The sequence below is a fragment of the Curtanaerobium respiraculi genome (assembly GCF_024609215.1).
Taxonomy (GTDB): Bacteria; Actinomycetota; Coriobacteriia; order Coriobacteriales; family Eggerthellaceae; genus Curtanaerobium; species Curtanaerobium respiraculi.
In genome coordinates this window covers 1-49,886 of record NZ_JANIPD030000005.1, presented here as the reverse complement: position 1 = coordinate 49,886, position 49,886 = coordinate 1, and the positions used below count along the sequence as shown (strand labels likewise).

The window sequence follows — 49,886 nt, the reverse complement described above, 5'->3', positions numbered from 1 at the left end:
TTAATTCCGCCTTGGCCGGGGGCGGCGGGCTGAGCGCCAAAGCGGCGGAAGCCGAGCGGGCGCAGGCGTGCGCGGACGGGGATCGGGCCGCTCCGGCGCCAGCATGCCGCCCCCGGGCTGGCGGAATTCATCGGCGGTTCCCTAGGCGCCGCGTTTCGGTCGAGCGCGCCTTCCGTTGCCCCGCACGCTCCCGCGCCCGTCGCACCTCATCGTCGCGGGCGATCTTCTCGACCGCCTCCTCCACGCCGCTTTTGATGCCGAACAACGTCCGGCGGCTCACTACGGGATTGGGGGGCCTGCCTTGGATGTCCGCGGCAATCGCCTCCTGAATCATGCGCCATGTTCTCTCGTCGTCCATATCTGCAGGATATCATGGCCCGCGGAGGCGCGCCGTTCCTATTGATGGAATGAAGAACGTTCCGTGCCCGGCGGCGAAGCGGGATAATGCAGGCGGCGGCAGGGGCTTGCGCACTCCGCGGGAATGCGGGCCCTACGACGAGTCGACGGAAGGCATTCACCATGAGCCCTGATCAAGAGTACGTGCTCAAGACGATCAAACTACGCGACGTCCATTTCGTGCGCTTCTGGTTCCCCGATGTCATGGGGGCCATGAAGTCCTTCGCGGTCAATCCCAACGAACTTGAGAACGCCTTCGAGGAGGGGATGGGCTTCGATGCGAGCTGCATCAGCGGATTCTCCCCTGCGGAGCAAAGCGACATGCTGGCCTTCCCGGATGCCTCCACGTTCCAGATCTTGCCCTGGAGGCCGGACAGCAACTCCGTCGCGCGCATGTTCTGCACTATCAAGACCTCCGACGGGCATCCCTTCGAGGGGGATTCGCGCCGGATACTGCAACGCGCCGTGGAGAAGGCGTCCGATGCGGGATTCATCGCGAACATAGGCCCCGAGGTCGAATACTTCTACCTCGACAACCCCCATGACCGCAACTTGCTCGACAAGGGCGGGTACTTCGATTTGACGTCCCTCGATTCGGGGAGCGACCTGCGGCGCGACACCGTCCTCACGCTTGAGCGGATGGGCATCCCCGTGGAATACAGCCATCATGAGAGCGGCCCGAGCCAGCACGAGGTCGACCTGCGGTACTCCGATGCCTGCAGCATGGCGGACGCGGTGATGACCTACCGCGTGGTGGTGAAGGAGATCGCCGCGAAGCACGGCGTCTACGCGACGTTCATGCCCAAGCCGTTCACGGAGCATCCGGGAAGCGGCATGCACGTGCATATGAGCCTGTTCGACCGCGAGGACCGGAACGTGTTCTTCGACCCGCGCGATCCCGATGGGTACAATCTGTCCTCGACCGCCAAGCAGTTCATCGCGGGCCTCCTGAAATACGCCCCCGAATACTGCCTTGTCACCAATCAATACGTGAACTCGTACAAACGCCTCATGGGCGGGGGGGAGACGCCGCGCTTCATCAGCTGGGGCCGCAGCAATCGCCGCGCGCTGGTACGCGTGCCGGGGTACCGCCCTCGCAAGGAGATGGCATGTCGCGTCGAGCTGCGGATGCCGGATCCCGCCTGCAACCCCTACCTCGCTTTCGCGGTCGCGCTGACGGCGGGTCTTCGGGGCATCGAGGAGTGTTTGCCGCTGCCGGAGCCGGCAGAGGGCGGGGCGGATGCGTGCTTCTCGCGCGACCGGGCTGGCGATCTGGGAAGCCTGCCCACCACGCTGGGCGCGGCGATCGACGCCTTCGAGGGGAGCTCCCTCGCGCGCGAGGTCCTGGGGGACCACGTGCACGAGTACCTGGTGGATGCGAAGCGCCGCGAATGGATGGAATACCTGAGCACGGTAACCGCGTGGGAGCGCGACCGCTGGATGGATGTGCTCTAGCGATGGATCGGAAACGAGTTCTTTTCGTCAGCAACAGCCTGGGAAACTCCTATCGCTTCCAGCAGGCCGTTTCCTCCCTCGATGCCGAGGTGTCCTCCATGAGCACCGTCCAGTTCGACGCATCCCTCGACCGCGGTCTGTCCTGCGATATGGTGGTGTACGAGTACGCGGATGACGCCGATGCGGGCATCGCGCGCATGGAGACTGCGCTTGCGGGATCGTCGAACGTGGCCGTCCTCCTCGTCGTCCCCGATGGCAAGATCTCAGAATTCCATCTTCCCGCCCAGCTGAAAAGCGACTTCATCGTCTCATCCGCGAGCAAGGAGGAATGCGCGGTGCGCGCCCGGCATCTGCTCTGGCCCGGTGACGAGGCGAACGCGTCGGATTTCATCGTCGTAGAGAGCATGACGATCAACTTGGCGACGTACCAGGTGACCATCGGATCGACCCCCCTCGATCTCACCTACCTCGAATATGCGCTGCTGGCTTTCCTCGCCGCCCATCCCAACCGCACGTTCTCGCGCGACGCGCTGCTGCGCCGCGTGTGGGGGTTCGACTACTACGGGGGCAGCCGCACGGTCGATGTCCACGTACGCCGTATCCGCGCGAAGCTCGGACCCGAATTGGCCCAGCATTTGGAAACGGTGCGCGGTATCGGGTACCTCTGGTCCGCGTGATGCCGGCCCCGGGCGCGCTTCCCGCCCATGCAGTATACTTGCCAGTCGAACGCGTCCGAAGGAGCCCGTATGTCCAGGAAAATAGCAGTTATCGATGGAAACTCGCTGATGCATCGCGCCTACCATGCGATTCCGCCCACCATGACCGCCCCCGATGGCACGCCGACCAACGCCGTCTTCGGATTTCTGAGCATGCTTCTGAAGTTCGTCGAGCTGGAGCGTCCCGATGCCATCGTGTGCGCTTTCGACGTGGGCAAACCGAAATTCCGCATCGAGGCGATGGCCCAGTACAAAGCGCAGCGGCCTCCCATGGACGAGGATCTGCGCGTGCAGTTCCCCGCGATGGACGTCATTCTGGAGGCGATGAACATCCCCGTCGTGAAGGTGCCGGGATGGGAGGGCGACGACATCTTGGGCACCATCGCCGCCCGTGACGATGCGGCGGGTTACGAGACGCTGCTGGTGACCGGGGACAAGGACGCCTGCCAGCTTGCGAGCGCCCGAACGCGCATCGTGAATACCAAGAAGGGCATCTCCGACGTGGTGATCTACGACCCGGCAGGCGTGGAGGAAAAATACGGCGTCACGCCCGCGCAGATCCCGGATTTCCTGGGGCTGATGGGGGATTCAGCCGACAATATCCCCGGCGTGCCCGGTATCGGCCCGAAATCGGCTGCGAAGCTCCTGCAGCAGTTCGGCACCATGGAGGGGCTGTACGAGAACCTCGATAAGCTCAAGGGCAAGCAGCTCGAGCACCTGCGCGATAACAAGGAGGCGGCGTTCCTCTCGCGCGATATCGCCACGATCGTCCGCAACCTCGATTTCCCCCTGGATATCGATGGGATCGGCTTTCCCGATTTCGATCCCGAGACCGTGAAGGAGGCGTTCGGCGAGCTCGGTCTGCGCTCCCATCTGAAGCGGCTCCTCGCGCTCACCGGGGGGAACGGCGCGGAGGGCGCGTCGGTCGATTTGGCTTGGGAGGGGTACGCGGTCGGGGCGGAAGCCGCCGCCTTCGCGGACTCTGCCCTCGACGCCGCCGACCGGGAGCACATCGTGGGGGTGGCGTATCGGCTCCCGTCCCAGGAATCCCTCTTCGGAAGCACGCTGAGCGTGGCGATCTCCTCGTCGAAGGGGGCGGCGCTGCTGCGGGGCCAGGATGCGGAGGACGCCTTGCGCCGCGCGCTGACGGCCGAGATGCCGGGTGCGATCGCGGTCTTCGATGCGAAGGATGCGCTGCAGCAGCTCTATCCCGCCGATTCGTCGATTGCGCCGGGCATCACGGAAGACGAGCTGTACGCCGCGCGGCCCATCGACGTCACCCTCGCCGCCTACGTGCTGAACTCGACCACGTTCAAGCACGATGCGCGCGCTCTGGCGGAACTCTACCTCGACGCGGAGCTGCCCGCCGCGAAGAGCGACGACGATGCGGTGGTCGTGGAGGCTGCCGCGCTCCGCGCGATCGCGCGGCCCCTGATGGATGCGCTTGAGGCGGACGGGTCGTTGCCGGTCTACGAGGGGATCGACCTTCCGCTGGTGCCTGTGCTCGCTCAGATGGAGCGCGTGGGCGCCTCGATCGACGCCGACGCTCTCGCGGCGCTCTCCGACGAGTCGGAAGCCCAGATCAAGGAACTCGCATCCCGGATCTTCGAGGAGGCGGGGGAGGAGTTCAACATCGACTCCCCCAAGCAGGTGGGCCATATCCTCTTCGAGGTGATCGGTCTGAAGCCGCGGAAGAAGACCTCCCGCGGATACTCGACCGATGCGAAGGTGCTGACGCAGCTTGCCGAGGAGCATCCGCTTCCCGCGCTCATCCTGCGATACCGCGAGCAGGCGAAGATGAAGGGCACCTACCTGGATGCCCTGCCGCGCCTGCGCAGGCTCGACGACCGCCTGCATACCTCTTTCAACGAGACCGTCACTGCGACGGGCCGCCTGAGCTCGAGCAACCCCAACCTTCAGAACATCCCCGTGCGGACCGATTTCGGCCGCAACGTGCGCAGGTGCTTCGTGCCCAACCGGGACGGGGACGTGTTCATGTCGGCCGACTACTCGCAGATCGAGCTGCGGCTGCTTGCCCATCTGTCCGGCGATGAGCATCTGATCCGCGCGTTCAACGAGGGCGAGGACTTCCATGCCGAGACGGCGGCGCGCGTGTTCGGCGTGCCGGTGGGGGAGGTGGCGCCCGAGATGCGCAGCCGTGCGAAAGCGGTGAACTTCGGCATCGTGTACGGGCAGCAGGCGTACGGGCTCTCCCAGAGCCTGCGGATCCCCTTCGCGGAGGCGCAGGCGATGATCGACCGCTACTTCGAGGCATATCCCGGCGTGCGCACCTACCTGGACAAGCTGGTGGCCGCCGCCCACGAGCGGGGCTATGCGGAGACGATGTTCGGCCGCAAGCGCCACATCCCCGAGCTTGCGGCGCACAACGCCCAACAGCGCAACTTCGGGGAGCGCACGGCTATGAACCACCCCATGCAGGGGTCGGCGGCGGACATCATCAAGATGGCAATGGCGAGGGCCTCGGCCCATCTGCGTGCGCGGTTCCCCGAGGTCGACCTGATGCTGCAGGTCCATGACGAACTCGATCTGTCGGTACCCCGGGCGCAGGCTGCGGACGTGGCCGCCCTCCTGAAATCCGACATGGAGAACGTGGTGGAGCTCGCCGTCCCGCTTGTCGTGGATGTTTCGTATGGAAGCAACTGGAGCGAAGCGCATTAAGGTACCATTGCAAAGCTCGGGTGCAGAAACGCTACAAAGTGGTACTTGTTTCCCACCACCAGGTGCGCCAAGGGCCCGGGTGAACGTGAAAGTTCGTACACATCAAGGAGAAACACGCATGTACGCAATCGTGAAAACCGGTGGCAAGCAGTATAAGGTTGCCGTTGGCGATGTGCTCGAGGTCGAAAAACTCGACGCAGCTGCCGGCGACAAGGTTGAACTGCCCGTCATCTGCACGGTGGCGGACGGCCAGGTCGAGGCGGATCCCGAAAAAGCCGCCCAGGTCAAGGTCGTCGCCACGGTCGTGGAGCAGTTCCGCGGCAAGAAGCAGCTCGTCTTCAAGTTCAAGAAGCGCAAGAACTACAAGAAGCTGCGCGGCCATCGGCAGAGCCTGACCCGCGTCAAGATCGAATCCATCGCTTAAGTCTAGGAGGCGTTAAGTCTTATGGCACACAAGAAAGGCCTCGGCAGCAGCCGAAACGGGCGCGACTCCCACGCACAGCGCCTGGGTTGCAAGAAGTTCGCCGGCGAAACGGTCAAGGCGGGAAACATCCTGGTCCGTCAGCGCGGCACCCACTTCCACCCCGGTGATAACGTCGGCCGCGGCAAGGACGACACCCTGTTCGCCCTCATCGACGGCACGGTCGATTACACCCGCGGCGTGAAACGCAAGGTGCACGTGCGCCCGCTCGCCTAATGGCAAGCGCTCATATACTTGAAATGCAGGGGCTTCCTTCGGATGGGGAGCCCCTTCGATTAGAATAGTGCAGGCTTGGATTCGCTGCAGCGGGCCGTCGCGATGCAAGCGTCGGCCCTCGGGCCCGAGGTTCCGAATCGCGGCGCCCAAAGCAGTGAGCTAGAATAGACGCATCCGGTGCTGTGCGGCGTCGAGCGGTCCGCCGTTCGGCAGAATGGCGGAAGAGCATGTTTATCGACAAGGTTCATATCCACGCGAAGGGCGGCGACGGCGGGGCAGGGTGCATGAGCTTCCGCCGCGAGGCCCATGTGCCCAAAGGCGGCCCCGACGGCGGCGACGGCGGACGGGGCGGCAACGTTGTCGTGCGGGCGGCGGGGGGTGTCTCCTCGCTGATCGATTACCGCTTCAAGCACCATTTCAAGGCGCAGCGGGGCATCCATGGCAAGGGCAGCAAGATGCACGGCGCCTCGGGGGAGGACCTGATCCTTTCCGTCCCCGTGGGAACGGTGGTGCGCGAGTACTTCGACGACGCGCGCGAGGCGGGCGAGCTCATCGCCGATCTCACGCACGAGGGGGACAGCGTCATCGTCGCGCAGGGCGGCGTCGGGGGACGGGGGAACATCCATTTCGTCACGTCCACCAGGCGGGCCCCCGCCTTCGCGGAGCTGGGCGAGCCGGCGCAGGAATGCTGGATCGAGCTCGAGGTGAAGCTCATGGCGGATGCCGCCCTCGTCGGCATGCCCAGCGCCGGGAAAAGCTCGCTCATATCGCGCATGAGCGCGGCCCGGCCCAAGATCGCCGACTACCCCTTCACGACGCTCGAGCCCAACCTGGGCGTGGTGCGCAGTGACGATTACGATTTCGTCATCGCCGACGTCCCCGGACTGATCGAGGGCGCGCACGAGGGAAAGGGCCTGGGCCACGAGTTCCTGCGCCACGTCGAGCGCGCCTCGATGATCGTGCACGTGGTCGATATCACCGGCGGGTTCGAGGGCCGCGACCCGGTGGAGGATTACCGCATCATCAAGCGCGAGCTCGAGCTGCATTCCCCCGAGTTGGCGCGGCGCCCATCCCTCGTTGTCGCGAACAAGGTCGACGTGCCCGGCTTCGAGGATAACATTGCCCGCCTGGAGGACGAGGTGCGCCGCGAATCCCTTGCCGCAGTGGGCGGCAACGAGTTCCTCGACAGCCCCATCGATCCCCGGGTGCGCCGGACGAGCGCGGCGACGGGCGAGGGAATCGAGCAGCTCAAGCGTATCGTGGGCGGCAAGGTCAGCGACCTGCGCTCCGAGCGCGAAGCGGCCTCTGCCGCCACGCCCCATTACGACCATGTGTGGGAGAGCCGACGCCAGGAGCGCGACCGCTGTTTCGAGGTCGTCAAGCTGGAGGCGGGGGTGTACCGGGTTCGGGGGCGCCAGGTGGAGCGCATGGTGGTGCAGACCGACTGGGACAACGAGGAAGCCATCGCCTTCTTGCAACATCGCCTCAAGCGGCTCGGCGTGGATGACGCCCTCAGCGCGGCGGGGGCGCGCGATGGCGACGAGATCCGCATCGTCGGGCGAGCGTTCGAATTCGAATCCGCCCTCACGCATGAGGACATCTACGCGGGGTTGGATGTCTGATGGAATCTGCAGGCCACAGGATCGTCGTCGTGAAGATCGGCTCTTCCACGGTGGTGGACGGATCCGGCGCGGTGAAGCGCGGGTACCTGTCCGCGCTCGCCCGGCAGCTCTCGTCCGTGCGGGATCTGGGCTGGAGCCCCATCGTGGTCTCATCTGGGGCCATCGCCTGCGGTTATCCGCTCATGGGCCTGCATGAGAAGCCCCATGACATCCCCGGGCTGCAGGCGGCGGCATCGGTGGGTCAGGGGACGCTCGCGCGCGCGTACAGCGAGGTGTTCGGCGAGGCGGGGATGCTGTCCTCCCTCGTGCTGCTCACGCGGCATGACACGTCGCGGCGCAGCGCCTATCTGCATGCGCGCGATGCCCTGCTCCGCCTGGTCGATTACGGCGTGGTCCCCATTGTCAACGAGAACGATACGACGAGCGTCGAGGAGATCAGGTTCGGCGACAACGACACGCTGTCCGCCGTGGTCGCCTGCTTGGTCAAGGCCGATCTATGCGTCAACTTCTCCGATGTGGACGGTCTGTTCACCGCCGATCCCTCGACCCACGACGATGCGGTGCGGCTGCCGGTGGTGCATCGCGTGACCGAAGAGGTCATGCACGCTGCGCAGGGGTCGTCGTCCAAGATGGGCACGGGCGGCATGGCGACCAAGATCAAGGCCGCCCGCGTACTCATGGTCGCCGGCATCCCCATGGTCGTGTGCAACGGCTCCGATCCGGGTGTCCTGGTGCGCATCGTGGCCGGCGGGCAGGCGGGCACGCGGTTCGAGGCGGCGGCGAAGCCGCATGAGATCACGAACTACAAGCTGTGGATTGCGCTGGGCGATACGCCCCGCGGCTCCCTAATCGTCGATGACGGTGCGAGGGACGCGCTCGTATCCGGCGGCAAATCGCTGTTGTGCGTCGGCGTGGTGAAGGCGGCAGGTCCCTTCGAGGCGGGCGATATCGTCAATATCAAGAACCAGCAGGGGCACATCTTCGCGCGCGGCAAGGTGAACGCCTCGCATGACGAGGTCGAGCTCGCGCGCGGGTACTCGACGAAGGAGATGGCTGCCAATCGGCTGCTCGCCCCCATGGCGGTGCATCCGTTGGTGCATCGGGATGAATTGGTGGTGTTCGAATGAGCGAACGTACGGTTTGGCAATCGGCCCGCGCGGCCCGCGCGGCAAGCGCGGCGTGCGGTATGGCGGGCCTGGAGGTCCGCAACGCGGCATTGGGGGCGATAGCGGCCGCCCTGCGCGACCGCGCCGCCGACATCGTCGCCGCGAACGCGGTCGATATGGATGCCGCGCGCGCGAAGGGGACACCCGAGCCCCTGCTCGACCGCCTCGCCTTGGACGAGGGCAGAATCGAGGGCATGGCGCGGGGACTCGAATCGCTGGCCGCCCTGCCCGATCCGCTGGGCGAGGTGCAGCGGGAGCGCACGCTCGACTCGGGAGTCCGCCTGCAGCGCGTGAGCGTGCCTCTGGGCGTGGTCGCCATGGTGTACGAGGCGCGCCCGAACGTGACAGCCGACGCCGCGGGCATCTGCGTGAAATCCGGCAATGCGGTCGTTCTACGCGGCGGCAGCATGGCGCTCCGCTCGAACATATGCCTCGCGGCCGTACTGCACGACGCCGCGGTGTCCGCGGGGATGCCGCGGGATTGCATCGTCGCGATCGAGACCGCCGACCGTGCCGCGACCGATGAGCTGCTGCATATGCGGGGGATCATCGACGTGCTCATCCCCCGCGGGGGAGCGGGGCTGATCAGGCATTGCATCGAGCATGCTACGGTACCCGTGATCGAAACGGGGGTGGGCAACTGCCACCTGTACGTGCACGCGTCCGCGAACGTTTCCATGGCCCGCGAAATCGCCGTCAACGCCAAGTGCCAGCGCCCCGGCGTGTGCAACGCCATCGAGACGCTGCTGGTGGACGATGCGATCGCCGAGGAGGCCCTGCGCGAGATCCTCCCCGCGCTCGCATCGCAGGGGGTCGTCCTGCATGCGGATGCCCGCGCTGCCCAAATCGCCCGGGACATGGGCCTTGCGTGCGTTCCCGCCATCGACGCGGATTGGGACACCGAATATCTGGCGTTGGAGATCGCCATCAAGTGCGTCGGGGGCTTGGATGACGCCATCCGCCATATCGGCGCGCACGGCACACGCCATTCGGAGGCGATCATCGCCGAGAACGCCGCCGCGGCGGAGGAGTTCCTTGCCCGGGTGGATGCCTCCTCCGTGTATTGGAACGCAAGCACGCGATTCACCGATGGCGGCGAGTTCGGCTTGGGGGCCGAGATCGGCATCTCGACCCAGAAGCTGCACGCACGGGGTCCGTTCGCCCTCGAGGCGCTTACCACGTGGAAGTACTTGCTCCGCGGAACCGGCCAAGTCAGGCCGTAGCGCCCGAGATTTCGCCGGGTCTGCAGAGGGAAGGATCCGCCATGGCGGTGATAAGCGAAAGATTCGATCGGCTCGGGCGCCTGTCCGGGGGCGCATCCGAGGGGAAGCGGTATCGCCTGGGCATCATGGGCGGGACCTTCGATCCGATCCATATCGGGCATCTCGCCTGCGCCGAGCAGGCCCGCGTCGCCTTCGGGCTCGATGTCGTGGTGTTCGTGCCCACGGGAAACCCCGCATTCAAGCAGGGCCAGGAGGTCACCCCGGCGATCGACCGCCTGCGCATGTGCCGTTTGGCATGCCTGGGGAACGCTGCGTTCGACGTGAGCTCCCTCGAGACGGATCGCGAGGGCGTCACCTACACCATCGACACGCTCCGCGCCTTCCGAGAGCACTATCCCGGCAATGTGGAGTTGTATTTCATCACGGGCGCCGACGCGATGTTCTCCATTCTCAAATGGCGCGATCCCGAAGAGATCGCCCGCCTCGCCCATCTCATCGCGGTCACCCGCCCCGGCTACGAGTTTTCGAACGAGATCAAGGAGTTCTTCGCCATCTCGACCGGGTTCGACATCACCTACCTCGAGATGACGGCGCTGTCGATCTCGTCCAGCATGCTGCGCGAGTGGGTGGCGGAGGGGAAATCGATACGCTATCTGACCCCGTCGAGCGTGTGGGCGTACATAAAGGAGAAGCGGCTGTACCGGGGCGCTTCGAGCGACGCCCCGGCATAGGCCGCGCGGAAGGAAGGCCCTATGGGCGAAAGAGAGCCGAGCGTGTTCGGCAAGGCGAACTACGACCGCATGAAGAAGCTGCTGGAAGACCGCGTCGGATCGAAGCGGTATGCCCATTCGAAGGGCGTCGCGAAGACCGCCAAACGGCTCGCCGCCGTATACGGATACGACCCGAATGTCGCGCGCATGGCGGGCATACTCCACGACTGGGACAAGGGGCTTTCCGCTGACGAGGTACGGGAGCGGGCGCGCGCGCTCGGGGTTGAGGCGCGGCCCAAGGTGATCGAGGACATGCCCTGGCTCTTGCACGGGCCGACCGCGGCGAAGGCGCTCGAGGCGGAATATCCGGAATTCGGCTCCGAGGTGTTCCAGGCCATCGCACGCCATACGAGCGGCGCCGCCGATATGGCCCCGCTCGATTGCATCATATACATCGCGGACATCATCGAACCCAACCGGACGTTCGGCGACGAACGGGGGATTCGGCGCCTGAGGGAACTGGTGGGGAAGGTGCCGCTCGATCGACTGTATTTCGAGGCGTTCAAGTACACGCTCCAATTCCTGGTCGCCAACGACCGCCAGCTCGCTCCCGATACGCTCGAGATTTGGAATGCGCTCATGCCGAAGTACGGGTTCGTGAGGCACTTCAGGTAGGGGGATGCCGGAAAGGGGGAAGGCGAGGCATCGGGTTGACGTAAAAGAAAGCCTGCCCTCGACAGGATCCCGCGCTTCCGCCGACGCGGAAGCGCCCCGCTTGCGCTCCGCTCCGGCATGAACAAGCCAGAGGGCTTGTTCATCCTTCTCAGGTTCGAATCCTGTCGAGGTATCAGATTAACGTTGAAGAAAGATGGTGCCCTCGACAGGATTCGAACCTGCGACTTTCTGCTCCGGAGGCAGACGCTCTATCCCCTGAGCTACGAGGGCGGATGAAGCGGTGCTGATTATACGCTATTTCATCCTGGGCGACAGGCCGCTCGGTAAAATCGCACAACAGTAAAAAGCAGCTCGAGACGAGCGACGAGACGAGGAAGTGAATGAAAGCAACCATCGCCATAGATGCGCTGACGTACGGACCGGCCGGCATCGGGCGCACCCCCGAGGGCAAAGCGGTGTTCGTGAAGGGCGCCGCACCGGGCGATGTCGTCCGCGTCCGGCTGGAGGACGAGAAGAAGTCGTTCTCCACCGGGCATATCGTCGAGCTGATGCAGGAAGGCCCCTCGCGCGTGCGCGCGACCTGCCCGTACGCCGGCTCCTGCGGAGGGTGCCCGTGGCAGCACGTCGCCTACGATGCCCAGCTGGAGGCGAAGCGCGGCAACGTCGTTTCCGCGCTCTCCCGCATCGGGCATTTCGACGTGGGATTCGCCGAGGCCATCGTCGAGCCGTGCCGTCCCAGCAAGCGTCAGATGGGCTATCGCAACAAACTCGAGCTTTCCACCATGCGCGACGTACGGGGCGGTCTGGACGTGGGCATGATGCGCGAAGGCTCCCACGACATCCTCCCCATCGGCGCCTGCCCCTTGGCGCACACGGCAATCCAAAAGGCCCCGAAGGCCCTGCGGGGAGCGCTCCGCTACCTCGAGGGCGACCGCGATCTGGGCATCTACCGCATCGGCGTGCGGCATAGCGTTCGCACGAAATCGACGGAGATCGCGCTCTGGACGCCTGCGGGCGGGTTCCCGCGCGCCGCGGCGGCGAAGACGCTTTCGAGCGCATTGAAGGCGACCAGCATCGTTCGCGTCATGGCCGATCCCGGCAAGCAGCGGAAGATCAAGGGCGTCGAGGTCCTCTCCGGCGCGGGCCACTGGTGCGAGCGGCTTGGCGGATTCGATTTCAAAGTGAGTGCGCCGAGCTTCTTTCAGATCAATACCGCCCAAGCCGAGACGCTGGTCGATGTCGCGCTTGCGGGGCTGGATATGGGCGAGGAGAGCGTCGTCGCCGACCTGTATTGCGGCGTCGGCACGTTCACGCTTCCGCTTGCGGATGCAGCCGGCGAGGTTATCGCCGTGGAAAGCGCCGCGAGCAGCGTGCGCGACCTGCGCCGCAACGCCGATGACGCCCACGCGTGGATCGACATCCTGGGAGGTGACAGCGCGCGCGAGCTTGCCGGCATGGGGCACCTCGATGCGCTCGTCGTCGATCCTCCGCGCGCGGGGCTGGCGGAATCGGTGCCGGCCGACATCGCCAAAGCGGCGCCCGACCGCATCGCATACATCAGCTGCAACCCCTCCACGTGGGCGCGCGATGCAGCCCGCCTGGACGGATGCGGCTACCGCCTGGCGCGCGTCGTTCCTGTCGACCTGTTCCCCCAAACGTACCACTGCGAGCTGGTGAGCATCTTTTGCAGGGGGTAGCCGTCGAGAATTTTGATGAACCCCGCGGTTACGCCGCCTCTTTGCGGTACCGTTTGGCGCAATGAGACCACGGTTATCCGTACCGCTTTCCATCCAGGAGGTTGCATGACCGCAACGAATAAAAACATCACCGCCACGGCGCGCGAGGCCGCGCTGATCGCCGCCCGAGCGGCGGACGAGAAGAAGGCGGCCGACCTCATCGTCCAGGAGGTGGGCGAGATCACCTCCGTGTCGGAGTATTTCGTGATCGCGACCGCGGCGAACAACCGGCAGGTCGAAGCCATCATCGACGAGGTCGAGGAGCAGTGCCGCGCGCGTGCGGGATGCAAGCCCCTCCATCGCGAGGGCATCGACTCCGGCACCTGGGCGCTTCTCGACTACGGCGACTTCGTCGTGCACGTCTTCCAGCCGGAGGCGCGCGACTACTACCGCCTGGAAGCCCTCTGGAACGATGCCCCCATCGTGGACCTGAAAGAGGCGGAAATCACGGACGTGGAGTACTCGGATCGCATCGCCCAGCTGATGCAGGGGTAGGCACCGTCCGGAAATCGCCCGCACCCCGCCCTCCCGTTTTCACTGATTGAGTGGGGATGGGGAGGACTAGGCGATTTCGTGTACAATGCGTTGTTAGGAAAATCGAGGCACAGGACGAGTGCATTCGGAATAGAGGAGTTCACCATGGCGCTTTACACGCCCGCATATCAGCCGAACGGCAACGAGATCGCCGTCATCGAAACGTCGAAGGGCACCATCCGCGTGCAACTCGCCGGGAAGGATGCCCCCATCCATGTGGGCAACTTCGTCGAGCTGTCGCAGAAGGGCTTCTACGACGATCTGAAGTTCCATCGCTACGTCGAGAACTTCGTCATACAGGGCGGCGACCCGAAGACCCGCGACCTGACCTCCGAGCAGGTGGCCGCCGCCTCGGCTAATCCCTTCAGCGGTTTGGGCACGGGCGGTCCTGGCTATAGCATCAAGGCCGAGTACTCCACCAATCCGAACAACAGCCATGAGGATGGCGCGTTGGCCATGGCCCGCTCCCAGATGCCCGATAGCGGCGGCTCCCAATTCTACCTGTGCCTGGGCGCCCAGCACTTCCTGGACCCGAACTATACGGTGTTCGGCCAGACCATCGAGGGCTTCGATGTCATCAGGCAGCTGCGTGCGGGCGACGTGATCGAGCACATCGAGATCGAGGGCGCTAACGCGTAGCGCGCAGGCGTTCTTGCCGGACGGCGCAATGGCAGGCCAGGAGAGGATTCAGATGAACAACGCTTTATTCCAGCAGGCGAGGGAAGCTTACGGCGCGAAGGATTACGTAACCGCGCTGGAGGGCTTCACCCAATGCCTGCAGGGCGCCGGCGAGGGAGATTCGCTGGCGGCTGGCGAGCTGGGGTTGCTGTACCACCAAATCGGCAACTGCCTGATGAAACTTCACGACTACGATGAGGCGATCCACGCGTACACCCAGGCCACGGCCGATACCTCCTACGACGGCATCGGAGCGGTGAACTGCAATCTGGGCAACTCCTACGCCGCCCTGCACGATTACGAGAACGCGGTGCAGCATTTCGAGATCGCCGCATCGGACGCCAAGTATGCGAGCGTCTACAAGGCGTATTCGGGAATGGGCAAGGCGTACCTCAAGCTGGGGAAGAGCGCCGAGGCCGGTGCTGCGTTCCGCTCCGCCGCCCTCGACGACGCGAACCCCAACCCCGCGCAGGCACTGCTCAATCTGGGCATCTGCTTCATGGCGCTCAATCGGCCCGCCGATGCCGTCGCCAGCTACGAGAGCGCCCTGCAGTTCGGCATGACCCCCGAGGTGCGCAACAAGCTCTATGCCAATCTGGGACAAGCCTACACGAGTACCGGGCAGATGCAGAAAGCGGTCCAGGCGTTCGAGAATGCGCTGGCGGACAAGACGTATTTTCTGAACGACGCAGCCAGCGTCGATTACCAGCGCGCGGTGGGCTCGGTCGCGCAGGGGACGGCGGTCATGCAGCCGGTATCCCCGGAAACCGCCCCGCAGGCTGACATGTCGGGACTCGATGTCCCCGGCGACGGGGCGCCCGTCTACACCCAGACCGACATGGAGGCGGCGGCGCAGAACCCGTACTACTACACCGATTCCTACAACGTGCAGGACGGGTACTCCTCGGGCGACGACCGCTTCTTCAACGCCACCGAAGAGGAGATCGAGCGCTATAGCAAGGGCGTGGCGAAGCAGGATCGCAAGCGCCGCAACGTGGGCTTGAAGATCGTCGTCACCCTGATCGTCGTGCTGCTTCTTGCCGCCGCCGCGGCGGTGTTCGCCTACACGCAGGGATACGGATACCCCACGCAGGGTGCGGTCGTCCAACAGCTGTTCAGCGACAAGGATGCCGCGGCGGGTTCGCTGTTCAGCGGCGACTTGGATCAGAGCACCGTCGCAACGATGCTCGACCCGGTGGTCTCCGACGGCAACGTGCAGGTCAACGGCGTGGAGCGTTCGATGAACCAGAGCATCGCCTACGTCACCGCGCACACGGCCGAGGGCGGCGAGGTCCAATACCGCGTCACGCTCGCGCGCGACGGCATCGGCTGGAAGATAGCGAACGTCGAGCTGTACTTCGCGTCGCAGAATTAAAACGGTTTCAATGGGCATGCCGGGGTTCGCCTCGGCATGCTTGTGCGATAGGAAAAGAGCGCGGCCGCTGCGCGAGAAGCGGCAGAAAGAGTATACGGGGAACATCGATGGCAGAACAGAAGACGTACACGATGATCAAGCCCGACGGCGTCCGCAACGGCCACATCGGCGAGATCGTCAACCGCTTCGAGCGCGCGGGCCTCAAGATCGAGCGCATGGAGCTCGGCATGGTCACGCCCGAGCAGGCGAAGGCGAACTACGCCGAACACGAGGGCAAGCCCTTCTACGACGGGCTGATCGCCTACATCACCAGCGGCCCGGTCGTGAAGATGGTCGTTTCCGGCGAGGGCGCCGTTGCCAAGGTGCGCGCGCTCATGGGCGCCACCAACCCCGCGGATGCCGCCCCCGGCACCATCCGCGGCGATTTCGGCCTGATCATGGACGAGAACGTCATCCACGGCTCCGACAGCCCGGAATCCGCCGAGCGCGAGATCGGCGTGTTCTTCGGCTAGGGGCGTTTCCATCCGGCAACTGCATGCGGCGAGGCGGGCTTTCGGGCCCGCCTTCGCCTTTTCCATCGCCGGTCGTTTCGCTGTGGTGTCGCTATGGTGAAACGCTGTCCGAGGCGCCCGTCGATCCGATCCCCTGTGATAATATGGGATACTGCAAAATTTTCTCGAAATGAAGGATCACCTTTATGTCGTTTATGGATTGGTTCAATTCGGCCGGATCGTCGTATGACATGGCGATCGACCTGGGGACCGCGAATACCCTCGTCGCCGTTACGGGCGAAGGCATCGTGATCAACGAGCCCTCCGTTGTCGCTATAGAAAAGAGCACGCATCGCGTCCTTGCCGTGGGCCACGAGGCGAAGAACATGATCAACCACACGCCCGACGCGTTCTCAGCTGAGCACCCGCTGCACGACGGCGTGATCGCCGATTACGACGTCACCGAAGCAATGCTCTCGGCGTTCATCAACAAGGCGGTCGAGCGCAAATACCCCTGGCAGCCCAAGCCGCGCATCGTCGTGTGCATCCCCTGCGGCGCCACCAGCGTGGAGAAGCGCGCCGTCTTCGAGGCCACCATCCAGGCGGGCGCGCGCCAGGCGTACCTCATCGAAGAGCCCATGGCAGCCGCCATGGGGGCCGATCTGCCGGTGACCGAGCCCACGGGCAGCATGGTCGTCGACATCGGCGGCGGCACGACCGAGGTCGCCGTCATCAGCCTGGGCGGCATCGTCACCAGCAGCAGCCTGCGCCTTGCGGGCAACCGCATGGACGAGGCGATCGCCATGTACCTGCGCGACCTTCTGGGCATCAAGATCGGCGAGCGCACGGCCGAGGTCATCAAGATCAAGATCGGCTCCATCCTGCCGTTCGACGACGGCCGCGAACGCGACATGATCATCAGCGGCCAGGACGTGCTCACCGAGCAGCCGAAGGAGGTCACCATCCAGTCCGAGGACGTTCGCGCCAGCCTGCAGTCCTCCATCGACGAGATGGTGCTCCACATCAAGGAGACCTTCAAGAAGACCAATCCCGACCTGGCCAGCGACATCATCCAGAACGGGATCCTGCTCACGGGCGGCGGCGGCCTGCTCTCAGGGCTCGACCGCTACCTGTCCGAACAGCTCGAGATCCCCGTCTGGGTCAGCGAGACTGCGCTCACCAACGTGGTCATGGGGTGCCTGAAGGTGCTCGAGACCCCCACGGCGTTGAAGCAGACGCTCATGCGCTCGCGCTAGGCGCAGGTAAGCTCCGCCGCATGGCTTTGGATTTCAGACAAGACCCATCGTCGGTGAGGTCGGCGGTGCTGCTCGTCGTGTTGCTGGTGCTCTCGCTCGTGCTGATCACAGGCTATGCGCGCGAGGGCTCGACGGGCCCGCTCCACAACGTGCAGGGCACGGTTTCGAGCGTGTTCACTCCGGCGAAGGTGCTTTCGGGCATGCTCTCGGGCGCCGAGCAATCGACCTCCGACATGGTTTCGAACGCCCAGGCGAACGAGGACACGCTCACGGCGCTGCGCACGACGAACGAGGAGCTGCGGCAGCGCGTCGCCCAGATGGAGGAGTACTACCAGGAGGCGCAGCGCCTGCAGGAGCTTCTGGGCGTGAAGGACCAGTACGCCATGGAAGGCGTGACCTGCCGGGTGATCTCGCGCAGCACCGATTCGTGGAACCAGGTGCTCACCATCGACGGGGGCACCGACGACGGCGTCCGCGCCGGCCTGCCGGTGATCGGCGGCAGCGGCCTGGTGGGCCAGGTCATCTCGGCCTCGGCCACCAAGGCGGACGTGCGCCTGCTCCAGGATCGGCAGACGGGCGTTGCCGCGATGATCCAATCGAGCCGCGCGGAGGGGATCCTCGTCGGCTCCCTCGACGGCTTGCTGTACCTGGAGGACGTGAGCAGCGACGTCTCGGTCTCGACGGGCGACGTCGTCATCACCTCGGGGCTCGGCGGCGGCTATTACCGCGGCATCATGATCGGGACGGTCGTGAAGGTCGACGGTTCCCAGGGCGACGAGAACCGAAAGATCATCGTCGAGCCGAATGCCTCCGCCTCGCCCCTCGAAGAGGTGATGGTGGTGACCGGCATGAATTCCTCCGGCCTTGCCGAACCGTCGGATCCGAGCGGTTCCACCACGTCGAAATCATCGAGCAGATAGGGAGGAGCCCGCATGTCACGCGAAATGAAACTCATCGTCATCGGCGGCATCGTCACCGTGCTCCTTCAGGTGGTCATCGCCCCCAACATCGCCATCTTCCAGGTGGTTCCGAATTTCATGCTCGTCTACTCCCTGGTCATCGCCATGCTCCTGCCAAGGGATTCGGTGCTCGTGCTCGCCTTCGCGCTCGGGCTGACATCCGATCTTCTGGGATATGGACCGGTCGGCGGACTCGCCTTCCTGCTCACCCTCGCCGCGTTCGCAGCGCAGCGGCTCCATGCCGTGTTCGGACACGACACCGTGGGCGCGCCGCTGGCGATCCTCATCGCGCTCTCACTCGTCGTCGACATCCTGTACGCGGCGTTTTTGCTCGCCCTCTCCGCGAGCCTGTCTCCGTTGGATGCCTTCGTGTACCGGGCGCTTCCCTGCGCGCTGTACGATGCGGTGCTCGGGTTGATCCTGTATCCGCTCGCCTCGCGGTTCATCCAAGGGGTCCAACCCACGATGAAGCCCGTCGGCCCCTCGCAATTCCGATAGGGGGTGCCGCATTGCTGCCAGCGATACTCGCGGGACTGGCTACGCTCGCCCTCATCGTCTTCGTCGTCGTGATGGTGTCCCGCCGTCGGAACCGGAAGAACAGGAGCGTGGTCTCCGCCTCGCGCGGGCTGAGGACCATCGACACGTTCGGCGTGGAGCCTGCGAAGCAGAAGACCGGATTCGGCGTGACGGGGCATACGCAGGTCGCGGAACACACCACGGCTTCCGCGGGAGCCGGATCTGCCGTCGAAGGGCGCTTCGTCGCCATGGGCGTGGCGGCGGCCGCCATCTTCGGCTCGCTGGCCGCGAAGCTGTTCAGCATGCAGGTGCTATCGTCCTCGTATTACAAGGACGCTTCCGCCTCCAACCTGTTCACCACGGTGTACACGCCGGCTCCCCGCGGGATCATATACGATGCCGGCGCCGTGCCCCTGGTCACCAACCGCTCGAGCTACGCCGTGCTCGCCGAGGCGGGCGTCGCCAACAACCACGACGTCGTTCAGCGGCTGAGCACGCTGATGGGCATTCCGAAGCAGGTCGTGCGGCAGCGCATCCTCGATACCACGAGCGGGGCCCAGGCGTCGCGCGTGGTCCAAAACGACGCGACCCTGCGCGAGGTGGCCTTCATCAGCGAGCATTCCCCGGCATTCCCCGGCATCACCTGCGAGATGCGCACCCAGCGCGTGTACCCGTACGGCGCGCTGGCCGCCCACGTGCTCGGGTACACGGGCACGGCGTCTGAGCAGGACCTCGCGAACGCGTCGGCGGGGCAGAACCTCCAATCCGGCGATATGGTGGGCAAGAGCGGGGTGGAATCGTACTACGAGGAGCTGCTCGCCGGGGATCACGGCGCCCGCACGGTGCTCACCGATGCCGCGGGAAACGTCAAGGAGGTGACCAGCACCACGGCGCCGTTGCGGGGCAACGACATCTACCTCACGATCCGCGGTCCCGTGCAGTCCGCGGCGGATCAGATCCTGCGCGACATCGTCGCGCCCGGAGGGGTGTTGGGGCAGGGCAGCGGCACCGGCGCGGGCCTGGTGTGCCTCGATGCCACCAACGGCGAGGTCATCGCGCTTTCGAATTTTCCCACGTTCAGCCCTGCGAGTTTCATCGGGGGCATCTCCCAGGACGCGTGGAACGAGTTCAGCTCCGCAGATTCGTACTACCCGCTCATGGACCGCGTGGTGCAGGGCACGTACCCCGCCGCCTCCACGTTCAAGGCGTTCACCAGCATGGCCGCGCTCGACAACGGCATCGCCGACGCGACCTCCGGGTTCGACTGCAGCGGCACGTGGACGGGGTTCGGCACGGCGTTCGCCCAGAAATGCTGGCTGACGACCGGCCACGGCCACCTCGATCTGGTGGGCGGCATCGCGCATTCGTGCGACGTCGTCTTCTACGAGATCGCGAAGGGCTTCTACCAGAGCTCCACGCTGCCCGAGACCGCGCTGCAGGACTCGATCATGTCGTATGGGTTCGGCAGCAAGACGGGCATCGACCTGGCGGGCGAGGCCTCGGGGCGCATCCCCACCCCTGCTTGGAAAGCGGAATATTTCAAAGACGCGCCCGAGGAGGCCGTGTGGCAGGGCGGCGATATGACGAACATGTCCATCGGGCAGGGTTACGTCCTGGTGACCCCGCTGCAGATCGCCGCGGGCTACTGCGGCATCGCCCGGGGGAAGATATACCGGCCGCATGTGCTGAAGGAGGTGCGCAACTCGCTCGGCGAGACCGTGCTCTCCTACACGCCGGAGGTGATCGCCTCGCCTCGGCAAAACGCCGCCAACCTCAGCCTGGTGCACCAGGGCCTGCGCGACGTGATCACCGTGAACGAGTTCAACAAGCACTTCTTCTCGGACATCGACGTCGAGGTCGCGGGGAAGACCGGCACCGCCGAGGTCGCGGGGAAGAAGGACTACAGCTGGTTCTGCTGCTACGCGCCCGCCGACGACCCCAAGTACGTGGTGGCGTGCCTGGTGGAGGAGGGCATCTCCAACAGCGCCAATGCGATTCCCATGTGCGCCGAGGTGCTGAAGGCCGCGTTGGACTACGATAGCGGGACGCTGGACAAGAAATCGATCAACGCCATCAGCGGAGCGTATTCGGTCAATGTGAGCAGTTCGGGCCCTGCGGACTCGAGCCGGACGGATTAGGGGGAGATATGGGCACCGTGCAACGCATGCAGCAGATCTCCTCGCTTGCGCAGGCCGACCGCCAGGTGGCCGCGGCGACCGCGCCGCGCCGCTTCAAATATCTCAATGTGCCGCTGCTGGCCACCGTCGCCGTGCTGGTGATCTACGGGCTGCTCGTGGTCTATTCGGCGGTCGCGGCGAACGAGAATTACAATTTCTCGCGCCAGGTCGGCGGCGTTGCGATCGGCATCGCGCTCATGCTCCTGCTGTTCCGCTTCGATTACCATCAGCTCTCCCATTATTTGGTGCTGTTCCTCATCATCAACATCGTGCTGATCATGAGCCCCCACATCCCCCTGATCGGCCAGTCGGCGAACGGGGCCACCTCGTGGGTGGGTATCGGCAAGGTCCGGTTCCAGCCGGGCGAGTTCGCGAAGATCACGGTGATCCTGCAGGCGGCAAGCGTGGTGTCGCGCTATCACGGCAAGCTGACCGACCCCCGCGATTTCCTCAAGGCGCTCGCGCTCATGCTCGTGCCCTTCGTGTGCATCATGACGCAGCCCGACCTCGGCACCGGCATGGTGTACCTGTTCATCGCCGGGGTGGCGCTTCTGGTGAGCGGGGCGCGGCCGCGCTACATCGCCATCGTCGCGGGCGTTCTGGCAGGCGGCATCGTGGCGCTTTTCCTCATCGATCCCATTGCCGATGCCATCGCGGGCCATGACGTGCTGCTGAAGAACTACCAGCGGGCGCGGCTGCTCGTGTTCTTGGACAACAGCTACGACACCTCGGGCGACGGCTACAACCTCCGGCAGGCCAAGATCGCCGTGGGGAGCGGCGGGATCCTGGGCAAGGGTTGGATGAACGCGACCCAGAGCACCCTCGGTTACCTGCCCGAGGCGCCCACCGATTTCATCTTCTGCGTGTTGGGCGAGCAGTTCGGCTTCGTGGGGGCGCTGGCGCTGCTCGCGCTCTACGGCCTGCTCATCGCCATCATCTATCAGATCGCCTATAATGCCAATGACCTGTTCGGCACCGTGCTGGTCATGTGCGCCGCGGGCATGTGGCTGTTCCAGATATTGGAGAACATCGGCATGGATATCGGGTTGATGCCCATCACCGGCATTCCGCTGCCGTTCATGAGCTACGGCTCGTCGTTCATGGTCGTGAATTTCGTGATGCTCGGATTCATCGGATCCGTGTGGGCCCATAGCGGGCGATGAAGGAGGATGCTCATGCCGAAGATGCCAGTGGATGTGGGAGCGCTGCTCGAAGCCATGACCGATGTGGACGCCGCACGGCAGATGCCGCTGCACGTGGCGCTCTTCATCGATCCCACGGCGCCGGAGGATATCGCACGGTACGTGCGCGGCCTGTTCGCCACCACGTCGGCGCGATGCACGGTGGAGCCGCGCGACTTTGCGCGCGCCGCAGCGACGGTGCGGATCGGGTGCGATGTCGCCGTGCTGCTCGCAGCTGATTCCCCCGAAACGGGGCCGATGGTGAAGGTGCTCAACGGCGATGGGGTTCCCGCCGTGGTGGTGACGGCCTCCCCGGACGCCATCGCATCCGCCGCCGCGGCAACGGGCGACGCGCTCGCTGCGGAGGATGTCGTCGCACCCGATCCCGCGGTGGACGGCGGGTTGCGGACGGCGGACGATCCGCTCAACCAGGAGCCGTACCCCCTGACGGTCGACCGCGAGCGCACCATGGCGACACGTTTGGGCGAATGGTTCGTCGCGACATTCCAGCGAAAGCGCCTGGCGTTCGCACTGGCCTTCCCCTTCGTGCGCAAGCCGCTTGCGAACAACGTGATCGCCCTCGCTTCGATCGAGAATGCCGGCATCGGCGCTATCCCCTTGATCCCGGGGGCCGATATGCCCCTCATGACCGCGAACCAGGCCAGGATGGTGCTTCAGATTGCGGCGGCGTACGGCCTGGACATCGGGACGGAACGGTGGCGCGAGCTTGCCGTTGTCGTGGGAAGCGGATTCGTCGGACGCACGATCGCCCGCGAGGCCGCGGGCATCGTCCCCGGGCTCGGATGGGCCGTCCGCGGCGGGGTCGGTGCGGCCATGACGCAGGCCATGGGCCGTGCGGCGGTCGCCTGGTTCGAGAAGCAGACGGGCGGCGTGTACGAGGCGCCGCGCTACGATGGCCGCCGCGATGCCCTGGCGGCGCGCGCCCAAGATGCCCTGGGCAAAGCCGTCCCGTACATCAAGGGCGCCGGAGCCGCCGCGGAAACCCTCGCCATCGAAGCGGTGGGCACATTGTCGAGCGCCGCGGTCGCGGCTGCGCCCCACGCCCTCGGCGCCCTCCGCAAAGCCGCGGCCGCCGCCTCGCCGTACGCGGGGCGGGTGGGGGAGCGGATCGCCCCCTTCGCCGCGCACGGGGTCGGGGCGCTGATCCCCGGCCTGCGCGCCGCCATCGAGGAGTTCTGCAAGCGCGAGGGGCTCGATCCCGACCACTTCGTTGCGGAATTCCTCGACTCCTATTCGACGCGCCGCTCCCGCTAGGGCCGTCCATGGAATCCATTTCCCTCCACGCCGGGCTCGCCTCGGAGATAGCAGCCAGGCTCGGCGAGGCCAACGTTCGCCTTGACGAGCCGATGAGCGAGCACACAACCTTCCGCATCGGCGGTTCGGCCGACGTGTACTGCGAGCCCGGGAGCGTCGATGAGATCCGGTTCGTGGTGAACGCGTGCCGGCAGGCCGGTGCCCCTTTGCACATCATGGGCAGGGGAAGCGACCTTCTGATCGCCGATGCGGGCCTGCGGGGCGTCGTCCTGCGGCTGGGCCCCCGGTTCTCCACGGTCAAGGTTGACGGGTGCGATGTGTTCGCGACCTCGGGCGCGGCGAATTCGCATGTGGGCGAGGTGGCGGCGAAGCATTCCCTCGCCGGGTTCGAGTTCGCCTGCGGCATCCCGGGCACCATCGGCGGTGCCGCCATCATGAACGCCGGGGCATATGGCGGTGAATTCAGCCAGATATGCGTTGACCTCATCTGCCTGGACGCGCAGGGCGATTTCGTCGGCGTGCCGCGCGAGGACGCCGCATGGTCGTACCGCCACAGCATGATGGACGAGGAGGGCCTGCTGATCCTGCAGGCGCACCTGGTCCTCGAGCCCGGATCGGAGCGGGACATCCGGTCGCGTATGCTCGAACTCGCGTTCAAGCGCCGTGAAAAGCAGCCGCTCGAGATGCCCAGCGCCGGCAGCACGTTCAAACGCCCCGAGGGGGGCTACGCCTCGAAGCTCATCGACGATGCGGGCCTGCGCGGCCTCTCCGTCGGGGGCGCGCAGGTGAGCCGGAAGCACACGGGGTTCATCGTGAACACGGGCGGGGCCACGGCGCAGGATGTGCGCATGCTCATCGACCAGGTTCGGCAGCGGGTCGAGGAGCGGTTCGGCGTGGATCTGCAGCCCGAGGTGCGTATGTGGGGCTTCGGCGAAGAATAGGGCGCTGGGCGCTGCGCCGTCGCGCGGTTTCGCTATGATTGCCCAACCTGATGGGGGAGTAGTCGGCGCTCCGGACGAGCGCGGCATGTCAACAATCTCGGCGAGCGTCGCCTGGCATGCCTGAAATGATGAGACTCATCGTCTGGCCAACGGACGAAAGGTTTCATCATGATCGATTTTTCCATTTTCACGACGCCCGAGGCGTGGATCAGCCTGATCACGCTCGTCTTCCTCGAAATCGTGCTGGGCGTGGACAACATCGCCTTCATCGCGCTGACCACCAACCGCCTTCCCCGCGAGCAGCAGCATATCGGCCGCAAGCTGGGCCTGGCGGGCGCCATGGTCATGCGCTGCATCCTGCTGTGCTTCGCCAGCTGGCTCGTGCATATGACCCAGCCGGTCTTCTCGGTCGGCCTGGGCCCCTATGCGCACGGCTTCAGCGTGCGCGACCTCCTGCTGGCCGCGGGCGGCATCTACCTCATATACAAGGGGGTCGACGAGCTGAAGAGCATGCTCGCCTTGGAGGAGCTGCGCGCGAGCCACGGCGACGAGGAGGACAAGAAGAGGCATCAGATCGGCCTGGGCCAGGCGGTCGGCACGATCATGGTCATGGATATCGTATTCTCCATCGATTCCGTCATCACGGCAGTCGGCATGGCGCAGCATCTGATCATCATGATCATCGCGGTCATCAGCGCCGTCCTTCTGATGATGGTCTTCATCGATGTGGTCAGCGATTTCATCAACGAACACCCCGAGATCAAGATCCTCGCCCTCGTCTTCATCGCATCGATCGGCATATTGCTCACGCTCGACGGGTTCGGATTGCGCACGGGCATCGATATCGAGGCCTTGGGCATGCCGCTTGAAAAGGTGCTCGTCTACTTCGCCATGGTGTTCAGCCTGGCGATGGAGGTCATCCAGATGGTCTACAACAAGCGCGCCGGGGCCTTCTACGCCGAGCGCGAGATCGAGCAGGCGAAAGCCAAGACGACCGCGCGCTTGAACGAGCTTGCGAGCAGATTGGACCAGGAGCGCCGCGCGGCGGAATCGGGGTCCCTCCGATAGCCGGGGCCCGGCTTGCGTTCTGCCTGGCATATCGAGCCAGGTGGGATGGTATACTAGCGCCCGTATCGCACGTTTCAGAGGGGTTCCGCATGGCGCAACATGTCAAAACCGATGGAAAGGCGGGCGCACGGGCGGGGAATCGCGCCCCCGCCGCGCCGACCGTCGTCTATCCTGATGGCAGCGGGCTTCGCCGTCCGCTCGACCTTCCGCGGGCGCAGTGGATCGCTCTCGTGGCCATCGTCATCATCGCGGTCATCTTCGCGGGCATAGGGACGGTGCGCACGTTGGACGATGTGGTGAACCGCGAGGCGAAGCAGGCTGCGGAGGTCGAGTCGGTTTTGAAGGCCGGCACTGCGCAGGACGTGGTCAAACTGTCATCGTATGCGGGGCTCGATTCCGCCGCCATGCGGCAGAGCATGACGGATGCGGGCATGACGGTGATCGATGCAACCGCGGTGATGCAGAATGATTCGAACGCGATCGACCTCATCAAGATTCCCGCGAATATGAGCGCCGCCGAGGCGGCTGCGGCATATGTCACCGGCGTCGACGGGCTCTCCGCTTCGGATGCCACCAAGTTCCTCATGGGGTCGTGGCGGCTGACGCAGCAATCGGCCGGCTCTGTCGACATGCGCGTCCGCTATGCCGACCTTGGCGCCACCACGGCGGAAGAGGCCATACAGAATGCGATTGCGACCCAGGGGTTCGACGCTGCCATGGTGTACGATTCCGGGATCGATTCGAAGAACAACACCTACAAGGCCGGCCGCGCGGAAATCGGCGGGACCCCGTATACCTGGACGATCAGCGTGTGCCCCTTGAACGAGGTGTATTCCGTCAGCGGCATCCCGTCGACCGCGCAATACGTGGGCGTGCGCCTGACCGCGGCGTAGGGGGCGTGGGCCCGCATGCCTTCCGGGGGTGCGGGCCCTAGGAGAATAGCTCGTACCCCTCGTCGGAGAGTATCAAATCGATTGCGCTCGGCAGGACCCGGATATGCATGGGGGTGTTGGCATCGATCGGCTCCCCGTCGTATTGCACGGGCAGCACCGGATCGGTGATGATGGAGATGTCCGCCCCGCGGTAGTACACGAGCGCGTCACTGTCCTTCAGCGCCTTGCCGCTGTGATCGATGGCGCTGCCGAGCACGGGCGGCAGCAGGTTCCACGCTGTGTCGGTCCGCAGCACGAGGACGTCGAGCAGACCGTCGTTGGGCTGGTTCTCCGTCGCGAAGCTGATGTCGAACTGGATTTTGCTGAAATTCAGTATGAGGACCCCCACGCCCTCGTGCTCGTAGCGCGTTCCGTCGATATCGATCGAGATGCGTGCGACGGTGGGGTTGGGGTTCGCGAACGCGGCGCGGAAATACGCGGCGGCGCCCCAGCGCTTCTTCTCGGTCTTCGCATCCTGCATGATCTTCGCGTCGTAGCCGCATCCGGCCATCATGCTGAAGCCGAACTTTCCCTCGGCGGTTTCCCCCTCGGCCAGGTCGAAGGCGAGGCGCTTCCCCTCCCGCGTGAGCTTCGCGAGTGCGAAGGGCTCGATGGGGGACACGATGTTCTGCGCCAGGAGGTTGGCGGTCCCGGCGGGGTAGGGGAGCACGGGCACCCCTGAATCGCGGAGCAGATAGCACACGCTTGCCACGGTCCCGTCGCCCCCCGTGGCGACCACCGCGTCGAAATCGGCCGCGTCCGCCAGCTTCGGTGCGAACGACGAGCTCGCGTCGACCGTGCGCAGGACCACCTCGTCTTCCGCCTGCGTGAACGCGCGGATGAAGTCGTATATGGCTCCATCGCGGTACCCCGACGAAAGGTTGTTCAACACGAGCAGTTTCACAAAGACCCCCTTGAATTGCTATCATAGGTCTGTCGATAGTACACCAATCAAAAGGACAATCGTTGCTCATCACCGATCAAGGCCAGCTCGAGGAATTCGTTCGAGGCGCGATCTCGTCGCAGGTTCTGGCAATCGATACCGAATTCCTTCGCGAGAAGACCTACTATCCCAAGCTGTGCCTTCTTCAAATGCAGACCGACGATCGGACGGTCCTCGTCGATCCGTTCGCCGTGCGCGACCTGACGGTGCTCAAGCCGCTGTTCGCCGCTCCCGGCTTGTTGAAGCTGTTCCATGCCGGGTTGCAGGATATCGAGATCCTCTACCATGCGGTCGGCATCATGCCGCGCCCCGTGTTCGACACGCAGATCGCGGCTGCCCTTCTGGGGCACACCCAGCAAATAGGGTACGGCGCCCTCGTGTCCAGCGTCTGCGGGGTGCCGCTGAAGAAGACGGATTCGTACACCGACTGGTCGCGCCGGCCGCTGTCGCGCTCCCAGCTGGATTACGCGGCGGATGACGTGGTCTACCTGCCGAAACTCCACGAGAAGATGGCGGCGGAGCTGGAGCGTCTGGGGCGCACGCATTGGCTCGACGAGGACTTCGCCGCCCTGGTCGACGAGGCCAACTACGCCGATGACGCTCGGGAACGCTGGCGCCGCCTGAAGCGGGTGAACCAGCTTTCCCGCAAGCAGCTTGCCGCGGCTCGGGAGGTCGTCGAATGGCGCGAGATGCGGGCGAGGAAGGCGAACATCCCCCGCAAATGGGTGATGAGCGACGAGCAGGTCGTGGAAGCCGTCAAGCGCGAGGCGCGCACGATAGACCAGCTCTTCATGGTGCGCGGCATGCACGAGAAGCTCTCCACGGCAGATGCGCGGGAGGTCGTCGGCGCTTTGGCGCGCGGGCTTGACCTTCCCGCCGACCAGCGGCCCGCGCTCGACCGCCCCTCGAAGAACGAGGCGAACGTGGATGTCGAGGTCGATTTCATGAGCGCGCTCGTGCGCCTGCGCGCACGGCAGAACAACATCGCCTTCCAGACGCTGGCGAGCCACAACGACCTGGCAGCCCTCGCGCGCGGATATCGGGATGTGGACGTCCTTCGCGGGTGGCGGCGCGACATCGTCGGCGCCGAGCTGCTCGACCTCCTCGCGGGCAATATCAGCCTTTCCATGGAGATGGGAAACCTCACGGTAACGAAATCCCCTCAGAGGTGAGACAGGCGATACCCTTGCACAATCCCGCGTCGGCAGGAGTCCGGCGCATGAACGAAAAGGATACTCGATGACCTACACCTACATCATGCTCATCGTCCTCTCGACGGTTATCGGCTTCGGTGCGCAATGGTATGTGAACCGCCAGATCAAGAAGTACTCGAGCATCCGCTCCAGCTTCGGGCTGAACGGGCGGCAGATGGGTGCCAACATGCTCTCCTACCATGGCGTGCAGGGCGTGCAGTTCCGCCAGGGCGGCGAGGGCGAGGACCATTTCGATCCGCGCGACAACTCCGTCACGCTCGATCCCCATGCCTTCAACCAACCGAGCATCACGGCGATCGCCACCGGCTGCCATGAGGTGGGCCATGCCTGCCAATTCGCGCAGGGGTACGCGCCCATGAAGATCCGCAGCAGCCTGGTGCCCGTGGTCAACTTCGCCTCGAACGCTTGGATGATCGTGTTCGTGGCGGGCATCTTCCTGAACATGGTCGGGCTCGTCAACCTGGCGATCCTGCTGTATGCCTTTGCCGTGCTGTTCCACCTGGTCACGCTTCCGGTCGAGCTCAACGCATCGCATCGGGCGATGGACTACCTGGTCGCTGCCGGCCTGCCCGAGCAGGAGCGCGCCGGCGCGTTCAGCGTCCTGCGGGCCTGCGCGCTCACCTACGTGGCCGCCGCATTGGTGTCCGCCATCCAGTTGCTGTACCTGTTGCAGGCCCGCAACAACTAGGAGCCCCGGTTTGGAACCCGTCGTCGCGAACATGCCCCTCCAAGCGGGCGCGAAGCCGCTCTCCGTCTCGCAGGCGATGGCCCGCGCGAAGGAGGCGCTCGAATCCTGCCGCGCCACCCTGGTCGGCGAGGTATCCGAAGTCTCCGATCGACCGCAGTACAAGGCCGTGTACTTCACCGTCAAAGACCGCTCGGCCGCGCTGCCATGCCTGATGTGGAAGGACCGGTACCGAGCGTCCGGCGTCGATCTGCGCGTGGGCATGCGCGTGCAGCTTACGGGGCGGTTCTCGCTGTATGCCGCCAAGGGCCGTATGAACTTCGACGTGTTCAGGCTCACCCCGGCGGGGGAGGGAGACTTGCGCGCCAAGGTTGCCGCGCTGGCGCGCAAGCTGCAGCGCGAGGGGCTCATGGCCCCCGAACGGAAGCGGCCCCTTCCGGTCCTGCCGTCGACGATCGGATTGGTCACCAGCCCGAACGGTGCGGCGGTCCACGATGTCCTGCGCACGCTGCGCAGGAGGTATCCTCTGGCAACCGTAGTGCTCGCCGGCGTGATGGTGGAGGGCGCGCAAGCCCCCCTCGCCCTTGCGCAGGGTATCCGGACGGTTGCCGGGGCCGGGGCGGAGGTGGTGCTCTTGGTGCGCGGCGGCGGCTCGTTCGAGGATCTCATGCCCTTCAACGACGAGATGCTTGCACGCGAGGTTGCCGCATGTCCCGTTCCCGTGGTCACCGGCATCGGGCACGAGCCCGACACCTCCATCGCGGATATGGTTGCCGACCTGCGCGCCTCCACCCCCACCGCGGCGGCGGAGGCGGTCGCGCCCGAGAGGGAGGAGCTTCGCATGCGGCTTGCGGCCGCGGAGGGGGCCTTGAGCGGCGCGCTCCGCCGAAGCGTCGAGTTCAATCGGCTGCGGCTCGATCGCGTGGCGAGCCGCCCGGTGTTCTCCGATTCGCATGCCCTGCTCGCCGGTGCCGCGCAGACGCTCGACATCCAGCAAGAGCGCCTCCGCAAGGCCCTGCCGCACAACCTCGAGCGCGATCGCGCCGACATCGCCCACGCGGCCATGCGGCTGCGCGGCGCCTCGACGGGCGTCATCGCGCCTTTCGAGGCGTCTTGGCGTCTGCACGCGTCGCGTCTGAACGACCTGTCGCCGTTGGCGGTCATCGGGCGCGGGTTCTCCCTCACCCGGGGAGATGACGGCGCGATCGTGCGCAGCGTCTCGCAGGTGTCCGTTGGGGGGAACGTCTCCGTCCAGCTTTCCGACGGGGTGCTCGACTGCTCCGTCGAAGGCATCGCCTCCCCCGTCCCATCATCGTCGTAAGAAGGAGTACGCATGTCCGAGGATACGCGCCCAGCACCCGAAAACCTTACCTTCCGCCAAGGGATGGCGGAGCTCGAACGCATCGTCGCCCAGCTCGAAGGCAACTCCCTGGAGTTGGAGGACAGCCTTGCCGCCTACGAGCGCGGCGTCGCCCTGCTCCGCGATCTGCGCGGCCGGTTGGACGGCGCCCAGCAGAAGGTGGACGTGCTGATGGGCGAGCTCGAGCAGGATGCCACCGACGAGGAGATCGACACCACGCTCCACAAGGCATAGCTTTTCATGCTGCTTCGAGCCGCCGGCTTCGCCGTGCGTGCTACACTCGAAACGGATGCCGATCGAAAGGACGCCGCCATGCAAGATAAGGACTGCATCTTCTGCAAGATCGCCTCGCATGAGATACCCACGAACGTGGTGTACGAAGATGAGCATGTCATCGCCTTCGACGATATGGAGCCGCTCATGCCGGTGCATACGCTCATCATCCCCAAGGACCACTATCGCGACATCGCCGACGACGTGCCGGAGGAGGCGCTCGGCCACGTATTCGCCGCGGTCAAGAAAGTTGCCGAGATCAAGGGCGTTCGCGAGGACGGATTCCGGCTGATGGTGAATACGGGGGAGAACGCGAGCCAGAGCGTGAAGCATTTCCACGTCCATATGCTGGGCGGGGGATGGATGCCGCGCCCGAACGACCAGGACTGGGGGCCCAACGCCACCAACGCCGCGGAGCGGCATCCCCGGGCATAGCCTCCCCACCTGCCGCCCGCGCCGCGCTGCCGCGTCGCGCTACCGCGTCGCGCGCGGGGATCGCGATTTCCTCGTTGCGAGCGGGCGGGTCGCCCGCGGTTCCGGGCGGAGCTGCGTTCGGCGCGGATATGCCGTTTGCCGATTCCCCTTCATTGAGCAGGGGGAACCTCGTCTTTTCCGATAGAATTCGAATCTCAGGGAATGAGAGGGAGGATCGTTTTGAACATCCTGGTCGTCAACGCCGGATCATCGTCGCTGAAATACCAGCTTATCAACATCGAAACCGAGAAGGTTATCGCGAAGGGACTGTGCGAACGCGTCGGCACGGCCGATTCGTTTCTGAAGCACACCACCGATACCGACGAGCTTTCGATTAAAACACCCCTGCCCGATCACGAAGCGGCGATCGACCTCGTCTTGAAATCGTTGGTGGAGGGATCCCATGCGGCGATCGACTCCATCGACCAGATCGACGCGGTGGGCCATCGCATCGTGCAGGGCGGCATGTACTTCGACAAATCCGTCCTGATCGACGACGACGTCAAGGCGAAGATCCTCGAGCTCGCGGAGCTCGCCCCCCTGCATAACCGGGCGGCGCTGCAGGGCATCGAAGCATGCCAGGCGGCCATCCCCAACCGCATGCAGATCGCGGTGTTCGATACCTCGTTCTTCTCCACGCTGCCGCGCAAGGCCTACATGTACGCGATTCCCTACGAGCTGTACGAGAAGTACGGGATCCGCAAGTACGGTGCCCACGGCACAAGCCATCGCTACATCGCCCAGCGTGCGGCGAAGCTCGTGGGGGAGCCGCTTTCGGAATTGAAGATGATCACCTGCCATCTGGGAAACGGATGCTCCGTCACCGCGATCGACCACGGCATGGCGGTCGACACGTCGATGGGGCTTACCCCGCTCGACGGCGTGATGATGGGCACGCGCTGCGGCAGCATCGATCCAGCGGTCGTCACGTTCGTCATGGAGCACGAGCACATGACGGCCTCGGAGGTGAACGACCTCCTGAACAAGAAGTCCGGCCTTCTGGGCGTTTCGGGCGTGAGCAACGACATGCGCACCGTGGTCGAGGCGCTCACCGAGGGCAACGATCGCGCGCTGCTCGCCTACTCGATGTTCGCGAACAGCGTGAAGAAGTACATCGGCCAGTACATGGCGCTCATGGCGGGTGTGGACGTCGTCGTCCTCACGGGCGGCATCGGCGAGAATTCACCCGACATCCGCCGCGCCATATTCGCCGGCATGCAGCCGATGGGCATCGTGGTGGACAACATGAAGAACCATCAGAGAGGATTCGAGCGCATCATCAGCCACGAGAAGAGCAAGGTGCGCATTTGCGTCGTTCCCACCAACGAGGAGCTCATGATCGCGCGCGATACGTACGAGATCGTGCACGAGCGCAGCCAAATCGTCCCGTATTCCGAAAAGGAATAGGCGCGGTTCCGCGAACCGCGCCCGAAGACCCCCTCTAGTTGCGCAGCACGGCTTTCCGCGCTTGCGACTGCACGCAGGTGATGGCGACGACGCCCATGATGTCATCGGCCGACGCCCCGCGCGACAGGTCGTTCATCGGCGCGGCGAGGCCCTGCGTGATGGGGCCGTACGCCTCGGCCTTGGCAAGGCGCTGCACCAGCTTGTAACCGATGTTGCCCGCATCCAGGTCGGGGAAGATGAGCACGTTCGCCCGGCCGGCGACGGGGCTCTCGGGCGCCTTGCTCGCTCCCACGCTGGGCACGATGGCGGCATCCAGCTGGAGCTCGCCGTCGATGAGCAGGTCGGGCGCCAGCTCGCGTGCGATCCGCGTGGCCTCGATCACCTTGTCGCGGTCGGCGTTGGCGACGGTGCTCTGGTAGGTGCTGTGAGAGAGCATGGCGATGCGCGGCTCGGCGTCGAACAGGGTCTTCCAGCTGCGCCCGCTGTTGACCGCGACCTGCGCCAGCTTTTCGGCATCGGGCTGGATCTCGAGCCCGCAATCCGAGAAGAGGAACACGCCGTTCTCGCCGTACTCGCAGTCGGGGACGGCCTCGATGAAGAAGCTGCTCACGCTCTTGATCCCCGGGGCGGTCTTCAATATCTGCAGCGCGGCGCGCAGCACGTCGGAGGTCGCATGGCAGGCTCCGCACACCTGGCCGTCCGCCATGCCCAGCTTCACCATCATCGTGCCGAAGTAGATGGGGTCGTCCATCTTCTCCAGCGCGGCCTCCGGTGTCACGCCCTTGTGCTTGCGCAGCTCGAAGAACGCGTCCGCCAACCGCTGCTTCTCCGGCGCGGTGGGGATGTCGACGATGCGGGCCCCGTCAAGATGGCGGCCGGATGCGGCGATGGCATCCCCGTCGCCCAGTATGATCAGATCGGTGATGCCGGCGGCGATCACCTTCTCCGCCGCTGCCAGCGTCCTGCTATCGTCGCCTTCCGGCAGCACGATCGTCTGCCTATCCTGCTTCGCCTTCGCGACCATCGAATCGATGAAAACGCTCACGGGCGCCTCCCTTCCACTTTGTTCGGTTTGTATGATGATACACGAGCTGCGCGAAGGGTCTGGATAAAATAGCCGTGCGGCGATATTCTCACTTGCGTAGCCGTGTTTCAGGGGTGACGGGGGAAGGGCTCGCTTGAAGACCATCACGTTTGCGATTCCATGCTACAACTCGGCGGCGTATATGGACACGTGCATCGAATCGTTGCTCCCGTGCGGCGATGATATCGAGATCATCATCGTCAACGATGGCTCCACCGAAGACGGCACCAGCGAGCGCGCGCATGAGTGGGCGCGGCGCCACCCGGACACCATCGTCGCCGTCGACCAGGAGAACCGCGGGCATGGCGGAGCGGTCAACCACGGATTGGAGTTAGCCCACGGCCTGTATTTCAAAGTGGTGGATTCCGACGATTGGCTGGATGCCGACGCCATGAAAGAGGTCATGGCGTACCTGCGCAGCCAGGTCGAGTGCCGCAACCCCACCGATCTGGTCATCGGCAACTACGTGTACGAGAAGGTGCACGAGGGCAAGCGCACGGTGATGGACTATCGCAACGTGTTCCCCGAGGGCCGGGAGTTCACCTGGGACGAAATCGGGCATTTTCGCAGCAGCCAGTACCTGCTCATGCATTCCGCGATCTACCGCACCTCGGTGCTGCGGGGCATGGGCCTGAAGCTGCCGGAGCATTGCTTCTACGTGGACAACATATTCGTGTACGTCCCCCTGCCGAACGTGCGCACCCTATATTACCTGGACGTGGACATGTACCGGTACTTCATAGGCCGCGAGGGCCAGAGCGTTAACGAGAAGACGATGCTCGCGCGCATCGACCAGCAGCTGCGCATCACGCGCACGATGATAGACGCGGTGGACATCCAGCGCATCCCTCAGCCGAAGCTGCGGAAGTACATGGAGAACTATCTGTCCATGATGATGTGCATCTGCAGCGTGTTCCTTCGCATGGAATCGGATCCCGATGCGGAGGGGAAGCGAATCGCGATATGGGAGTATCTCAAGCAGAAGCGGCCGGGCATGTACCGCGCCATCCGCAGCAATGTGCTCAACCTGGGCGTGAACCTGCCGGGCAAGGCGGGGCGGAGGTTCGGCTTGGGCGGGTACCGCATCGCCCAGAAGGTGTTCAAGTTCAACTAATCCCGGTAATCGGCCGGATTCTTCGATCCGCTTCCGGTGAGGTTCGCATTCGTCCTCAGCTCGCGCCCGAACTGCACGGCGTCCTCGCCGAACCGGTCGCGGACCGAATCGGTTGCCGCATGCAGGGCGCGCCTATCCGGGGAAGGGGCGATGGACTCGCTGTCCCCGTCGCCGTCAAGAGAGAACAGGGAAAGCTGCCGAGGAGCCTCTCCGCCGACCTCGAAGTTGCTCGCCTGGGCGCCCACCAAACGCAAGGCGGTGCCCGGGTGCCAGATATCGTCGAGCAGGCGGCTGAGAATAGGGGCGAAGACGGACTCGTCGTCCGAGGGCGCTTCGAGCCGCTGCTGCGCCGTTCGGACCTTCAGGTTGCCGTAGCGCACCTTCAGCGTCAGCGTTCCCGCTTTCAGGCCTGTCCGCCGCAGCCTCCTGCCCACCTTCGCGGCGACGGTCCCCAATGCCGCCTCGATATCGTCGCGCTGCGTCAAGTCGCGGGCGAAGCTGATCTCATTCCCCACGCTCTTGGCAGGATCGCGCTCCGCCGACACCGGGTCGGTATCGGCGCCCTTGCATCGCGCGCGCATCATGTCGGCGTTCTTGCCGAACACGCGCCGCAGCACGTCGTCATCGGCGCAGGCCACCTCGCCGAGCGTGTGGATGCCGAATTCGGCGAGTCGTTCCTGCGCGACCGTGCCGATGCCGCTCATGCGCTTCGTGGGCAGAGGGGCGAGGAAGGCGGCTTCGCAGCCGGGCATCACGGCCGTGATGCCATGCGGTTTATGCTGCTCGGAGGCGGTTTTCGCAACCGCCTTGCTCGACCCGAGCCCGATGGAGCACGATATGCCCAAACGCGCCACGCGCTCCTGTATGGTTCGGGCCAGCTGCACGGGATCGCTGCGGTTGTGGACGGTGGGCGACACGTCGAGGAAGGCCTCGTCGATGCTGACTTGCTGGAGGAACGGGCTGGCGTCCAACATGATGGCCATGACCTTCCGCGACACCTCCTTGTAGCGGCTGTAGCGCCCATGCGTCCATATGGCATCGGGGCACAGCCGCCGGGCGGTGCTTGCGGGCATGGCTGAATGCACGCCGTATACCCGCGCCTCGTAGCTTGCGGTGGAGATGACGCCGCGCGCATCGGCGCTGCCTCCCACGATCACCGGCTTGCCCCGCCAGGCCGGGTGGTCGAGCTGCTCCACGGATGCGAAGAAGGCGTCCAGGTCAAGCAGCAAGATGGCGCGTCCTTCCCATGCGGCGCGGGGCCCTACTACATGTAGGGGGTCGGCATCGGGGGGCTTGTGGGTCTGTTCGGAAATCATGCAGCCAGTCTAACACGCGCGGATCCGGGTGCGGCTGGTGTGCTAGGATAGTTCGCCCACACGGATTGCGCGTACGTTCAAGGAGGTTGCGGTGGCATCTTTGCTCGGGTTTGGCCGTCAGGCCGATTATCGCGAGGCCCAGACCGAGATTCCCCAAAAACCCGTCGCCCTTCCGTACGAGCTGCGTAACGAGATGACATGGATGGATTTCAGCCATCCCGTCAACCCCCTGGGTTCGCCGAAGTCGATGGTGCAATCGATGCACTCCGCCTTGGTGGACGGCGAGCTGTCGTTCGCGCCCGATCGGGACGGCCACGTGCTCCGCTCGACGATCGCCCGCATGCTGGGGCTCGAGGAAGGTTGCGTTCTCACCGGGGCGTCGGCGTTCTCCATGATCCGCACCGCGTCGCAGGCGTTCCAGGTCGGCGTGGTCGGGGTGGTGGCGCCCGCTCCGCCCGAATATGCCCTGGCGGTCGAGAATGCCGGGCACGAATGCGTCGAGCTCATCAATCCCGTGTCGTTCGCCACGGTGGATGCCTACACGGCCCGCATCGAGGTGGGCGATTTGGACGGCGCCATCCTGGGCAACCCCACCTATCCGTCGTCGCGCCTGCTCGCGCGCTCGACGCTGATCCACTATCTCGAGACATGTAACTGGGTCATCGTCGACGAGAGCAACATCGAGCTCTCGTTCGGCGGCGAAAGCGCCGTTCCCCTGATCGAGCGGTATCCCAACCTCGTGGTCGTCCGGTCGCCCTCGACCACGTTCGGCATGCCCGGCGTCCCCGTGAGCTACCTGGTCGCGGACCCGGGCACCGTGCGCCAAATCCGCCAGTTCTACGATGGGTCGGACATCACGATGTTCGGCGAGGTCCTGGCAAAGGAATTCGCCGCGCAGCAGTCGTTCCTCGAGGACACGCACGAATTCCTCGACAAGGAGATTCCCTGGATGCAGTGCATGCTCAGCTTGGTCCCGGGCATCAGCATCTACCCTGCGGAGGGCAATTTCGTCCTCTGCGAGTTCTTCCCCGACAAGGGCCTGCGCCTGGGCGTCACCTGCACGGAGGAGCTTGTGGTGCGCCTGCAGCTCGCGGGCTTCCTGGTCCGCGCGCTTCCCAACACGCCTGGCCTGCCGAGCAACGAGTACTTCAGCGTAAGCGTGCGCATGCGGGATGAGAACCAGAAGCTCCTCGATGCGCTGAAGAGCATCATAGGCTGATGGCTTCGGATGAGGACCGTCTCGCCCGCACGAGGCTGCTTTTGGGCGACGAGGCGATGCGCCGGCTCGCCTGCTCCCATGTGGCCGTGTTCGGCGTCGGCGGCGTAGGGGGCCACTGCATCGAGGCGCTTGCTCGCAGCGGGGTGGGGGAGCTGACGATCGTCGATGCCGATATCGTGGACGAAACGAATCTGAACCGCCAGGTCATCGCGCTCGAAAGCACGGTGGGACGCCCGAAGGTCGATGCGATGGCCGAGCGTATCGCCCAGATCGATCCGGATTGCACGGTGCATGCGCGCAAATGCTTCCTCCTTCCGGAGAATGCGGGCGAATTCGATTTCACGTCGTTCGACTATGCGGTCGACTGCGTTGACACCGTCTCCGCGAAGCTGGCAATCATAACCTGTGCGAAGCGGGCGGGCGTGCCCGTGGCGAGCAGCATGGGGGCGGGGAACAAACTCGACCCGACCGCGTTCGAGATCGCCGACATCGAGGACACGAGCGTCGACCCTCTGGCGCGCGTGATGCGCAAGGAGCTGCGGCGGCGCGGAGTGACGGGGGTCACGGTCGTGTATTCCAAGGAGCCGCCCGCCGCCTGCGACCGCAGCCTGCCGGATGCCGGCGTGAAGGGGGGCTCTCGCCCCTCTCCCGGATCGATCGCCTTCGTGCCCTCTGCAGCAGGGCTTATACTGGCTAGCATCGTTGTCAAGGGTTTGGCGGGGATCGCGTAGCGAAACCCGCCCTCGTCGCGCTTTACAGAGCGCCTTTGAAAGGATTGAACATGAAAATCGGCTTCGTGGGTGCCGGGAACATGGCGTGCGCGATCATCGGCGGCATATTGGACCGCGGCGTGGTCGATTCCGAGGAGGTGCGGGCTACCGACGTGCTGCCGGAGGCGCGCCGCCATGCGGCGGAAAGGTTCGAGATCGAGGTGGGCGGGGACAATGCCGCCCTCGCCTCGTGGGCGGATGTGCTGGTGCTTGCCGTGAAGCCCCAATTCCTGGAATCGGCCGTGCGCGAGGTGCGCGATCACCTTTCCGAAGGGGAGCTGGTCATCTCCATCGCGGCGGGGAAGTCGTTGATGTGGCTTGAGGACGCGTTCGGTCGGCCGGTGCCGCTGATCCGCGTCATGCCCAATACCCCAGCTCTCATCGGCGACGGCGTATCCGGGCTGTGCGCGAACCGCTACACCGATGCCCGCCAGCGCGCGATCGCCGACCGCATCTTCGAATCCGTCGGAACGGGGTACTGGCTTTCGGAGAAGATGGTCGACGTCGCGGGAGTGGTAGCAGGATGCACCCCCGCCTTCGCCGCGATATTCATCGAGGCCCTGTCCGATGCGGCGGTCGCGGAGGGGATGCCGCGGACGCAGGCGACGGACATCGCCGCACGGGCGGTCGCCGGCTCCGCCGAGCTCGTGGTGCAGACCGGCAAGCATCCGGCGGTTTTGAAGGATATGGTGACCAGCCCCGGAGGGACGACCATCGAGGGCGTCCAGGTTCTGGAGGAGGGCGGATTGCGCTCCACCGTCATGCACGCCGTCCGGGCGGCGGTGTCCAAAACGAGGCAGCTTTAACGGGCCCGGCCGAGGGGGTAGGAGATGACCGAGAAACTGATGGACGGCAGCTGCGGGGATTTCGCCCGCGCCCTCGCCGCGAAGTCGTCGATTCCCGGCGGCGGCGGCGCTTCCGCCTATGCGGGCGCGCTGGCCGCGGCGCTCTGCGGCATGGCAGGCAACTTCACCGTGGGCAAGAAGCGGTACGCCGATGTCGAGGAAGACATCCTCCGGTTGCTCGATGAGGCGGAGGCGGCGCGCAAGCGCCTGCTCGACCTCGTCGACGAGGATGCCCGCGCCTTCGAGCCCCTGTCCCGCGCCTACGGCATCCCCCGGGATGATCCGCGTCGGGCGGATGTCGTGGAGGAGGCGACCAAGGCCGCGTGCCTTCCCCCCCTCGCGACGATGGAGGAGTGCGGCAAGGTGATCGTCCTGCTAGAGGAGATGGGCCGGAAATGCAGCGCGCTGCTGGTGTCCGACATCGCCTGCGGCGCATATCTTGCCCAGGCTGCGCTCTATGCCTCCCATGCGAACGTCCTCGTGAACACGCGCTCCCTGTCGGATGCCGCGTGGGCTCGCGAGAAGGAGGCACGCTGCGAGGCTTTGGCGGGGGAATACGGCCCCCGTGCCCAAGCATGCGCCCAAACGGCGTTGTCCAAGATATGTGGAGGAGAGTAGATGGCGCGGACCCTTTCGGCAAAACCGGTCGTGGCGCGCATGACCGCGGATTCCCTTGCCCGGGCTTCGGAGCTTTCACGTGAAGGCAGGCAGCCGACGTTGGCAATCATACGCGTGGGTGAGAATCCCGACGGCCTCTCGTACGAGCGGGGGGCGGCGAAGCGCTGCGCCGCATCGGGAGTGGCGGTGGAATCGATCGCGCTGCCAGCCGATTGCTCGCAGGGCGATGTGATGGATGCGATCGCGCGCGTGAACGCCGATCCGTCCGTCCATGGCTGTCTTCTGCTCCGCCCCCTACCTGCCGGCCTTGATGAGGATGCGGCGTGCAGCGCCCTCGATCCCTCGAAGGATGTCGACGGGATCACGTCGGGGTCGCTCCTGGGGGTGCTCACGGGAGGGGGCGGCGGGTTTCCCCCCTGCACCGCCGAAGCATGCCTGCGCATCCTCGACCATTACGGCATCGGGGTCGCGGGAAAGCACGTCGTGGTCGTGGGCAGGTCGCTGGTCGTCGGCAAGCCCGTCTCTATGATGCTGCAGGCGCGCGATGCGACCGTGACGATGTGCCACAGCCGCACGAGGAACCTGCCCGGTTTGTGCCGGAGCGCTGATATCCTGGTCGTCGCCGCAGGATGCATGCGCATGATCGGCCCCGATTGCGTGTGTTCCGGGCAGGTTGTGGTCGATGTCGGCATCAATTGGGACGATGCGGCGGGCAAGCTCGCAGGCGACGTGGATTTCGATGCCGTCGAACCCCTCGTGGATGCGATCACGCCGGTGCCGGGCGGCGTTGGCGCGGTGACGACGGCCGTCCTCGTCGCGCATGTGGTGCAGGCCGCCGGGCGAATCACTCCATGAGCGCGGCGAGCAGTTCTCCCATCGGCTCGGCCATGTCGATGCGCTCGGCTCTGCCGGGACCGCCCATGCGGATCGCAGCCGTGCACGACGAGGCGATGAACTCGTAATCGTGGCTGATGACGAGCACGGTCTTGCCGTTCGATGCGAGCATCCCCAGACGCTCCGCTATCCTTTGCATGTTGCGAAAGTCCAGCCCGCTCGTCGGCTCGTCAAGCAGGATGACGGGTGCATCGAGCAGCTCCGCCACGGCTATTGCCAGCCGTTGCTTCTGTCCTCCCGAGAGGGTCATCGGATGGGCGTCTCGGAAGTCGGCCAGACCATACGCCCCAAGAAGCTCGTCGACCTCATCGTCCGTCAGACCGGGACGGTTCAGGCGCAGCTCCTTCGCGACGCTGTCGGCGAAGAGCTGGCAATCGGCGTTCTGGATGACGAAGTAGGACGTCCTGCGTCTCCTCCTCCTGCCCATCGCCTCCCCGGATAAGGATATCGTCCCGCTCTTCTCCTTCGCGAGGCCGCAGACCACCCTCGCAAGCGTGGTCTTCCCGATTCCGTTGCGGCCGATGAGGGCGACCATGTTCCCCTGAGGAATCCGAAGGTCCAGGCCGTCGAAGATGCGGCGGGACTTCACCGTGAAGGATAGCCCCGAGACCTCGATGCCGGCTCCCTCGTCTCGGCGCCGGGGCGCGGATTTGCCCGGACCGATCACCGGGCTGCGTATCCCCATGCGCGCTCGCTCCTCGGCGCTGAGGGAGAGCAGCTCGAAGCGGGTGAGCACGCGCATTATCCTGCCGTGCTCCATATAGACGAATCGATCCGCGATGTCGGCCAGGTAGTAGATCCGGTGCTCTGCGATGACGATCGCCCGTCCCCGACGCTTGAGATCCGCCATGAGGTCTCCGAGGGCGCCTACCGATTTCATGTCGAGGTTGGCGGAGGGCTCGTCGAAGACGTAGGCCGCCGGGTCGACGGCGCTTACCGAGGCGATGGCGACCTTCTGCTTCTCGCCGCTCGAAAGCGGGAACACCTCCCGTCCCCTGAGGCATTCCGCCTTCACCTGGGCGAGCGATGCGTCCACCCGCTCGTCGAGCAGGCTATGGGGGATGCCGTAGTTCTCCATCCCGAACGCCACCTCGTCCTCGACAAGAGATGCGAAGAACTGGCTGCGCGGATCCTGGAATACCGAGCCGACCGCCTTTCCCACCTCGTGCAGCTTGGCGCGGCGAACATCCAAGCTGCCGACTCTGACGGTTCCGGTGAGATGTCCTCCGTAGTACTGCTCCGCGAGCCCGTTTATGACGCGTGTGATCGAGGTCTTTCCGCAGCCGGACGGTCCTATGATGGCGACGAGCTCCCCGGCTTCGACGGCGAGCTCGATGTCCTTCAGGCTCGGGCGGTCAGCGGAAGCGTAGGTCAGCGAGACCCCCTGGAGCCTGATGATGCCGCCGCTCACCCGAGGACCACCTTGTCGATGCAGATGCACGTCGCGAAGGTGGCCGCGCTGAGGAGGACGAGCAGTGCGTCCTTCCAACCGAACCGTATCTCCCGTCGGCAGCTGTGAGCTCCGGGGGAGGATATCCCCCTGCTCTCCGCCGACGCCGCCAGTTCCTCGGCGACTCTCGACGAACGGAATATGACGGGCGTCACGGCGTACTCGAACGCCCTGCCGGGATGGCGGACGGACAGGAGGCCGCGCGTCCTGAGCGAGTCGGCCGCATCGCGGAACTCGCCCCGGACGGCCGGGATGAAACGCAACATGAAGGTGAGGGGGAGCGAGAGGAGGTCGGGCGCGTGCAGCTTCTTGCAGACCGCGACCACCTCCCCGGGCGGCATCCCCAAAAGGGGTTCCGCCGCCATGAGCATGAGCACGGTGCGCAGGAGCATGAAGAGGAACATCTCCGGCAGGAGGAAGGTGATGCCGTTTCCGCCCGATAGCACACGCATCCCGATGAGGACCAGGGCGACGGAGAGGTAGGCGAGGGCGTGCCTCGCCAGCCCCTGCACCGCGAGGTAGATCGCGAGCACGGCCATGAGCAGGTAGATGGCCATGTCGCTCGCCAGAAGGGCGACAAGCGACATGACCATGACTGCGACGACGAGCTTGGCCCGGAAGTCGAAATGAATGGCATTCAGCGGCCTCATTTACTTGATGGCCCCGGTTTTCCTGAAGTGCTTAACCACGAGCTTGTTGCTGAGATAGCAGCCGAGCACGGCGAGGGCGACGGTGACGGCGAGGCTCACGCACACCCACAGGGGGTCGGTGTAGAACTGGGTCTGGATCTGGATCTGGGCGTCGCTCACGCCCGTGGCGAGGAACGCGTCCTTGAAGAACCATATCTCGCTCATGCCATGGGCCGCCCTCACGAGGCAGCAGACGATCCACGAGATTGCAACGCGCTTCACATCGTGGTACGCGCCCTTGCCAACCATCGAGAGTTCTGCCAGGATGCCGCCGCCGAGAAACCACGGCACCATGAACGGCCCCATCATGAGCCCCGCGACGATCGCCCACATGAGGTTGTAGACGAACGCCGGGCCGTGCTTGCCGACCTTCATGCTCATGTACATGTAGAACGGCGAGAGGATGAGCGCGGCGCCGGCGGCGTTGAAGATCATCGAGTAGAAGAGTGAGGCCCCGGTGAGTATGGAGTAGGCCATGAAGATGACGAACATGACGGTGCAGAAGATGTCCATCGTTGCGAAGTCCTTGACCGAGAGGCGCCTCTGCGTCCCATCGCCTGGTATTTTTGTTGATTCCCGTGCTTGATCTGCCATGAGAGTCCTTTCTTCTTTGCTGCCAAGGGTTTGCTTATTTGGAAGGGCCCATGCCGTGGACCCGGATTCCCGATCCGCCCTCATCTTGAAGCCGGCACATGCGGGAGAACCTGCTGCCTTCCAGCGCAGCGAGGTCAGAGGGCCGGCCCTCTTCGACCACCCGCCCCCTTTCGAGGACGATCACCTTATCGGCGCCCTCCACGGTGCGCATGCGGTGGGCTATCATCAGCACCGTCTTGCCTCGGGCGAGGCGCGACAGCGCGGTCTGCACCTTGGTCTCGCTCTCGACATCGAGCGAGGCGGTCGCCTCGTCGAGGAGGAGTATCGGCGCGTCCTTCAGCAGGGCGCGTGCGATGGAGATTCTCTGGCGCTGTCCGCCCGAGAGCCTGGTCCCGTTCTCCCCGATCCTCGTTCCGTAGCCTTGCGGGAGCTTCCGGACGAACTCGTCGCATTCGGCGGCGCGGGCGGCCGCCCTCACGTCATCGTCGCTCGCCCCTTTCCGCCCCATGCGGATGTTCTCCATGACCGTGTCATCGAAGAGCACAACATCCTGGAACACCATCGAGTAGCATCCGAGAGGCGCTTCCGGATCTATTGCCGCGACATCGACGCCGCCCACGCGTATCGTTCCTCGCTGCGGATCCCACAGGCGGGCCGCCAGGCGCGCGCATGTCGACTTGCCGGAGCCGGAGGGGCCCACGAGCGCCGTTACCCGGCCCTCTTCCGCGGAGAACGAGACCCCGTCGAGCACGCGCTCCTCTCCGTAGGAGAAAGCCACGTCCGAGAATTCGATACGGTGCCCGCGCGGGGAAAATGTCTCGGAACCGCTGGCCGCGGGCTCCTGCATGAGCGAGCGGAGGCGCTCGGCCGAGAGGCGGGACGAGAAGAGCTCCGAGATGAGGGCAAGCGACTGGTCGAAGGGGGCGTATACGCGCGTTATCACGAGGAGGAACGCGAACAGGGTCATGAACGTTATTCCCCCGGACGCGATGAGCGAAGACCCCGCGAGGATCGTCGTTGCCATTCCGAGGCGCAGGACCGCCGAGGCCGAGTTGACCGTGAGCCCGCTCACGAGCTCGGCCCTCGATGTCGCCTTCTCGAACGAATCGACCTCGCCATGCACCTTGCGAAGGTATTCGCCCCCTCTGCCCGCCGCCCTCAGCTCCCGGACGTTCTCGAGCATCTCCTGCAGGGACGCGGATACGGACAGCGAGGCCGCCTTCGCCTCGGCCTGCCTCGATTCGCTCCAGATGCGGGAGAATCCCAAAAGCATAAACGCGACGGGGATGCTCCAAAGGGAGGCGATCGCGAGCCGCCAGTCGAAGATCGCGAGCACGACCGCGATGATCGCCGTCGAGGCGAGTGAGCCGTGCAGATAGCCGAGCACGTGCGACCAGACGTGCTCCAGCACGGCTGCGTCCCCCATGACCGCCTCGGCGAGGTCGGCCAGATCCCGCCTACCGAAGAAGCCGAGGGGCAGCCGGCGCAACCGGTTGCCGATGGACATCCTCAGCGCGGCAACTTCTCCGTAGACCGCCGTGTAGGTCGCGCGGTATTGAAGCCTGTGCGCGAGGAGCGAGACGAAGAGGTAGAGGGCGAGAAGAGATAGGACGGGAACGGGATCGGGAAGCTCGGCCGAACCCGCCAGGCAGTCCACGAGCTTTTCGGCGATGTAGAAGAGGAACGCTATCCCGATCATGTCTACGAGGTTCACGACGGCGGTCCAGAGCGCGCCGCGCCTGATGATGCCAAGGCCGTGATCCGACAGGAAGTACCTCTCCTTGAGCTTTTCAGAGAACATCATGCCTCATCACCCATCTTCCATTCGCTTGCGCGGACGTAGTCGCGCCACATGCCCGCGTACACGCCGTTCGATGACATGAGCTGTTCGTGGGTGCCGGCTTCGACGACCTTTCCATCCTCCATCACGAATATGCGGTCCGCGTCCGCAACGGTCGAAAGGCGATGCGCGACCATCAGGACGGTCCTGTCTCGCGCAAGCTCCCCGAGAGCCGCCTGTATGAGGGTTTCGTTTTCGGGGTCCGCATATGCCGTCGCCTCATCGAGGAGGAGTATCGGCGCGTCCTTCAGCAGGGCGCGCGCGAGCAGCACGCGCTGCCGCTCGCCCCCCGAAAGATGCACGCCGTCTGGGCCGACCAGCGTCTCGAGGCCGTATGGGAGCTTCTCGATGATATCGGCGCAGCGAGCTCCGGCGAGCGCCTCGGCCACCTGCTCGTCCGTTGCATCGGGGCGTGCAAGCGCGACGTTGTCGCGCAGGGTCCCCTTCAAAAGGCCGCTTCCCTGGAACACGATCGAGACAAGGCCCATAAGGCTCTCCGGTTCCATCTCCCTCACGTCCGTGCCGCCTATGCGGACGGCGCCCTCGCTCACATCGCGCAGACGCGGCACCAATGCGGCCAAGGTGCTTTTGCCGCCGCCGGAAGGACCGACGAGCGCGGTGAAGCTCCTCGCGGGAACGAGGAAGGAGACTCCGTCAAGAGCTGGCGCATCCGCCCCCTCGTAGCAGAACGAGACGTTATCGAACTCGATCGAGCACCTGTCGGGCTCGACGGGCTGCGCAGGAGCCGATGCTGATTCGAGCACCGGGGCGGAGAGGACCTCGTCGAAGCGGGCCAACGCCTGCTCGGCGACAGAACGCCCTTTGCTCGCGAACATGATGCGCGCCAGGGCGGTGCTGATGATCGCCGAGAATATGGCGTAGAAGAAAAACGACGCCGTAAGATCCCCGAGATTCGGGGATGCGGGTGCGAGCAAGACGACGACGGGTATCAGGAAAGCGAAGGAGGCTGCTGCGAAGGTGAGGTTCACGCTTTGGGGCATAAGGCAGATCTCACCTTCGTAGCGTCGGGCTCGCGCGCTGTACTCCTCGACCGATTTCCGGAATGAGGAGAAGCCCTGGGCCGTCTGCTGGAATATCTTCAGGACGGGGATCCCGCGGATGAACTCCGTGGTCGTCTTCCCCATGGTCTCCATGGCGGCAATGTATGCCCGAATGTCCTCCGCGTGCCTCTTGCCGCCCATCGTCCTCATGCAGGCGATGGAGATGGCGACGGGGATGAGGCAGGAGAGGCCCATGCGCCAGTCGAAGAAGAGCATGAGGGCGACCATGGATGCGAAGAGGGCGGCCGATCCCCAGAGGTCGGGCAGGTTGTGGGCGAGGTACTGCTCGGTACCGGCTGCGGCGTCCTCGATGCGCCTCCTCAGCAAGCCGGTCGCATGGGTATCGAAATAGCCCAGCTCCGCGCGCATCAGATGGTCCGCGCAGGCCTTCTTCATGTTCGACGCCGTTCTGAAGGCGGCATAGTGGGTGCAGGTGAGGCCGGCGAAATAGAGCGCGAGTCCCGCTATCGCGAAGGCGAGCGCCGCCCAGCCGTAGCCGACGATTCCGGATGCCGCCGACCAATCGGGGGCTACGGCGATCAGGTCCCTCGCGATGAGCCAGATGCACAGGTAGGGGACGATGCTCGCAGCCATCGCGACGGCGGAGAGGAGGCAGCCGACGTGCTCGAGCCATCTCCTTCCGCCTGCATACGCGAGCAGACGTCGCGCCGGGCCCTCATCCTTTTTCACGCCCATATCCCTTCGATCCTCCAGGTTCTCGATCCTTTGGTTAGACTTAGCTAACTCTTCATCTGGATAACGATAGGTTTTAGGCGGGGCGTGCCGGTGAAAGCGAGAAGATGGCATGCAATATAATATGTAAAATGTTATTTGGAATATATTTGGAGGAAAAGGGAATGCGACTTGAGGAAGAGCTCTCACGGTTCGATGAGGACGAACGGTCCGTGTTCGCCGAGCAGCTCCGGCAGCTCGGCGCGGAGCCGCTGCCCATCGCCTACGGGCTGCTCGCACGCATAGGCTCGTCGGATGCAGACGGGTGGTTCTGGGCCGGGAGGGCCGAGGGCGGGTGCGTGGTGTCGGTCAAGAGGATCGTCCAGAAATCTGATTTCGACCTGGTGGAGGCCCCCTCCTGCAAGCAGTGGAGGATCTCCTTGCTGGCGGATATCGACGCGAAGGTGGTACTCGACCACGCGCGCGCCCAAGGAGGGGACGCGGAGCTGGCGGGCTTCGAAAACCAGCTCCCCTCCGCGTTCAGGCGTCGATTGCTCACCTACATCGCGGAGCCGGGAAGGCAGGAGTACCGGCTTCGGAAAGGCTCATCGCACCACATTTGCGAGATCAGCATACTCCCTCGTTTCATGGAAAGGATCTCATCCTGCACCTCGATCGATCCCCGGGAGCTGGAAAGGGTCTTTTCGGAAGCGTTGCCGACGGAGTCCGAGCTGAGGCTTCGCAACGATTTCTCCTCTTTCTCGGTAGGGCGGATGCGCCTGCCGGGGGCCGAGCTGTACCTCCGCGGGCACGCGTATCGGGTGGTCGCCGACCTAGTTGATTCCTCGCTCCGAGGGAACCGGGGGCGATCCCGGGCGGGGCGTCTCTCTGATGTCGAGATAGCGGAGCGGGTCAAAGCGAGCATCGTCGACGATATCGCGAATCCCCTATCCCTCGACGAGCTGGCGGCGGCCCTGCTCGTCAGCAAGACGAAGCTCTGCGATTCGTTCGCGAGGAGCGAGGGCATGACCATCGGCTCCTATCTCACGGAGAAGCGGGTTGCGGCGGCTAAGGGGCTGCTTGCGGATACCGATGCGAGCATCGCCTCCATCGCGTCCGAATTGGGGTTCACCTACCAGAACAATTTCAGCGCGATGTTCAAACGCGCCACGGGGAAGAGCCCGCGCGAATGGAGGAAGTCGAACTCGAACTTCGGTCAGGACCGCTCTATCTGAAGTCTGCGCACCTTCTCCATCGGGATCAGGTGCCCCGGATTGTCCATGTGCATGACCGGCTTGATCTTCAGAAGCGTGCCCGCCGTGGCGCTCGTGCGCGATACCCGCCCGCCGCGGTACAGGTACATGAGGTCGTCCACCGTGAACCAATGGGCCAGGTGGAAGCGGTGCTCCTCGAGCCACGCGTGGACCTCCTCGATGGGGTCGCCCGCCGCCTTCATGTCGATGGCGTAGCGCACCAGCATGCCCTCGCCCAACGAATCCGTTCGCGGCATCAAGGTGTATCTGGACGGCATGCAGCTGTCCAGGTCCCATAACGTGGGCGTTGGCCGCAATCTCCTGCACCTTGGTCGCGGCGCCGGCCAGCCGGTTGCGTCCGAAGGAATAAGGAGCGGTATTCTATTCGTGTAATATCATATGGTATTATCCATTATACTTACCCATGGAGGTGCTGGCTTGGACAGGATATTCGTGTTGGACAGGGTGCACGAGCGTCACCCCGACATATCGAAGGAGGACGCCGCGCACGCATGGCTTCACTGCGTCAGGAGCATGCCGCGCGTCGGCAGGGAGTCCGAGGAGCACGTCGGCATCGGCTATGATGCGAAGGGCAGGCTCCTGGAAGTGATTGCGATCAGGAACAAGAGCGGCGACTGGCTGGTTAAGCACGCGCAAACCCCTCCCCAGGAGAGGGTCAAGAAGGAGCTCGGATTCGGAAGGAGGGCGCGATGAGTGACAGGGAGCTTTGCGAGGCGTTCGGCACGACGCCCGAAGAGGTGGAGGCCGACGTGGAGAAATTCGAGAACGGGGATTGGAGCGGCTTCGCATTCGGGGAGCCCGTGGAGGGGAAGCCCGCCGCCAGGATGAGGACGGCGTCCACGAAGTTCTACGACTTCGAGCTCGCCGCGATAGACCGCGCTGCCAAGAAGGAGGGCATATCCAGGTCCGCCTTCATCCGCCGCGCGTGCGACAACGAGCTCATATCGATGGCGTAGACCGGCTTGCCGACCTCCATGCCCAGCTCCTCGACGGCGGTGTTGGCGATGGAGCCGGTGATGCGCGCGCCGTCCGGGTCCTCGATGGCCACGTGTCCGTTGGTATGAAGAGCGTGTTCGGCCCCGGCGCGCCCCCGCGGATCCGAGGCCCGCAGGCGGCCCCGGCCGCCTAATTCCGGCTGGTGCCCAGGAAGAACAGCGCGACGACGCCGGGGCCGGTGTGGGAGCCGATGACCGGATCGACGTAGTTGATGGTGAAGTCGGCGATATCGAACTGGGGGTCCGCCTCGATCATCCCGCGCAGCAGGTTCACGTCGTCGATGCAATCGCCGTGGCTGACGGCGATATGCTGCGGTCCGAACGAGGGGTCGTACGTCGCCTTCATGTGCCGGTAGAGCGCCTCGATGCTGCGCTTGCGGCTGCGCACCTTCTCCATCGGGATCAGGTGCCCCGGATTGTCCATGTGCATGACCGGCTTGATCTTCAGAAGCGTGCCCGCCGTGGCGCTCGTGCGCGATACCCGCCCGCCGCGGTACAGGTACATGAGGTCGTCCACCGTGAACCAATGGGCCAGGTGGAAGCGGTGCTCCTCGAGCCACGCGTGGACCTCCTCGATGGGGTCGCCCGCCGCCTTCATGTCGATGGCGTAGCGCACCAGCATGCCCTCGCCCAACGA

50 protein-coding genes and 1 tRNA gene are annotated in these 49,886 nt (G+C 64.9%); 39 read left to right on the top strand and 12 right to left on the bottom strand.

Annotation, left to right across the window (positions count from 1 at the left end):
* Nucleotides 1-127: 127 nt before the first annotated feature.
* Complete coding sequence (locus tag NOV21_RS03445; RefSeq protein ID WP_283171759.1) at nucleotides 128-358, bottom strand: hypothetical protein; 231 nt, start codon at nucleotides 356-358, stop codon at nucleotides 128-130.
* A gap of 161 nt (nucleotides 359-519) precedes the next feature.
* Between NOV21_RS03445 and NOV21_RS03440 the strand changes: the two genes are divergently transcribed.
* The 10 genes from NOV21_RS03440 (at nucleotide 520) to yqeK (ending at nucleotide 11,339) form a co-directional block, all read left to right on the top strand.
* Nucleotides 520-1,851, top strand: a complete 1,332-nt coding sequence (locus NOV21_RS03440) for a glutamine synthetase family protein (RefSeq protein WP_283171387.1) — start codon at nucleotides 520-522, stop codon at nucleotides 1,849-1,851.
* Between the two features lie 2 nt (nucleotides 1,852-1,853).
* Complete coding sequence (locus tag NOV21_RS03435; protein WP_283171386.1) at nucleotides 1,854-2,528, top strand: winged helix-turn-helix domain-containing protein; 675 nt, start codon at nucleotides 1,854-1,856, stop codon at nucleotides 2,526-2,528.
* A gap of 69 nt (nucleotides 2,529-2,597) precedes the next feature.
* Nucleotides 2,598-5,246, top strand: a complete 2,649-nt coding sequence (gene polA / locus NOV21_RS03430) for a DNA polymerase I (RefSeq protein WP_283171385.1) — start codon at nucleotides 2,598-2,600, stop codon at nucleotides 5,244-5,246.
* A gap of 118 nt (nucleotides 5,247-5,364) precedes the next feature.
* Nucleotides 5,365-5,670 (top strand): 50S ribosomal protein L21, encoded by a 306-nt coding sequence (rplU, locus tag NOV21_RS03425; RefSeq protein ID WP_283171384.1) that lies wholly within the window; start codon nucleotides 5,365-5,367, stop codon nucleotides 5,668-5,670.
* A gap of 21 nt (nucleotides 5,671-5,691) precedes the next feature.
* A complete protein-coding gene (rpmA, locus tag NOV21_RS03420; RefSeq protein WP_283171383.1) occupies nucleotides 5,692-5,943 on the top strand; it encodes a 50S ribosomal protein L27 in 252 nt (83 codons plus the stop codon).
* A gap of 227 nt (nucleotides 5,944-6,170) precedes the next feature.
* Complete coding sequence (gene obgE / locus NOV21_RS03415) at nucleotides 6,171-7,565, top strand: GTPase ObgE (protein ID WP_283171382.1); 1,395 nt, start codon at nucleotides 6,171-6,173, stop codon at nucleotides 7,563-7,565.
* A complete protein-coding gene (gene proB / locus NOV21_RS03410; protein WP_283171381.1) occupies nucleotides 7,565-8,692 on the top strand; it encodes a glutamate 5-kinase in 1,128 nt (375 codons plus the stop codon). The genes obgE and proB overlap by 1 nt, the downstream gene beginning before the upstream one ends.
* Nucleotides 8,689-9,954: a glutamate-5-semialdehyde dehydrogenase gene (locus NOV21_RS03405; protein ID WP_283171380.1), complete on the top strand. Its 1,266-nt coding sequence runs from the start codon at nucleotides 8,689-8,691 to the stop codon at nucleotides 9,952-9,954. The genes proB and NOV21_RS03405 overlap by 4 nt, the downstream gene beginning before the upstream one ends.
* A 41-nt stretch (nucleotides 9,955-9,995) precedes the next feature.
* The gene (gene nadD, locus NOV21_RS03400) at nucleotides 9,996-10,685 is read left to right on the top strand and encodes a nicotinate-nucleotide adenylyltransferase (RefSeq protein ID WP_283171379.1); all 690 of its coding nucleotides are present in this window, start codon (nucleotides 9,996-9,998) and stop codon (nucleotides 10,683-10,685) included.
* 21 nt (nucleotides 10,686-10,706) lie between these two features.
* The gene (gene yqeK / locus NOV21_RS03395; RefSeq protein ID WP_283171378.1) at nucleotides 10,707-11,339 is read left to right on the top strand and encodes a bis(5'-nucleosyl)-tetraphosphatase (symmetrical) YqeK; all 633 of its coding nucleotides are present in this window, start codon (nucleotides 10,707-10,709) and stop codon (nucleotides 11,337-11,339) included.
* Between the two features lie 194 nt (nucleotides 11,340-11,533).
* On the opposite strand, the gene NOV21_RS03390 is transcribed toward yqeK, so the two are convergent.
* Nucleotides 11,534-11,609, bottom strand: a tRNA-Arg gene (locus NOV21_RS03390).
* Nucleotides 11,610-11,719: 110 nt separating this feature from the next.
* On the opposite strand from NOV21_RS03390, the gene rlmD reads away from it, so the two are divergent.
* The 14 genes from rlmD to NOV21_RS03320 all read left to right on the top strand — a co-directional run bounded on the left by rlmD (nucleotide 11,720) and on the right by NOV21_RS03320 (nucleotide 26,419).
* Nucleotides 11,720-13,036 (top strand): 23S rRNA (uracil(1939)-C(5))-methyltransferase RlmD, encoded by a 1,317-nt coding sequence (gene rlmD, locus NOV21_RS03385; RefSeq protein WP_283171377.1) that lies wholly within the window; start codon nucleotides 11,720-11,722, stop codon nucleotides 13,034-13,036.
* Between the two features lie 105 nt (nucleotides 13,037-13,141).
* The gene (rsfS, locus tag NOV21_RS03380) at nucleotides 13,142-13,570 is read left to right on the top strand and encodes a ribosome silencing factor (protein ID WP_283171376.1); all 429 of its coding nucleotides are present in this window, start codon (nucleotides 13,142-13,144) and stop codon (nucleotides 13,568-13,570) included.
* A gap of 144 nt (nucleotides 13,571-13,714) precedes the next feature.
* Nucleotides 13,715-14,248, top strand: a complete 534-nt coding sequence (locus tag NOV21_RS03375; RefSeq protein ID WP_283171375.1) for a peptidylprolyl isomerase — start codon at nucleotides 13,715-13,717, stop codon at nucleotides 14,246-14,248.
* 52 nt (nucleotides 14,249-14,300) lie between these two features.
* Entirely contained in the window at nucleotides 14,301-15,662 is a 1,362-nt protein-coding gene (locus NOV21_RS03370) for a tetratricopeptide repeat protein (RefSeq protein ID WP_283171374.1), read from the top strand.
* Between the two features lie 107 nt (nucleotides 15,663-15,769).
* Nucleotides 15,770-16,174 (top strand): nucleoside-diphosphate kinase, encoded by a 405-nt coding sequence (ndk, locus tag NOV21_RS03365; RefSeq protein ID WP_283171373.1) that lies wholly within the window; start codon nucleotides 15,770-15,772, stop codon nucleotides 16,172-16,174.
* A 185-nt stretch (nucleotides 16,175-16,359) separates the two neighbouring features.
* On the top strand, nucleotides 16,360-17,409 hold the full coding sequence (gene mreB / locus NOV21_RS03360; RefSeq protein ID WP_283171372.1) for a rod shape-determining protein: 1,050 nt from the start codon (nucleotides 16,360-16,362) through the stop codon (nucleotides 17,407-17,409).
* 20 nt (nucleotides 17,410-17,429) lie between these two features.
* On the top strand, nucleotides 17,430-18,329 hold the full coding sequence (gene mreC / locus NOV21_RS03355) for a rod shape-determining protein MreC (protein ID WP_283171371.1): 900 nt from the start codon (nucleotides 17,430-17,432) through the stop codon (nucleotides 18,327-18,329).
* 12 nt (nucleotides 18,330-18,341) lie between these two features.
* Nucleotides 18,342-18,866 carry a rod shape-determining protein MreD gene (gene mreD, locus NOV21_RS03350; protein ID WP_283171370.1) on the top strand — a complete coding sequence of 175 codons (525 nt, stop codon included), beginning with the start codon at nucleotides 18,342-18,344 and terminating at the stop codon, nucleotides 18,864-18,866.
* Nucleotides 18,867-18,877: 11 nt separating this feature from the next.
* Nucleotides 18,878-21,022 (top strand): penicillin-binding protein 2, encoded by a 2,145-nt coding sequence (mrdA, locus tag NOV21_RS03345; RefSeq protein WP_283171369.1) that lies wholly within the window; start codon nucleotides 18,878-18,880, stop codon nucleotides 21,020-21,022.
* Between the two features lie 8 nt (nucleotides 21,023-21,030).
* Entirely contained in the window at nucleotides 21,031-22,224 is a 1,194-nt protein-coding gene (gene rodA / locus NOV21_RS03340; RefSeq protein WP_428978403.1) for a rod shape-determining protein RodA, read from the top strand.
* 12 nt (nucleotides 22,225-22,236) lie between these two features.
* Complete coding sequence (locus NOV21_RS03335; protein ID WP_283171368.1) at nucleotides 22,237-23,517, top strand: YcjF family protein; 1,281 nt, start codon at nucleotides 22,237-22,239, stop codon at nucleotides 23,515-23,517.
* Nucleotides 23,518-23,525: 8 nt separating this feature from the next.
* Nucleotides 23,526-24,458 (top strand): UDP-N-acetylmuramate dehydrogenase, encoded by a 933-nt coding sequence (gene murB / locus NOV21_RS03330; protein WP_283171367.1) that lies wholly within the window; start codon nucleotides 23,526-23,528, stop codon nucleotides 24,456-24,458.
* A 168-nt stretch (nucleotides 24,459-24,626) separates the two neighbouring features.
* Nucleotides 24,627-25,526: a TerC family protein gene (locus tag NOV21_RS03325; RefSeq protein ID WP_283171366.1), complete on the top strand. Its 900-nt coding sequence runs from the start codon at nucleotides 24,627-24,629 to the stop codon at nucleotides 25,524-25,526.
* Nucleotides 25,527-25,615: 89 nt separating this feature from the next.
* Nucleotides 25,616-26,419, top strand: coding sequence for a teichoic acid transporter (locus NOV21_RS03320; protein WP_283171365.1), 804 nt, complete (start codon nucleotides 25,616-25,618; stop codon nucleotides 26,417-26,419).
* 37 nt (nucleotides 26,420-26,456) lie between these two features.
* Here NOV21_RS03320 and NOV21_RS03315 read toward each other — a convergent pair whose 3' ends face one another.
* Nucleotides 26,457-27,362 carry a diacylglycerol/lipid kinase family protein gene (locus NOV21_RS03315; RefSeq protein WP_283171364.1) on the bottom strand — a complete coding sequence of 302 codons (906 nt, stop codon included), beginning with the start codon at nucleotides 27,360-27,362 and terminating at the stop codon, nucleotides 26,457-26,459.
* Nucleotides 27,363-27,424: 62 nt separating this feature from the next.
* On the opposite strand from NOV21_RS03315, the gene rnd reads away from it, so the two are divergent.
* From rnd to NOV21_RS03285, 6 genes are all read left to right on the top strand, one after another.
* Nucleotides 27,425-28,573 carry a ribonuclease D gene (gene rnd / locus NOV21_RS03310; RefSeq protein WP_283171363.1) on the top strand — a complete coding sequence of 383 codons (1,149 nt, stop codon included), beginning with the start codon at nucleotides 27,425-27,427 and terminating at the stop codon, nucleotides 28,571-28,573.
* A gap of 67 nt (nucleotides 28,574-28,640) precedes the next feature.
* Entirely contained in the window at nucleotides 28,641-29,303 is a 663-nt protein-coding gene (locus tag NOV21_RS03305) for a zinc metallopeptidase (protein WP_283171362.1), read from the top strand.
* 10 nt (nucleotides 29,304-29,313) lie between these two features.
* The gene (xseA, locus tag NOV21_RS03300) at nucleotides 29,314-30,621 is read left to right on the top strand and encodes an exodeoxyribonuclease VII large subunit (protein WP_283171361.1); all 1,308 of its coding nucleotides are present in this window, start codon (nucleotides 29,314-29,316) and stop codon (nucleotides 30,619-30,621) included.
* Nucleotides 30,622-30,633: 12 nt separating this feature from the next.
* Nucleotides 30,634-30,894, top strand: a complete 261-nt coding sequence (xseB, locus tag NOV21_RS03295) for an exodeoxyribonuclease VII small subunit (RefSeq protein WP_283171360.1) — start codon at nucleotides 30,634-30,636, stop codon at nucleotides 30,892-30,894.
* 78 nt (nucleotides 30,895-30,972) lie between these two features.
* Nucleotides 30,973-31,368: a histidine triad nucleotide-binding protein gene (locus tag NOV21_RS03290; RefSeq protein WP_283171359.1), complete on the top strand. Its 396-nt coding sequence runs from the start codon at nucleotides 30,973-30,975 to the stop codon at nucleotides 31,366-31,368.
* Nucleotides 31,369-31,587: 219 nt separating this feature from the next.
* Entirely contained in the window at nucleotides 31,588-32,814 is a 1,227-nt protein-coding gene (locus NOV21_RS03285) for an acetate/propionate family kinase (protein WP_283171358.1), read from the top strand.
* A 34-nt stretch (nucleotides 32,815-32,848) separates the two neighbouring features.
* Here NOV21_RS03285 and pta read toward each other — a convergent pair whose 3' ends face one another.
* Nucleotides 32,849-33,859, bottom strand: coding sequence for a phosphate acetyltransferase (gene pta, locus NOV21_RS03280; protein ID WP_283171357.1), 1,011 nt, complete (start codon nucleotides 33,857-33,859; stop codon nucleotides 32,849-32,851).
* 133 nt (nucleotides 33,860-33,992) lie between these two features.
* On the opposite strand from pta, the gene NOV21_RS03275 reads away from it, so the two are divergent.
* Nucleotides 33,993-35,012 (top strand): glycosyltransferase family 2 protein, encoded by a 1,020-nt coding sequence (locus tag NOV21_RS03275; RefSeq protein WP_283171356.1) that lies wholly within the window; start codon nucleotides 33,993-33,995, stop codon nucleotides 35,010-35,012.
* Here the strand turns inward: NOV21_RS03275 and dinB are convergent.
* Nucleotides 35,009-36,241, bottom strand: a complete 1,233-nt coding sequence (gene dinB / locus NOV21_RS03270; protein WP_283171355.1) for a DNA polymerase IV — start codon at nucleotides 36,239-36,241, stop codon at nucleotides 35,009-35,011. The genes NOV21_RS03275 and dinB overlap by 4 nt on opposite strands.
* A 178-nt stretch (nucleotides 36,242-36,419) precedes the next feature.
* On the opposite strand from dinB, the gene NOV21_RS03265 reads away from it, so the two are divergent.
* From NOV21_RS03265 to NOV21_RS03245, 5 genes are read left to right on the top strand one after another with little or no spacing between them, the layout of a single operon-like run.
* The gene (locus tag NOV21_RS03265) at nucleotides 36,420-37,547 is read left to right on the top strand and encodes an aminotransferase class I/II-fold pyridoxal phosphate-dependent enzyme (RefSeq protein ID WP_283171354.1); all 1,128 of its coding nucleotides are present in this window, start codon (nucleotides 36,420-36,422) and stop codon (nucleotides 37,545-37,547) included.
* A complete protein-coding gene (locus NOV21_RS03260; protein WP_283171353.1) occupies nucleotides 37,547-38,278 on the top strand; it encodes a tRNA threonylcarbamoyladenosine dehydratase in 732 nt (243 codons plus the stop codon). The genes NOV21_RS03265 and NOV21_RS03260 overlap by 1 nt, the downstream gene beginning before the upstream one ends.
* A gap of 50 nt (nucleotides 38,279-38,328) precedes the next feature.
* Complete coding sequence (gene proC / locus NOV21_RS03255) at nucleotides 38,329-39,123, top strand: pyrroline-5-carboxylate reductase (RefSeq protein ID WP_283171352.1); 795 nt, start codon at nucleotides 38,329-38,331, stop codon at nucleotides 39,121-39,123.
* Nucleotides 39,124-39,147: 24 nt separating this feature from the next.
* Nucleotides 39,148-39,780: a cyclodeaminase/cyclohydrolase family protein gene (locus tag NOV21_RS03250; RefSeq protein ID WP_283171351.1), complete on the top strand. Its 633-nt coding sequence runs from the start codon at nucleotides 39,148-39,150 to the stop codon at nucleotides 39,778-39,780.
* Entirely contained in the window at nucleotides 39,781-40,635 is an 855-nt protein-coding gene (locus NOV21_RS03245; RefSeq protein WP_283171350.1) for a bifunctional 5,10-methylenetetrahydrofolate dehydrogenase/5,10-methenyltetrahydrofolate cyclohydrolase, read from the top strand. It begins immediately after the preceding gene.
* Here NOV21_RS03245 and NOV21_RS03240 read toward each other — a convergent pair.
* The 5 genes from NOV21_RS03240 to NOV21_RS03220 are packed head-to-tail and all read right to left on the bottom strand — an operon-like array spanning nucleotide 40,625 to nucleotide 47,004.
* On the bottom strand, nucleotides 40,625-42,085 hold the full coding sequence (locus NOV21_RS03240; RefSeq protein WP_283171349.1) for an ABC transporter ATP-binding protein: 1,461 nt from the start codon (nucleotides 42,083-42,085) through the stop codon (nucleotides 40,625-40,627). The genes NOV21_RS03245 and NOV21_RS03240 overlap by 11 nt on opposite strands.
* Entirely contained in the window at nucleotides 42,082-42,774 is a 693-nt protein-coding gene (locus tag NOV21_RS03235; protein WP_283171348.1) for an energy-coupling factor transporter transmembrane component T, read from the bottom strand. Before NOV21_RS03235 ends, NOV21_RS03240 begins: the two co-directional genes overlap by 4 nt.
* Nucleotides 42,775-43,407, bottom strand: a complete 633-nt coding sequence (locus tag NOV21_RS03230; protein ID WP_283171347.1) for an MptD family putative ECF transporter S component — start codon at nucleotides 43,405-43,407, stop codon at nucleotides 42,775-42,777.
* Between the two features lie 34 nt (nucleotides 43,408-43,441).
* The gene (locus NOV21_RS03225; protein WP_283171346.1) at nucleotides 43,442-45,211 is read right to left on the bottom strand and encodes an ABC transporter ATP-binding protein; all 1,770 of its coding nucleotides are present in this window, start codon (nucleotides 45,209-45,211) and stop codon (nucleotides 43,442-43,444) included.
* The gene (locus NOV21_RS03220) at nucleotides 45,208-47,004 is read right to left on the bottom strand and encodes an ABC transporter ATP-binding protein (protein WP_428978402.1); all 1,797 of its coding nucleotides are present in this window, start codon (nucleotides 47,002-47,004) and stop codon (nucleotides 45,208-45,210) included. Before NOV21_RS03220 ends, NOV21_RS03225 begins: the two co-directional genes overlap by 4 nt.
* 161 nt (nucleotides 47,005-47,165) lie before the next feature.
* Between NOV21_RS03220 and NOV21_RS03215 the strand changes: the two genes are divergently transcribed.
* Nucleotides 47,166-48,215 carry a helix-turn-helix domain-containing protein gene (locus NOV21_RS03215; protein ID WP_283171344.1) on the top strand — a complete coding sequence of 350 codons (1,050 nt, stop codon included), beginning with the start codon at nucleotides 47,166-47,168 and terminating at the stop codon, nucleotides 48,213-48,215.
* Here NOV21_RS03215 and NOV21_RS03210 read toward each other — a convergent pair.
* Nucleotides 48,197-48,490 carry a DegV family protein gene (locus tag NOV21_RS03210; protein WP_283171343.1) on the bottom strand — a complete coding sequence of 98 codons (294 nt, stop codon included), beginning with the start codon at nucleotides 48,488-48,490 and terminating at the stop codon, nucleotides 48,197-48,199. The two genes, NOV21_RS03215 and NOV21_RS03210, sit on opposite strands and share 19 nt — an antisense overlap.
* Nucleotides 48,491-48,671: 181 nt before the next feature.
* On the opposite strand from NOV21_RS03210, the gene NOV21_RS03205 reads away from it, so the two are divergent.
* Nucleotides 48,672-48,947, top strand: coding sequence for a hypothetical protein (locus NOV21_RS03205; RefSeq protein ID WP_283171342.1), 276 nt, complete (start codon nucleotides 48,672-48,674; stop codon nucleotides 48,945-48,947).
* A complete protein-coding gene (locus tag NOV21_RS03200; RefSeq protein ID WP_283171341.1) occupies nucleotides 48,944-49,210 on the top strand; it encodes a ribbon-helix-helix domain-containing protein in 267 nt (88 codons plus the stop codon). The genes NOV21_RS03205 and NOV21_RS03200 overlap by 4 nt, the downstream gene beginning before the upstream one ends.
* Nucleotides 49,211-49,379: 169 nt before the next feature.
* On the opposite strand, the gene NOV21_RS03195 is transcribed toward NOV21_RS03200, so the two are convergent.
* Nucleotides 49,380-49,886: DegV family protein (locus NOV21_RS03195; RefSeq protein WP_283171758.1), on the bottom strand; the 507-nt coding region annotated here is incomplete at its 5' end.

What these genes read in the sequence shown, in the direction of transcription:
- NOV21_RS03445 (WP_283171759.1), bottom strand. Translation starts at nt 358, where the DNA reads ATGGACGACGAGAGAACATGGCGCATGATTCAGGAGGCGATTGCCGCG.
- NOV21_RS03440 (WP_283171387.1), top strand. Translation starts at nt 520, where the DNA reads ATGAGCCCTGATCAAGAGTACGTGCTCAAGACGATCAAACTACGCGAC.
- NOV21_RS03435 (WP_283171386.1), top strand. Translation starts at nt 1,854, where the DNA reads ATGGATCGGAAACGAGTTCTTTTCGTCAGCAACAGCCTGGGAAACTCC.
- polA (WP_283171385.1), top strand. Translation starts at nt 2,598, where the DNA reads ATGTCCAGGAAAATAGCAGTTATCGATGGAAACTCGCTGATGCATCGC.
- rplU (WP_283171384.1), top strand. Translation starts at nt 5,365, where the DNA reads ATGTACGCAATCGTGAAAACCGGTGGCAAGCAGTATAAGGTTGCCGTT.
- rpmA (WP_283171383.1), top strand. Translation starts at nt 5,692, where the DNA reads ATGGCACACAAGAAAGGCCTCGGCAGCAGCCGAAACGGGCGCGACTCC.
- obgE (WP_283171382.1), top strand. Translation starts at nt 6,171, where the DNA reads ATGTTTATCGACAAGGTTCATATCCACGCGAAGGGCGGCGACGGCGGG.
- proB (WP_283171381.1), top strand. Translation starts at nt 7,565, where the DNA reads ATGGAATCTGCAGGCCACAGGATCGTCGTCGTGAAGATCGGCTCTTCC.
- NOV21_RS03405 (WP_283171380.1), top strand. Translation starts at nt 8,689, where the DNA reads ATGAGCGAACGTACGGTTTGGCAATCGGCCCGCGCGGCCCGCGCGGCA.
- nadD (WP_283171379.1), top strand. Translation starts at nt 9,996, where the DNA reads ATGGCGGTGATAAGCGAAAGATTCGATCGGCTCGGGCGCCTGTCCGGG.
- yqeK (WP_283171378.1), top strand. Translation starts at nt 10,707, where the DNA reads ATGGGCGAAAGAGAGCCGAGCGTGTTCGGCAAGGCGAACTACGACCGC.
- rlmD (WP_283171377.1), top strand. Translation starts at nt 11,720, where the DNA reads ATGAAAGCAACCATCGCCATAGATGCGCTGACGTACGGACCGGCCGGC.
- rsfS (WP_283171376.1), top strand. Translation starts at nt 13,142, where the DNA reads ATGACCGCAACGAATAAAAACATCACCGCCACGGCGCGCGAGGCCGCG.
- NOV21_RS03375 (WP_283171375.1), top strand. Translation starts at nt 13,715, where the DNA reads ATGGCGCTTTACACGCCCGCATATCAGCCGAACGGCAACGAGATCGCC.
- NOV21_RS03370 (WP_283171374.1), top strand. Translation starts at nt 14,301, where the DNA reads ATGAACAACGCTTTATTCCAGCAGGCGAGGGAAGCTTACGGCGCGAAG.
- ndk (WP_283171373.1), top strand. Translation starts at nt 15,770, where the DNA reads ATGGCAGAACAGAAGACGTACACGATGATCAAGCCCGACGGCGTCCGC.
- mreB (WP_283171372.1), top strand. Translation starts at nt 16,360, where the DNA reads ATGTCGTTTATGGATTGGTTCAATTCGGCCGGATCGTCGTATGACATG.
- mreC (WP_283171371.1), top strand. Translation starts at nt 17,430, where the DNA reads ATGGCTTTGGATTTCAGACAAGACCCATCGTCGGTGAGGTCGGCGGTG.
- mreD (WP_283171370.1), top strand. Translation starts at nt 18,342, where the DNA reads ATGTCACGCGAAATGAAACTCATCGTCATCGGCGGCATCGTCACCGTG.
- rodA (WP_428978403.1), top strand. Translation starts at nt 21,031, where the DNA reads ATGGGCACCGTGCAACGCATGCAGCAGATCTCCTCGCTTGCGCAGGCC.
- NOV21_RS03335 (WP_283171368.1), top strand. Translation starts at nt 22,237, where the DNA reads ATGCCGAAGATGCCAGTGGATGTGGGAGCGCTGCTCGAAGCCATGACC.
- murB (WP_283171367.1), top strand. Translation starts at nt 23,526, where the DNA reads ATGGAATCCATTTCCCTCCACGCCGGGCTCGCCTCGGAGATAGCAGCC.
- NOV21_RS03325 (WP_283171366.1), top strand. Translation starts at nt 24,627, where the DNA reads ATGATCGATTTTTCCATTTTCACGACGCCCGAGGCGTGGATCAGCCTG.
- NOV21_RS03320 (WP_283171365.1), top strand. Translation starts at nt 25,616, where the DNA reads ATGGCGCAACATGTCAAAACCGATGGAAAGGCGGGCGCACGGGCGGGG.
- NOV21_RS03305 (WP_283171362.1), top strand. Translation starts at nt 28,641, where the DNA reads ATGACCTACACCTACATCATGCTCATCGTCCTCTCGACGGTTATCGGC.
- xseB (WP_283171360.1), top strand. Translation starts at nt 30,634, where the DNA reads ATGTCCGAGGATACGCGCCCAGCACCCGAAAACCTTACCTTCCGCCAA.
- NOV21_RS03290 (WP_283171359.1), top strand. Translation starts at nt 30,973, where the DNA reads ATGCAAGATAAGGACTGCATCTTCTGCAAGATCGCCTCGCATGAGATA.
- NOV21_RS03260 (WP_283171353.1), top strand. Translation starts at nt 37,547, where the DNA reads ATGGCTTCGGATGAGGACCGTCTCGCCCGCACGAGGCTGCTTTTGGGC.
- proC (WP_283171352.1), top strand. Translation starts at nt 38,329, where the DNA reads ATGAAAATCGGCTTCGTGGGTGCCGGGAACATGGCGTGCGCGATCATC.
- NOV21_RS03250 (WP_283171351.1), top strand. Translation starts at nt 39,148, where the DNA reads ATGACCGAGAAACTGATGGACGGCAGCTGCGGGGATTTCGCCCGCGCC.
- NOV21_RS03245 (WP_283171350.1), top strand. Translation starts at nt 39,781, where the DNA reads ATGGCGCGGACCCTTTCGGCAAAACCGGTCGTGGCGCGCATGACCGCG.
- NOV21_RS03235 (WP_283171348.1), bottom strand. Translation starts at nt 42,774, where the DNA reads ATGAGGCCGCTGAATGCCATTCATTTCGACTTCCGGGCCAAGCTCGTC.
- NOV21_RS03230 (WP_283171347.1), bottom strand. Translation starts at nt 43,407, where the DNA reads ATGGCAGATCAAGCACGGGAATCAACAAAAATACCAGGCGATGGGACG.
- NOV21_RS03225 (WP_283171346.1), bottom strand. Translation starts at nt 45,211, where the DNA reads ATGATGTTCTCTGAAAAGCTCAAGGAGAGGTACTTCCTGTCGGATCAC.
- NOV21_RS03220 (WP_428978402.1), bottom strand. Translation starts at nt 47,004, where the DNA reads ATGGGCGTGAAAAAGGATGAGGGCCCGGCGCGACGTCTGCTCGCGTAT.
- NOV21_RS03215 (WP_283171344.1), top strand. Translation starts at nt 47,166, where the DNA reads ATGCGACTTGAGGAAGAGCTCTCACGGTTCGATGAGGACGAACGGTCC.
- NOV21_RS03210 (WP_283171343.1), bottom strand. Translation starts at nt 48,490, where the DNA reads ATGCCGCGAACGGATTCGTTGGGCGAGGGCATGCTGGTGCGCTACGCC.
- NOV21_RS03200 (WP_283171341.1), top strand. Translation starts at nt 48,944, where the DNA reads ATGAGTGACAGGGAGCTTTGCGAGGCGTTCGGCACGACGCCCGAAGAG.